Annotated in this window: 59 protein-coding genes and 1 other RNA gene (2 of these 60 running past the window's edge); 38 read left to right on the forward strand and 22 right to left on the reverse strand. The window is 46.2% G+C overall.

Features of this window, described 5'->3' with window-relative positions; genetic code table 11:
• From EL84_RS16185 to EL84_RS16225, 9 genes are all read left to right on the forward strand, one after another.
• Nucleotides 1–242: the 3' portion of a Dabb family protein gene (locus tag EL84_RS16185; RefSeq protein WP_017689429.1), read on the forward strand. 46 nt of this gene lie to the left of the window's left edge; the window shows 242 of its 288 coding nt (coding positions 47–288); its start codon lies off the left edge, out of view; the stop codon is at nt 240–242.
• Between the two features lie 173 nt (nt 243–415).
• A complete protein-coding gene (locus EL84_RS16190; protein ID WP_047842351.1) occupies nt 416–877 on the forward strand; it encodes a DUF86 domain-containing protein in 462 nt (153 codons plus the stop codon).
• Between the two features lie 10 nt (nt 878–887).
• Nucleotides 888–1,802 (forward strand): DUF4261 domain-containing protein, encoded by a 915-nt coding sequence (locus EL84_RS16195; RefSeq protein ID WP_047842352.1) that lies wholly within the window; start codon nt 888–890, stop codon nt 1,800–1,802.
• 185 nt (nt 1,803–1,987) lie between these two features.
• Complete coding sequence (locus EL84_RS16200; protein WP_047842353.1) at nt 1,988–2,365, forward strand: YtxH domain-containing protein; 378 nt, start codon at nt 1,988–1,990, stop codon at nt 2,363–2,365.
• 221 nt (nt 2,366–2,586) lie between these two features.
• Nucleotides 2,587–3,396 carry a glutamate racemase gene (racE, locus tag EL84_RS16205; protein WP_036610949.1) on the forward strand — a complete coding sequence of 270 codons (810 nt, stop codon included), beginning with the start codon at nt 2,587–2,589 and terminating at the stop codon, nt 3,394–3,396.
• Between the two features lie 228 nt (nt 3,397–3,624).
• On the forward strand, nt 3,625–4,836 hold the full coding sequence (locus EL84_RS16210) for a M14 family metallopeptidase (RefSeq protein WP_047842354.1): 1,212 nt from the start codon (nt 3,625–3,627) through the stop codon (nt 4,834–4,836).
• Between the two features lie 196 nt (nt 4,837–5,032).
• Nucleotides 5,033–5,290, forward strand: coding sequence for a hypothetical protein (locus EL84_RS16215; protein WP_017689423.1), 258 nt, complete (start codon nt 5,033–5,035; stop codon nt 5,288–5,290).
• A 142-nt stretch (nt 5,291–5,432) separates the two neighbouring features.
• Nucleotides 5,433–5,735: a heme biosynthesis protein HemY gene (locus tag EL84_RS16220; protein ID WP_017689422.1), complete on the forward strand. Its 303-nt coding sequence runs from the start codon at nt 5,433–5,435 to the stop codon at nt 5,733–5,735.
• A 21-nt stretch (nt 5,736–5,756) separates the two neighbouring features.
• Nucleotides 5,757–5,978 carry a DUF1450 domain-containing protein gene (locus EL84_RS16225; protein WP_017689421.1) on the forward strand — a complete coding sequence of 74 codons (222 nt, stop codon included), beginning with the start codon at nt 5,757–5,759 and terminating at the stop codon, nt 5,976–5,978.
• Between the two features lie 102 nt (nt 5,979–6,080).
• Here EL84_RS16225 and EL84_RS16230 read toward each other — a convergent pair whose 3' ends face one another.
• Nucleotides 6,081–6,479, reverse strand: coding sequence for a hypothetical protein (locus EL84_RS16230; protein ID WP_047842355.1), 399 nt, complete (start codon nt 6,477–6,479; stop codon nt 6,081–6,083).
• A gap of 149 nt (nt 6,480–6,628) precedes the next feature.
• Here EL84_RS16230 and EL84_RS16235 point away from each other — a divergent pair, with 149 nt between their 5' ends.
• Both EL84_RS16235 and EL84_RS16240 read left to right on the forward strand, forming a co-directional pair.
• Nucleotides 6,629–6,910, forward strand: coding sequence for a hypothetical protein (locus EL84_RS16235; protein WP_047842356.1), 282 nt, complete (start codon nt 6,629–6,631; stop codon nt 6,908–6,910).
• 174 nt (nt 6,911–7,084) lie between these two features.
• Nucleotides 7,085–7,915: an aldo/keto reductase gene (locus tag EL84_RS16240; RefSeq protein ID WP_047842357.1), complete on the forward strand. Its 831-nt coding sequence runs from the start codon at nt 7,085–7,087 to the stop codon at nt 7,913–7,915.
• 357 nt (nt 7,916–8,272) lie between these two features.
• Here EL84_RS16240 and EL84_RS16245 read toward each other — a convergent pair whose 3' ends face one another.
• From EL84_RS16245 to EL84_RS16260, 4 genes are all read right to left on the reverse strand, one after another.
• The gene (locus EL84_RS16245; RefSeq protein WP_047842358.1) at nt 8,273–8,998 is read right to left on the reverse strand and encodes a DsbA family oxidoreductase; all 726 of its coding nucleotides are present in this window, start codon (nt 8,996–8,998) and stop codon (nt 8,273–8,275) included.
• Nucleotides 8,999–9,079: 81 nt separating this feature from the next.
• Nucleotides 9,080–9,508: a cytidine deaminase gene (locus tag EL84_RS16250; protein ID WP_047842359.1), complete on the reverse strand. Its 429-nt coding sequence runs from the start codon at nt 9,506–9,508 to the stop codon at nt 9,080–9,082.
• Between the two features lie 75 nt (nt 9,509–9,583).
• A complete protein-coding gene (locus EL84_RS16255; RefSeq protein ID WP_053061514.1) occupies nt 9,584–11,584 on the reverse strand; it encodes an LTA synthase family protein in 2,001 nt (666 codons plus the stop codon).
• A gap of 212 nt (nt 11,585–11,796) precedes the next feature.
• On the reverse strand, nt 11,797–12,951 hold the full coding sequence (locus EL84_RS16260; protein ID WP_047842360.1) for a THUMP domain-containing class I SAM-dependent RNA methyltransferase: 1,155 nt from the start codon (nt 12,949–12,951) through the stop codon (nt 11,797–11,799).
• Between the two features lie 238 nt (nt 12,952–13,189).
• Between EL84_RS16260 and EL84_RS16265 the strand changes: the two genes are divergently transcribed.
• Nucleotides 13,190–13,822 carry an O-methyltransferase gene (locus tag EL84_RS16265; protein ID WP_036670998.1) on the forward strand — a complete coding sequence of 211 codons (633 nt, stop codon included), beginning with the start codon at nt 13,190–13,192 and terminating at the stop codon, nt 13,820–13,822.
• Nucleotides 13,823–14,350: 528 nt separating this feature from the next.
• On the opposite strand, the gene EL84_RS16270 is transcribed toward EL84_RS16265, so the two are convergent.
• Nucleotides 14,351–15,562, reverse strand: coding sequence for an asparaginase (locus EL84_RS16270; RefSeq protein WP_047842361.1), 1,212 nt, complete (start codon nt 15,560–15,562; stop codon nt 14,351–14,353).
• A gap of 485 nt (nt 15,563–16,047) precedes the next feature.
• Here EL84_RS16270 and EL84_RS16275 point away from each other — a divergent pair, with 485 nt between their 5' ends.
• On the forward strand, nt 16,048–17,250 hold the full coding sequence (locus EL84_RS16275; protein WP_047842362.1) for a cytochrome P450: 1,203 nt from the start codon (nt 16,048–16,050) through the stop codon (nt 17,248–17,250).
• Nucleotides 17,251–17,356: 106 nt separating this feature from the next.
• On the opposite strand, the gene EL84_RS16280 is transcribed toward EL84_RS16275, so the two are convergent.
• Entirely contained in the window at nt 17,357–18,568 is a 1,212-nt protein-coding gene (locus EL84_RS16280) for an MFS transporter (RefSeq protein WP_036670103.1), read from the reverse strand.
• A gap of 204 nt (nt 18,569–18,772) precedes the next feature.
• Here EL84_RS16280 and hemE point away from each other — a divergent pair, with 204 nt between their 5' ends.
• The 6 genes from hemE (at nt 18,773) to EL84_RS16310 (ending at nt 25,258) form a co-directional block, all read left to right on the forward strand.
• Complete coding sequence (gene hemE, locus EL84_RS16285) at nt 18,773–19,837, forward strand: uroporphyrinogen decarboxylase (protein ID WP_047842363.1); 1,065 nt, start codon at nt 18,773–18,775, stop codon at nt 19,835–19,837.
• The gene (hemH, locus tag EL84_RS16290; protein WP_047842364.1) at nt 19,830–20,780 is read left to right on the forward strand and encodes a ferrochelatase; all 951 of its coding nucleotides are present in this window, start codon (nt 19,830–19,832) and stop codon (nt 20,778–20,780) included. Before hemE ends, hemH begins: the two co-directional genes overlap by 8 nt.
• Complete coding sequence (hemY, locus tag EL84_RS16295) at nt 20,780–22,204, forward strand: protoporphyrinogen oxidase (RefSeq protein WP_047842365.1); 1,425 nt, start codon at nt 20,780–20,782, stop codon at nt 22,202–22,204. Before hemH ends, hemY begins: the two co-directional genes overlap by 1 nt.
• Nucleotides 22,205–22,389: 185 nt before the next feature.
• Nucleotides 22,390–23,811 carry a CapA family protein gene (locus EL84_RS16300; RefSeq protein WP_047842366.1) on the forward strand — a complete coding sequence of 474 codons (1,422 nt, stop codon included), beginning with the start codon at nt 22,390–22,392 and terminating at the stop codon, nt 23,809–23,811.
• Between the two features lie 24 nt (nt 23,812–23,835).
• A complete protein-coding gene (locus tag EL84_RS16305) occupies nt 23,836–24,588 on the forward strand; it encodes a glycerophosphodiester phosphodiesterase (RefSeq protein ID WP_047842367.1) in 753 nt (250 codons plus the stop codon).
• A gap of 46 nt (nt 24,589–24,634) precedes the next feature.
• A complete protein-coding gene (locus EL84_RS16310; RefSeq protein ID WP_047842368.1) occupies nt 24,635–25,258 on the forward strand; it encodes a fumarylacetoacetate hydrolase family protein in 624 nt (207 codons plus the stop codon).
• A 130-nt stretch (nt 25,259–25,388) separates the two neighbouring features.
• Here the strand turns inward: EL84_RS16310 and EL84_RS16315 are convergent, their stop codons facing one another.
• Nucleotides 25,389–25,796 carry a hypothetical protein gene (locus EL84_RS16315; protein ID WP_047842369.1) on the reverse strand — a complete coding sequence of 136 codons (408 nt, stop codon included), beginning with the start codon at nt 25,794–25,796 and terminating at the stop codon, nt 25,389–25,391.
• Nucleotides 25,797–26,181: 385 nt separating this feature from the next.
• Between EL84_RS16315 and EL84_RS16320 the strand changes: the two genes are divergently transcribed.
• From EL84_RS16320 to EL84_RS16360, 9 genes are all read left to right on the forward strand, one after another.
• The gene (locus EL84_RS16320; RefSeq protein WP_047842370.1) at nt 26,182–26,739 is read left to right on the forward strand and encodes a MarR family winged helix-turn-helix transcriptional regulator; all 558 of its coding nucleotides are present in this window, start codon (nt 26,182–26,184) and stop codon (nt 26,737–26,739) included.
• Nucleotides 26,740–26,797: 58 nt separating this feature from the next.
• Entirely contained in the window at nt 26,798–28,246 is a 1,449-nt protein-coding gene (locus tag EL84_RS16325; protein ID WP_047842371.1) for an aryl-sulfate sulfotransferase, read from the forward strand.
• Nucleotides 28,247–28,285: 39 nt separating this feature from the next.
• Nucleotides 28,286–29,314: an ABC transporter substrate-binding protein gene (locus tag EL84_RS16330; protein WP_082219042.1), complete on the forward strand. Its 1,029-nt coding sequence runs from the start codon at nt 28,286–28,288 to the stop codon at nt 29,312–29,314.
• 27 nt (nt 29,315–29,341) lie between these two features.
• Nucleotides 29,342–30,118, forward strand: coding sequence for an ABC transporter ATP-binding protein (locus EL84_RS16335; protein ID WP_047842373.1), 777 nt, complete (start codon nt 29,342–29,344; stop codon nt 30,116–30,118).
• Nucleotides 30,119–30,135: 17 nt separating this feature from the next.
• Complete coding sequence (locus EL84_RS16340) at nt 30,136–30,909, forward strand: ABC transporter permease (protein ID WP_047842374.1); 774 nt, start codon at nt 30,136–30,138, stop codon at nt 30,907–30,909.
• 228 nt (nt 30,910–31,137) lie between these two features.
• Complete coding sequence (locus EL84_RS16345; RefSeq protein WP_036609682.1) at nt 31,138–31,947, forward strand: DUF92 domain-containing protein; 810 nt, start codon at nt 31,138–31,140, stop codon at nt 31,945–31,947.
• A 13-nt stretch (nt 31,948–31,960) separates the two neighbouring features.
• Nucleotides 31,961–32,539, forward strand: a complete 579-nt coding sequence (locus EL84_RS16350) for a TetR/AcrR family transcriptional regulator (RefSeq protein ID WP_017689402.1) — start codon at nt 31,961–31,963, stop codon at nt 32,537–32,539.
• Between the two features lie 60 nt (nt 32,540–32,599).
• Nucleotides 32,600–34,531 (forward strand): ABC-F family ATP-binding cassette domain-containing protein, encoded by a 1,932-nt coding sequence (locus EL84_RS16355; RefSeq protein WP_047842375.1) that lies wholly within the window; start codon nt 32,600–32,602, stop codon nt 34,529–34,531.
• Between the two features lie 161 nt (nt 34,532–34,692).
• Nucleotides 34,693–35,631 (forward strand): hypothetical protein, encoded by a 939-nt coding sequence (locus EL84_RS16360; RefSeq protein ID WP_036670128.1) that lies wholly within the window; start codon nt 34,693–34,695, stop codon nt 35,629–35,631.
• 121 nt (nt 35,632–35,752) lie between these two features.
• Here the strand turns inward: EL84_RS16360 and EL84_RS16365 are convergent, their stop codons facing one another.
• The 5 genes from EL84_RS16365 to EL84_RS16385 all read right to left on the reverse strand — a co-directional run bounded on the left by EL84_RS16365 (nt 35,753) and on the right by EL84_RS16385 (nt 39,846).
• Entirely contained in the window at nt 35,753–36,793 is a 1,041-nt protein-coding gene (locus EL84_RS16365) for a M42 family metallopeptidase (RefSeq protein ID WP_047842376.1), read from the reverse strand.
• Between the two features lie 113 nt (nt 36,794–36,906).
• Nucleotides 36,907–37,287: a lipopolysaccharide assembly LapA domain-containing protein gene (locus EL84_RS16370; RefSeq protein ID WP_047842377.1), complete on the reverse strand. Its 381-nt coding sequence runs from the start codon at nt 37,285–37,287 to the stop codon at nt 36,907–36,909.
• A gap of 132 nt (nt 37,288–37,419) precedes the next feature.
• Nucleotides 37,420–39,210, reverse strand: coding sequence for an oligoendopeptidase F (gene pepF, locus EL84_RS16375; RefSeq protein WP_036609671.1), 1,791 nt, complete (start codon nt 39,208–39,210; stop codon nt 37,420–37,422).
• A gap of 213 nt (nt 39,211–39,423) precedes the next feature.
• Entirely contained in the window at nt 39,424–39,609 is a 186-nt protein-coding gene (locus tag EL84_RS16380; protein ID WP_047842378.1) for a hypothetical protein, read from the reverse strand.
• Between the two features lie 3 nt (nt 39,610–39,612).
• Complete coding sequence (locus EL84_RS16385; RefSeq protein WP_017689395.1) at nt 39,613–39,846, reverse strand: hypothetical protein; 234 nt, start codon at nt 39,844–39,846, stop codon at nt 39,613–39,615.
• A 162-nt stretch (nt 39,847–40,008) separates the two neighbouring features.
• Between EL84_RS16385 and EL84_RS16390 the strand changes: the two genes are divergently transcribed.
• Nucleotides 40,009–40,206, forward strand: coding sequence for a cold shock domain-containing protein (locus EL84_RS16390; RefSeq protein ID WP_017689394.1), 198 nt, complete (start codon nt 40,009–40,011; stop codon nt 40,204–40,206).
• Between the two features lie 154 nt (nt 40,207–40,360).
• Here the strand turns inward: EL84_RS16390 and EL84_RS16395 are convergent, their stop codons facing one another.
• Together EL84_RS16395 and EL84_RS16400 are read right to left on the reverse strand one after the other, a co-directional pair.
• Nucleotides 40,361–41,533, reverse strand: coding sequence for an MFS transporter (locus EL84_RS16395; protein WP_047842379.1), 1,173 nt, complete (start codon nt 41,531–41,533; stop codon nt 40,361–40,363).
• A 40-nt stretch (nt 41,534–41,573) separates the two neighbouring features.
• Nucleotides 41,574–42,914: a multi antimicrobial extrusion protein MatE gene (locus EL84_RS16400; RefSeq protein ID WP_047842380.1), complete on the reverse strand. Its 1,341-nt coding sequence runs from the start codon at nt 42,912–42,914 to the stop codon at nt 41,574–41,576.
• Nucleotides 42,915–43,093: 179 nt separating this feature from the next.
• Between EL84_RS16400 and EL84_RS16405 the strand changes: the two genes are divergently transcribed.
• Both EL84_RS16405 and pfkA read left to right on the forward strand, forming a co-directional pair.
• Nucleotides 43,094–44,173 carry a tetraprenyl-beta-curcumene synthase family protein gene (locus EL84_RS16405; RefSeq protein ID WP_017689390.1) on the forward strand — a complete coding sequence of 360 codons (1,080 nt, stop codon included), beginning with the start codon at nt 43,094–43,096 and terminating at the stop codon, nt 44,171–44,173.
• A 53-nt stretch (nt 44,174–44,226) separates the two neighbouring features.
• Complete coding sequence (gene pfkA, locus EL84_RS16410; RefSeq protein ID WP_036609663.1) at nt 44,227–45,198, forward strand: 6-phosphofructokinase; 972 nt, start codon at nt 44,227–44,229, stop codon at nt 45,196–45,198.
• Between the two features lie 83 nt (nt 45,199–45,281).
• Here pfkA and EL84_RS16415 read toward each other — a convergent pair whose 3' ends face one another.
• The 4 genes from EL84_RS16415 to EL84_RS16430 all read right to left on the reverse strand — a co-directional run bounded on the left by EL84_RS16415 (nt 45,282) and on the right by EL84_RS16430 (nt 49,369).
• Nucleotides 45,282–46,634: an MATE family efflux transporter gene (locus EL84_RS16415; RefSeq protein ID WP_047844233.1), complete on the reverse strand. Its 1,353-nt coding sequence runs from the start codon at nt 46,632–46,634 to the stop codon at nt 45,282–45,284.
• 205 nt (nt 46,635–46,839) lie between these two features.
• Nucleotides 46,840–48,021 carry a putative glycoside hydrolase gene (locus EL84_RS16420; RefSeq protein ID WP_036670137.1) on the reverse strand — a complete coding sequence of 394 codons (1,182 nt, stop codon included), beginning with the start codon at nt 48,019–48,021 and terminating at the stop codon, nt 46,840–46,842.
• A 163-nt stretch (nt 48,022–48,184) separates the two neighbouring features.
• Entirely contained in the window at nt 48,185–48,373 is a 189-nt protein-coding gene (locus EL84_RS32555; RefSeq protein WP_029880762.1) for a hypothetical protein, read from the reverse strand.
• Nucleotides 48,374–48,547: 174 nt separating this feature from the next.
• Complete coding sequence (locus EL84_RS16430; RefSeq protein WP_036609659.1) at nt 48,548–49,369, reverse strand: YitT family protein; 822 nt, start codon at nt 49,367–49,369, stop codon at nt 48,548–48,550.
• Between the two features lie 305 nt (nt 49,370–49,674).
• Between EL84_RS16430 and EL84_RS16435 the strand changes: the two genes are divergently transcribed.
• From EL84_RS16435 to EL84_RS16445, 4 genes are all read left to right on the forward strand, one after another.
• Nucleotides 49,675–51,270, forward strand: coding sequence for a DEAD/DEAH box helicase (locus EL84_RS16435; protein ID WP_047842381.1), 1,596 nt, complete (start codon nt 49,675–49,677; stop codon nt 51,268–51,270).
• A gap of 219 nt (nt 51,271–51,489) precedes the next feature.
• The gene (locus EL84_RS16440; protein WP_036609655.1) at nt 51,490–52,302 is read left to right on the forward strand and encodes a YesL family protein; all 813 of its coding nucleotides are present in this window, start codon (nt 51,490–51,492) and stop codon (nt 52,300–52,302) included.
• Nucleotides 52,303–52,353: 51 nt separating this feature from the next.
• Nucleotides 52,354–52,545: non-coding RNA, 6S RNA (ssrS, locus tag EL84_RS31355), on the forward strand.
• A 182-nt stretch (nt 52,546–52,727) separates the two neighbouring features.
• Entirely contained in the window at nt 52,728–53,120 is a 393-nt protein-coding gene (locus EL84_RS16445) for a DUF1499 domain-containing protein (RefSeq protein ID WP_017689382.1), read from the forward strand.
• A gap of 72 nt (nt 53,121–53,192) precedes the next feature.
• Here EL84_RS16445 and tpx read toward each other — a convergent pair whose 3' ends face one another.
• Nucleotides 53,193–53,711, reverse strand: coding sequence for a thiol peroxidase (tpx, locus tag EL84_RS16450; RefSeq protein WP_036609653.1), 519 nt, complete (start codon nt 53,709–53,711; stop codon nt 53,193–53,195).
• Between the two features lie 148 nt (nt 53,712–53,859).
• On the opposite strand from tpx, the gene EL84_RS16455 reads away from it, so the two are divergent.
• Together EL84_RS16455 and EL84_RS16460 are read left to right on the forward strand one after the other, a co-directional pair.
• Nucleotides 53,860–54,486, forward strand: a complete 627-nt coding sequence (locus EL84_RS16455) for a rhomboid family intramembrane serine protease (protein ID WP_036670140.1) — start codon at nt 53,860–53,862, stop codon at nt 54,484–54,486.
• A gap of 69 nt (nt 54,487–54,555) precedes the next feature.
• The gene (locus EL84_RS16460) at nt 54,556–55,467 is read left to right on the forward strand and encodes a LysR family transcriptional regulator (RefSeq protein ID WP_036609648.1); all 912 of its coding nucleotides are present in this window, start codon (nt 54,556–54,558) and stop codon (nt 55,465–55,467) included.
• Nucleotides 55,468–55,511: 44 nt separating this feature from the next.
• On the opposite strand, the gene EL84_RS16465 is transcribed toward EL84_RS16460, so the two are convergent.
• Nucleotides 55,512–56,192, reverse strand: a complete 681-nt coding sequence (locus EL84_RS16465; protein ID WP_036609646.1) for a zinc metallopeptidase — start codon at nt 56,190–56,192, stop codon at nt 55,512–55,514.
• A 28-nt stretch (nt 56,193–56,220) separates the two neighbouring features.
• Nucleotides 56,221–56,649 (reverse strand): MerR family transcriptional regulator, encoded by a 429-nt coding sequence (locus EL84_RS16470; protein ID WP_017689377.1) that lies wholly within the window; start codon nt 56,647–56,649, stop codon nt 56,221–56,223.
• 351 nt (nt 56,650–57,000) lie between these two features.
• On the opposite strand from EL84_RS16470, the gene EL84_RS16475 reads away from it, so the two are divergent.
• Nucleotides 57,001–57,671, forward strand: the 5' end (the start) of a protein-coding gene (locus EL84_RS16475; protein WP_036609643.1) for an ammonium transporter. It continues 730 nt past the right edge of the window; only the first 671 of its 1,401 coding nucleotides appear in the window; the start codon lies at nt 57,001–57,003; the stop codon falls past the right edge of the window.

The following is a 57,671-nucleotide window of genomic DNA, read 5'->3' on the forward strand; positions in this document are numbered from 1 at the left end:
AAAGCATTGAAGCTGCAGCTCAGGTGCTTCGCAATCTGGAAGGTAAAATTGATGTCCTGGTTTCACTTGAAATCGGGATTGATGTGCTTCGCTCGGAGAGATCGTTCGACATTTCACTCACAGCGGAGTTTGCGTCACTGGAGGATCTCCAGGCGTATCAGGTACACCCGCTTCATCAGGAAGTTATCAAGTACATGAACGAAGTCAGAGAACAGTCAATTGCAGTGGACTACGAAATCTGATCTTTCATTCAAACTACGTTGAGATAAAGGGGACTCTGCATGAGCGATTTAAGAGACGTTATGGAATTTCTATATATTTTTGTTGTGTTTCTAATCGCTTGTCCTGTGATGATATTCTGGCTTAAGCGAAGAGGGAAACGGAACCGATAACTCACTGAACGGGAAGTGAACGAATGTATTATGTGAACAGAGAACAGATTGCCCGCCGGCTTGCTGCTGTACCGGAAGTAGCTGAAGGGCTTCGCGGGGCAGCAGAAGCTTGGGATGGCAGTCTCATGCTGGGTATGGTACAGGAACGTTGTCTTCACCTGGCGATCGAGATTGTTACCGATGTGGGAAGTTATCTGATAGACGGCTTCATCATGAGAGATGCAAGCAGCTATGATGATATTATTCAGATTAATTATGAAGAAAAGGTTTTTGATAATCCGACCTATGAGATATTGCGTCAGCTTGTCACGTTACGCAAGCCACTGGTGCAGGATTATTACACTTGGGAGCGGTCTGAGCTCCATCCGCTTAGCGTAGAGTTGCCGAGTATACTTGAACATTTTACTACTCAGATTAGCGCCTACGTGGAAAAAGAACTTGGTCCTTTCAATACGGCACAGGCCGAGGGACAGCGTAAGGAATGAGGGAAATCGCATGACAAATGAATCAAAAGAATTCAATGAAGTAAATACTGAAAGTAACGAAACAAATGAAACACCTTCCGGATTCCATCCGGTGTATATGGTTGAACTTTTGTTCCGGGAACGTCCAGAGGTGGATCGCCTGCGTTTGCAGGAAGCTATGATCCGTCATACAGGACAAGTCCGACTGGATGTGAAACAAGAGAGCGGAGGGCAAAAGCATGAGATGCTTGTCTTCTATCATCTGGACCACAAGGTATCCTTCCAGGAAGGGGATATCCCTGCTCAGACTTGCATGCTTCCTGTGAATGAAATCGCAGATCGTGCTCGCTTTGGCGGTGCTCTGCAACAAGCATGGCATTGGCCGGAAGTGGGACAAGCTGTGGAAGCTGCGCGTTACTCCATTCGGATACATGATATGTTCACGGCTGCCATGCCTCGTAAACAGCGCCTGGAGCTGTTTCAGAAGACTGTACTGGCAATCATGGAGAGTGTGACCTGTGACGCGCTGTATTGGTATGGCAGTGATAAGCTGGTTGAACCGGAAGCATATACGCAAGCTCAGGAACGTGAGGAACATCTGTATGCAGCCATGAATGTTCGAATGTATCAAGCCGGAGGTACAGAGGAACAGCGCGGGTTGGTCATGGATACCGTGGGATTATCTGCGCTGGGTGTACCTGATGTCCAGTGTCACTTCGTTGGTCTTGATCCCGATACGGTGGCTCAGACCTTACTGGGTGCAGCGTATTACATATTTGATCAGGGGGATGTTCTGCAAGATGGACAGACGCTGGGTTCTTCAGGTGGACGTCGCTGGCGTTGTGAACATCAGGCGGCATTGATTGCACCTGGACGATATGTCATTGATTTGGACCCGGGGGATGAGCATGCCGCGGCTGATCTCGAGCCGGCTCGTCAGAACTGAGTTTAAGCCAAGTCATTTGCATCCCTTCAAAAACGGCGTTCAGATTATTTTTAACATCTGGAGTGTCAAGTCAAGCCTGTGCTGCTTATAATGCATCAACAGAGTAGGCATTCGCCCGGATGGCTGAGCGACAGACCGTTGCTTCTGATCCGGTACTTAAACAATAGTAAAGGGAGAGATGTGACGTGAAGGATTCTAACAAAAGTTTGTTGTGGGGAGCTCTTATTGGCTCCGTGGTTGGATCAGTAACGGCATTATTGCTGGCACCGAAATCAGGGCGTGAACTTCGTCAGGATATTACAGAAGGTGCTCGTCAGGTATCGGAGAAAGGTCAGGAATTGGCTGGTATCGTGGGAGAACAAAGTTCGCAGATCGTATCCAAAGTTAAAGAGACCGCAGATGTTGTGATTCAGGATATTCAATCCTGGCGTAATTGCGCTGAAGGGAAAGAAATTCGCATCTCGGCAGCCATTGTTGATAATGATATCGATAAAACAGTGGATGAACCCGGAATTGACATCGTAGCGAAGCTTCCTGCGGATGAGTCCAAGGAAGACAACTAAGCAAAGCTTGGGATAAGCAGGCTTTCCTCTAATTAGAGGAGAGCCTGCTTTGTTGCGTGTCCACACATAGATGACGTAGCGCGTGGATTTAATTTGAACCCTGCGATGAAATCGGGTAAGATGTAGGTACCTTTTTGCCGGAATGTTCATACGGTAGGAAGAAAGCTCTGAGAAACAATCATTTTGAGAACCAATTCAATGAAGAAGGAAGCGGTGTGTTCGTGCAGCAAGCAATCGCTATATTAGACTCCGGTGTGGGGGGATTGACCGTCGCCAAGGAAGTGATGCGTCAGCTCCCGCGGGAAAAGATCATTTATTTTGGGGATACTGCCCGGACACCGTACGGACCCCGTTCGTCCGAACAAGTAAAACAATTTACGGAACAAATCGTTGATTTCTTGATCCAATTCGATCCGAAGGTTATCGTTATCGCCTGTAACACAGCAACAGCAGCAGCGTTGGAGTATATCCGTGCCAAGGTGAATATGCCGGTCATTGGTGTTATACATCCGGGTGCGCGGGCCGCAATCACAGCGACACGTACAGGACGTATTGGTGTGATTGGTACCACGGGTACCATAGGTAGTGGGGCTTATACATCGGCACTCAAGCAGTTGTCCCCCTATATTGATGTGGTCAGTCAGGCTTGTCCGGCGCTGGTGCCGTTGGTGGAACAAGGTGAATTTCGTTCCGAGCACACGACACATACGGTGGAACAATCATTGGGCGAGATCAAACAACAGCCAATCGATTGTCTTATTCTGGGTTGTACGCATTATCCCTTTCTCATGGACACGATTCAGGAAGTTATGGGACAGGAAGTGAAGTTAATCAGTTCAGCAGATGAAACGGCACGTGAAATCAGTACGATTTTATATGACAAACGAAAGCTGGCCAGTGGGGATGAGACTCCGGTGCATCAATTTTTCTGCACGGGTGACCCGAGAATGTTCCAGAATATCACCCGTCGATGGTTGGGGGAGCAGATCTCCAAGACCCCTGTTGTCTGGCAGGTAACGCAATTATCATAGTTATACTCAAATTATGCATGAATAAGACTTTTAATTAATGTATTTTGGTTGTGGACTATCCCGGAACTGTGAAGTTCCGGGATTTTTTGTCGTCATTATGCATTAACCGGAGATAAACATGATTCTTGTCACATGACGGACAACCTGACCTGCATACATATGGTACAGACACGAAATCGGTCAGAACTGGACAGGAGACCTGTCTTTTCCTGTGGAAAGGAGAACAACATGGATCTACAGTGGATTATTGTTCAGCGGGGAGATACGTTGCCGCGAATTGCGTCAGCACACCATATGACCAAAGAGTTCCTTGCTGCACTAAACCCGGAAGTGGCTTCCCAGCCATACTTGCTGGCAGGTCAGATGCTGCGTATTGCCCCCGGGACAGGTCGCAGATACGCTGTACCGCCTGGAGAACGTGTAGGGGAGATTGCAGGGAGATTTGGTCTGGACGAAGAGGTGTTGCGCCAGGCCAATCCCGAAATCACCAATATAACCGACTGGGTTGGTCGCTGTATTCATATTCCGGCTTCGAATGGAAAAACTATTGTAAAGATTCAGGGAGAGTATGGTTATGGAGAATTAATCAGGGATATAGACAAGCTGGAGAATCAATACCCGTTTATTGAAACAGGGTCCATTGGAACAAGTGTCATGGGGAAGTCGCTGCCTTATTTGCGTATTGGGCAAGGGTCGAGACATATCCATGTTAACGCTTCCGTTCATGCGAATGAGTGGTTGACAACAGCAGTTCTGATGAAGTTTATCGAAGAGTATGCCGAGGCGTATAGTTCGCATAGGACATGGCATCAATACCAGACAGAACGCTGGATGCAAGAGACGACACTTTGGGCCGTGCCGATGGTTAATCCGGACGGGGTCGAACTGGTTCAGGAAGGTGTGGTCAATCAGCATCCACATGCACAGCAGTTGTTGGCCTGGAATGCCAACAGATCACATTTTACCCATTGGAAGGCCAACATCAGAGGGGTGGATCTGAATGATCAATTTCCAGCCCATTGGGATGAAGAAGCAGCGAGAAGAGGTATAACCTCACCTGGCCCCAGGGATTATGCGGGGGCAGCGCCATTGACAGAACCGGAGGCACAGGCGCTTGCGCAGTGGACGCAGCAACATACATTTGATGCGGTTGTCTCCCTGCATAGTCAGGGACAGGAGATCTATTGGAACTACCGTGATCTGGAACCCAGAGAGAGTGGACCGCTGTCGCGTAGACTCGCCAAAGCTTCCGGCTACAAGGCGGTGAAGCTCGGTGGCAGTGATGCCGGATACAAGGACTGGTTTATTCAAGATTTCGGTAGACCGGGCTTCACGGTAGAAGTTGGATTGGGTGTTAATCCGCTTCCCGTAGAACAGTTTGATGATATTTGTATAGAAGTGGGAATGTTGCTGGCTGAACTTTTATCCAATGGACAATGAGGCAAGACCCCGAATTACGAAGGTGTGAAACTTAACAGTAGATCATTCGTATAACAGGAACGGACGCCATGAGCGACGTTCCGTTTTTATTATTTTTGATAATGGCATGTTACGTCATTCGTTCTGAATGGTTTTCGAACGGGTAATGATGGATGTGCCTTTTCGGCGACATATATAATTATACGGAGGGATTCAAATGAAGTGGAGAAGACTGCTGTCGTTCAAACGATGGACACAAGTTTTCAAAAGGCTCCCCCGGCTGCTCCGGGCTCCGCAGATTCCTTTGGGAGAAAAGCTGTTGTTTATTATTCCAGCGCTGTTGTACTGGGTACTTCCTGACGTAATGCCCTTTATGCCCATCGATGATATCGGGGTCACTTTGATTCTGATGAACTGGTTTGTAAGCCGGGCAGAACGCAAATATCCTGTGCTTCAGGAAGGGGCTCCTTCTTAATTTGTGCCTAAATGGAGAGGTTTAACAATGAATTCGCATCAATGTTATTGCGAAGAGCGGTAACTTTCTTTACAATAGATGCTGTAGTTTAAGAATGCTGAAATTGTTGAAACCTGCAATTACAATATAGGAGATGAAGAGAATGAACTGCAAAATTACGCGTAATGCTGCTAAAGTATTGAAGCTTGAATTGGACAAGCCGGAGAACGAAGGAAAAAACCTGCGCGTTGTCATCACACATGCACATGGTGACCATGCTCACTACGGCCTGGATATTGACACACCAAAAGAAAATGATACAGTTGTATCTACCGATAAAGAGATTGATGTCATTCTCGCGAATGATCAGCCTTTGTTGAACGGTGTTAAAATTGACTACCTCTACTTCCCGGAAGAGGGATTTGTTATTACGAATCCGTCCCAAGGTAATCACGGCGACCACTAAGGGCGCGAAGAAGGGGAACTCATGGCTAACGATATCCGTGTATGCGAAAAGTGTAATCATGTCCGACTGAAATCGATTGTGCCCAAGTTGCAAAAAATGGCTCCAGACACGGAGATCAAGATTGGGTGCAAATCCTATTGTGGTCCTTGCGCGAAACGTGCGTTTGTCTTTATCAACGGTCGGTACATCAGTGCGCCGACAGAAGAAGAAGTGCTCGCCAAAGTCGCAAAGTTCGTGAAGTAATAGGATATAACAAGGTGAGTGGAGAAAACTGTCCACACATCAGAAAGGAGGGGCTACGTGCCTCTCCTTTTTTTTGCGTTTGGGTAGCAGTGAAAGGATGTGTTACTCCATAGCACCTTTGACCAACTCAGTAATTTGGAAGGTATCTTCTCGAATTTCAATGGCAATGACGGTAGTATCCTTTTTCAGAAAATGTACATGTCCTAGCCGTTCTTCCTCTAATTCCACCCATCCTGTATCCGCTAGCTTCTGAAAATAATCCATTGGCGGGTAGAGTCCTTGCTCACCCCCAATATGTTTCAGCTCATACTTAACACCTTCTTTAAGAGTGGGATGATCGGAATAAGCTATGTTTTCAATAAGTTTTGCATTGGTTGGAACCGGGATGTCTGGGTTCATGGATGACGCTGTATATCCTTCTATCTCGTATGTTGCAGGAGCGCAACCTTGTACCCAAATGAGCAAGGGCAACATGCAAAGTGTCAGTAATATTTTCTTCAATTAAATTCCTCCCGACTCACATGATTATCTAATAAACGTAGCGTGATCAACTAAAGTTACGATAAAAACACAAAAGAAGAATAAGGAAGGCTTGTGTTATCCATCCTAAAGGGGTAACAGGAACATGATAATCCCAAGGAGGAATACTCATGCCGAAGCGTTATGATTCCAGTTTGCAAGCCGATACCACTGTATCTCAGGCGCAAAATGCGGTGAACAAGCTTCATTATGCTGTATCTCAGGCCATGTCTCATCCGACGGCACAGACCATTGTACAGGCGGAACGACGTCTGGCACACACGGAGCAGGCGATGCGACAAGCAGAGCTTTCACTCGGAGGGCAAGGTGTTGAGTTGGCAGAGGAAATGTTCATCGAGGAGAAGAGAAGATTGAATTCAATCCAGAGTCAGCGCGGTCAAGGGAATTTATAACGTTCCTGTCACATCAGAACCCGCAGGGCAGCAATGCTTTGCGGGTTTTTCATATCTTTTGCAAAGACTCTGGGTCCATGGGTTTACTCCGACAGTATGTCGAATGGTCGCTTAAAATTTTGTGAGAAGGTTAATAGAACAAGAGCAGGCAAAATTCCATACGGGAGGTACAGAATGACAAAACATATTACAGATTGTACGATTCTGAACAACGGAGTAACGATGCCATGGCTAGGAATTGGAACATATAAAGCAAAAGGTAAGGAAGTACAACAGGCGGTTGAGACCGCTTTGGAGGTTGGATATCGTAGTATTGATACCGCGTCCATCTATGGCAATGAGGAAGAAGTGGGACAAGCTATTGCAAGCAGTGGTGTTGCCCGTAACGAACTGTTTGTGACGACCAAGCTCTGGAATGAGGATCAGGGGTTTGATTCAACGTTGAGAGCGTTTGAAGTCAGTCAGAAGGCACTTGGACTGAATGTGATTGATCTTTATTTAATTCACTGGCCTGGCAGAGATCAGTACAAGGAGACGTGGAGAGCATTCGAACGTCTATATAGCGAAGGAAGCATCCGTGCGATTGGTGTGAGTAATTTTCAAGTACATCATTTGCAAGATATCATAGATGAGGGTGGCACGGTGCCTGCGGTTAATCAGGTAGAGCTGCATCCGGGTCTGATCCAACAAGAACTGCAAGATTTCTGCGGGGCGCAGGGAATTCAACTGGAGGCTTGGAGCCCGATCATGAAAGGTAAGCTGAACCAAGAGTCCACCCTCAAAGCACTGGCCCAAAAATATGGGAAAACACCGGCACAGATCATTCTGCGCTGGGACATTCAGAATCAGATTGTGACGATTCCGAAGTCGGTTACTCCGGAGCGTATTCGTGAGAATGCGGACATCTTTGACTTTGAATTGACACCGGATGAGTTGAGACAGATTGATGCACTTGATTCCGATAAGCGGACGGGTCCACATCCGGATCAACTGTTCTGGGATTAAGTGGGTGAACGCTAATTGAATATAAGTGTTTGATGCACTACTTGTGGTTGTTCCGGTTACGGAATCGTTCTTCGTGGGTTTAAGATGTAAGCATAATCGGTCACACTAAGACACTACTTGTGCAGAACAATCTTACGATCGCCGTTATCCCCGGATTTTTTTGAAATTCCCTGTATCAAGGGAGAAATCCGGTGATAAATGCGAGCGCTCCGCTTCTCCAGCTTTTTTCTGCCCACTCCGTTATCGTGAAAATTATAAATCCATCTTTAAATTTGGTGGGTAATTAAGAAGCATATAAAAAAGCAGCAGGATCGGGGAGTGTCCCCTGATTCTGCTGCTTTTTGTGTGTGAAGTGGCTTAATTTTTTTTCGGGACTTCGCATCCGTCATCTGTGCAGATGCCACTGCCGTCTGTTTCTGTTGTGTTGGATTCAACCATGGTGAAAGGGGAACGGTCGTCCCATGCTTTTTGAATGGCATCCAGAAACACCTCGTCAGGCTGAGCGCCCGATACGGCGAACTTACGGTCGAATACAAAGAACGGTACACCGCGGATGCCGAGTTGCTCGCCTTCCGCTTGGTCAGCGCGGACATTGTCGGTGAATTGATCACTGGACAGCACTGCCGCAGCTGCGTCACGATCCAGACCTACTTCTTCTGCTAACTGAGCCAACACTTCAGTGTCGCCGGAGTGTTTACCTTCAATAAACACAGCTTGGAAGATTCGTTCACTCAGTTCAAGCGCTTTGCCTTGTGTGTCTGCCCAGTGTGTCAAGCGGTGAGCTGAGAAGGAGTTCGTAGGGATCATGGCATCGATATTGTATTCCAGTCCTGCCGTGCGAGCATTGGCATTCATCTGAGCATTCATACCTTTGGCCTGTTCCACGCTAATATTATATTTGGAAGCCAGATATTCCGTATTGGTTTTGCCTGGGTTCAATGCAGCATTTGGATCAAGCTCGAAGCTTTTAAATTGCAGCTTCACTTCATCACGGTGTGGAAACTGCTGCAATACATTCTCCAGGCGGCGTTTGCCGATATAACAGAAAGGACAGAGAAAATCAGACCATATCTCAATATTCATTATGTTAAACCTCCATTATCCTTTTAGTTGAAACTAATATAGTTACAATTATAAAGCCACTTTCTATAATTCGCAAGGAGATTACTTATTATCCCGATATGCCTTGGACCAATGGTACGGTTGAATCTCATCCAGTCTCTTAAAGAGCAGTTGACCAGAAGGATCGTATACGGCAGCTTTGACTTCTTCGCCCCAGTAAAATAATCGTTCCTGGCATACACCACAAGGTGTAAGGACCTTGAATTCTGAATGCTCGTCATCACGAGTGATACAGAGGGAGTGGGTGACACGTTCGTTCAATTTGTGGGCTTCCAGATAAGCTCCTGTTTCCATGCACAGATGCGTGGCATCGTTGATGACCTCTGGAGCTACACTAATCAGCAGCGATCCAGCTTCGGTATAGACGGCACCCGCACCGCCCCATCCCTGAGGATAACGTTGCTTCACAAATTTTGCGGCTTCTTCGAACAATTGCTGTTCAATATTGAGTGGTTCAGTGTGTGATGTCATGTAATGCAAGTTCCCCTTTTTAAATCCAATTCAATTCATTTCGTGTTTTTGTTTAGTTTGTCATTACGATATTGCTCATTGCGGTGTTGCTGTTGAACTGTCTTCCTCTCGAAAGCGCTGAATCAAATCATAGGTAATGACCGTGTCCGAGACATGCAATCGTTTGGTTGCTTCATCATGACCGGGGCGGCAAGCATTGATGTCCGTTTTGCCGCGTGTGGACAGGTCATAACAAGCACCGCTCTCATAGATATAATCATCCGATGGAATATAGAATACAGAACCATCCGAGAATGTGCCATTACGCAGCACAACCGTACGCCCAGACCCGTCATATACGTCGTTACCCATGTGATAATAGGACTGGTCGGATAAGCCTAGCAAATGCAGTACGGAAGGCGTGATGTCCAGTTGTCCCGAAGGTTCGTTGATGGTTCCGGCAGCTGCTCCGTCCGGTAAATGCACGAGCAGGGGGACCTCGTTCATGATCTGTGCCATATCCAGTTCGTTCAGTGAACGTCCCAGGAACTGTTCGTATTGTGATTGTTCCTTAATCGAGTTGTCGTGGTCTCCGTAGAACATAAAAATGGTATTTTCCCATAATCCCCGATTTTTCAGATCCTCGACCATCTTGCCGAGCGCCGAATCCACGTAATGAACGGATTGCAGATAGTTACCAAACATGGTCCCCTGGAACTCGCCTACATCCAGTTGCTGTTTCTCTTTAGGCAGGGCGTATGGATGGTGACTGCTGAGTGTAATGAGGAAGGAATAGAACGGTTCGGTAACCTCACTGCTCATTTTCTCAACGGATTGGCGGAAAAAGGATTCGTCAGACAGGGACCAGCCAAGCGGGTCATCCTGTGCAAAATCATTTTTACTATAAAACTTGTCGTACTTCATGTTCTGATACATCGTATACCGATTCCAGAAGCCGCTCTCATAAGCGTGAAATACGTTGGTGCTATACCCGTTATCCTTCAGAATGGAAGGAAGTGAATCATACGTATGGTCTGCATAACGTACAAACGCTGATCCAACCGGAAGTGGATGTAGGGAAATGTTTGCACCAAAATCGGCATCTGACGTTCTGCCCTGACCGGTCTGGTGGTAAAAGTGACTATAATACTGACTTTCCTTCATCAGTTCATTAAAATGCGGTGTGATCTCCTGACCGCCAATGCTCTGACCAATCATGAAGTTCATAAAAGCCTCACCCTGAACAATGATGACATTGCTGTCTTTATATTTGCCAAACAAGGCATCATTCTGCGGGGCAGTTCCTTGCCTTTCGGCGAAGAATGCCTTTGCTTGTTCAACATCAGCGGGGTCAGCCTGCGGCCCGGAGCCGATGTGGTCTTTGGCATAGTTGTAAAGATCATAACCGTGAAAAGCGAGCAGTCCGGTCACATTATACATGGATACATTCCACCAGTTGTTATCAAACAGGCCTTTGGCCCATGTTTTACTGTAGAAATAAATCGGGCCGACCGCGAGGCCAAGTCCCAGCACAAGGGCAATGCTGCCAGCTGTGAGACGGCGGCGTAAGCGTGCCTTGCCATCGTTGTGCGAATAACTCCCGTAGCCATGTAACGACGCACTGGAGTGCTTCGAACGGTAACGTCTGCTGAACAGTACGATAGCTGCGAACGGAATGACGACAAGCCAATCGGCAAAGAACCAGAGATCGCTTGTGTAGATCAATGTAGCGATACTGTCACCCAAAGCGTCAACTTGTCTGGCTTGCAACAATACCGGGATCGTCAAGAAATCCTGGAAATAGCGATAATACACCATATCGGCGTAGATTAGTGCGGTAAGCAGTAGATTGAGCACTGCGAGAGACACGATCATGCCCCTGCGTGGCAGCCACCAGGTCCAGAAGGACAGGAGTAGTAAAGATCCAATGGCAATGACTTTATCCAGCAGTCCCATCGTAATGTTATAAGCGTGAAGATTGTGATGGAGCCACATGAGTTTGAGCAGCATAAGCACAAGAAAAATAAGATATAACGTTAGTGGATGATTTAGAAGCCCGCGTGGCATGGAGCTGCGCGTAGGCCGAGTGACAACCATATGTATGTCCTCCTTGCATTTGTTGTTTTGTTATCGGAATGTAAAATAGGGCTCCATCCATTATAGCGTGGCCTCATGTGTTTTCAACTATGCCTCAGAAGAATTGATTTCTGGGGAAGCGAAGACCGAAGTCGGTGAATTCATATGACCAGAAAGCGCACAAAAAAAGCGCCCCGGCCATGGATGGCAGGAGCACTTTAGATTCGAAATAATTATGAAGATTGTGGTGCTTTATTTCGTGGGGGCAGTGGGCCCAAATACTGATAGTACTGGGTTTCAATTCGTCCGTTGAACAACTTGCGACGTTTGTCTGCCTTATGACCGAAATACTCCTCGAAAGCTTTGGTCGATGTGATTGCAAAAAAGGACCATGTTGGCATGTCGAGGTAACTGCGCCCTAATGAGCGGAGCAACTTCTGAACTTCTTTTTCTTCACTCAAACGTTCACCATATGGGGGATTGGTAATGATAACACCATAGTCACCCTGTGGTCTTGCGCGATGAGCGGGCAGGACGCTGACTTCAATATCTTTGGCAAAGCCAGCACTTTTGATCGCTGCCATAGCAACTTCAATCGCTTCAGGATCAATATCGCTACCTGAAATTTGTAACGGGACATCGTCACGTACAGCATCGAATGCTTCTTCGCGCGCCTGTTCCCACAATTCTTCAGGAATGACAGCCCAGTCCTCAGAGTTGAAGGTCCGACGAAGTCCTGGTGCAATGTTCCAGCCGATCATAGCGGCTTCGATCAGCATTGTGCCTGATCCACAGCATGGGTCATAGAATGGACGGGATACATTCCAGCGACTGAGCTGAATAAGAGCTGCAGCAAGCGTTTCTTTGAGAGGCGCTTCGGTAACGAGTTTACGATAACCCCGTTTATGCAAACCTGGTCCCGTTGTATCTAAAGTAAGCAGGGCGCGATCGTTCAGCAGAATGACCTCAATCACATAACGAGACCCATCCTCTGGGAACCACTCCGTGTCATAAGTCAGCTTCAGTTTCTCTACGATTGCTTTTTTCACGATCCCTTGTGATGCAGGCACACTGCTTAACTGGGATTTTTGAGAACGACCCTCTACAGGGAATTCGCCATCGGCTGGAATCCACTCTTCCCAAGGTAGTGCTTTGGTGCCTTCAAACAATTCGTCGAAAGTCGTGGCAGGGAATTCACCCATTTTCACCAATACGCGATCCGAACTTCTCAGCCACAGGTTACAACGGCAAATATCAATATAATCTCCTGTGAAGAAAACCCGGCCATTGTCGATCGTAACATCTTCATACCCCAGTTGCTTCAGTTCCCGGGCAACAACAGCCTCGAGTCCCATCGCCGAGGTTGCAATCAATTGCAATTGAGCCATGTGATTCATTTCAACTCCATTTCAAGCTGGAGAAGGGAAATCCTTCTCTCTGCTGTATAGTAACGGTGCGGCCTTGCCGCTTTCCGTGAAAAAACTTACAATGAGAAATGCGGTGAACGTATGCACGCCTCTTCGAAGTGATGCATCAGTCAACCGCCTGTGTTGATAACAAACATTTATTATAGAACATTGGCATCCATATGGAAAGCAGTCCAAGTGTCCAAGGAGGATTTTAGTGGTGAATCTGACCCCTGATGAATATGTAAATCAATTATTTCAAGAGGATGAGCTTTTGCTGAAAGTGAAAGAGGCCATCCGTTCGAACGGTATGCCGGAAGTTTCGGTTGCGGCGGCATATGGACGATTGCTCACGTTTCTAGCGAAGACATCCAAAGCAGAAGCTGCGCTCGAAATCGGCGTGCTGGGCGGTTACAGTGGGATCTGCATTGCGCGTGGTTTGCGTGAGAATGGAACCCTGACTTCGCTGGAACTGAAAGAGGAATATGCGGCAATGGCGCGTGGTCATCTGGAGGAAGGCGGTTTTGGCGAAAAGGTAGAGTACCGTATTGGCCCGGCGGCAGACAGCCTGGAGCAATTGGAGCAGGAAGGTCGCACATTTGATTTCTTCTTTATTGATGCAGATAAGGAGAATTATCCGGTATATCTCGATTATGCCATTAAGCTGGCCCGGCCAGGTGCTGTTATTGTAGGTGATAATTGTTTCCTGCGTGGTCGTACACTGAATCCGGACAAGCAGGGCCCGGCCGTGCTTGCTGTTCGTCGTTTCAATGAACAGATGGCAAGTGACCCGCGCCTGGTGACGACCATGTTGCCGGATTACGATGGGCTGGTACTTGCCTGGGTGAAGTGAAAGTGAAAATTTCCTAAAGATAAAACTCCGATGGAGCACGATCTCACGCTTTTATATTTGTGAGGGGGCGTGTTCCATCGGAGTTTATTTAGTGTGAAAAATATTGATTGTTGAGAATGAGTTTTTATTGAGGTTTATCTAAAAATGAATTGATTTTTTAGTGAAGAAGAAGAGATCATAACTAACATTCAGATAATTTTATGGTAACATTGTATATAAGAAGTTATAAATTTCTATATATGGAGGTGTTGAATTGAGACCTTTATTTATTTTTCTTTCTTTGCTTCTGATCTCAGGTTTCGTATTTCATTTTCTTAACGTATACACGCCCTTTTTAATATTGCCAGTTTATATTTTACTTATTGCAACCCTAGTTTTCTTTGTTGTTTATCTGTTCAGGTTTTATTTAACTAAAAAAATAATCATAAAATCTAAAAACACACAAAGAAAGAGATGACAACATTTTGAATGACAGAAAATGTGCCGTCTCTTTCTTTGTGTTTACAGATATCGTTGTAGTAATTTTATTTATACTTCAGGTGTTCCGTACGTTTCAAACCATTTTTTGATGGTGTCAAAATCATCACTGAAGGACAAACCCAGCATCAATAATACACGAGCTTGTTGTGGACTCAGGTTGTCGCCTGCAATGATACCTTTGCCGCCGCCGTACACACTTCCTGAACCCGTCCGAGTGGTGGTCACAAAGATGACACCTTCTTCAATGGCCTTGGTACGAGCTTGTCCCATAGCTCTGGAGATGCCACCAGCTCCGGTACCGGAAGTCACAATTCCTTTGGCACCGCTGCTCACGAATCCTTCAATGGCTCCCCCGCCAGCTTCTTGATATGAGATCGCAATTTCTACTTTCGCCAGATCTGCCTTTGTGATTTTACTTAGATCAAATACGGGCTTTGCTGTGCCTTCAGGTTTCAAGGCACGTGCAGGAGCACGGTAGATTCGGATATTTTCTTCATCAATATATCCTACAGCGCCGAGCATGGGCGTTTCAAACGTATCTGTCCGATAATCATTTGTCTTGGTTACACCGCGAGCAAGCTGGATTGTGTCATTCAACATGAGTACTGTGCCGAATGAAGTGGTACGACCACTGCCTGCAAGTTTGATGGCGTTGTACAGATTGGCTTGAGCGTCAGAACCGATGACGGTCCATGGACGCATGGAGCCTGTGATCACGACAGGTTTGTCACTCTGAACAGTCATATCGAGGAAATAAGCGATTTCTTCCATTGTATCTGTACCCGTGGTAACGACAACACTATCATACGTTGCCAGAGCTTTGTCTACCGTCTGCGACAAGTCATAGAGGTCGGTCATGCTATAGGAACCTGAACCTGAGTTTCCGAATTGGAGCGTGCTAACATCGGCAATCTTCTGTTTATCCGGTAAGGCGTCTACCATCTCTCCAATGGGAAGTGTACCTGCCTTGTAATTCTGGAAGCTGGTGGCATCCTCGGATTGACCGGCAATCGTTCCGCCAGTTCCAATCACCAATACATTAGGAAGTGCAGATTGTTTGGAAGAGTCTGGTATTGCAGGAATGGAAGTATTGCGAGCCGGAGTAGTAGTTGCTGTCTGAACAGCACCTGTTGTGCCTTTCACCTCTACCGTAGCTGCGTGCGCGGCGTAGGTTCCAATGGGGGACAACGAGATGGTCAATGCTGTTAAAGCTGCGGTACTCCATACGGCCCAGGGACGAAGATTGGATGTTTTACTCATGAATAGCACTCTCCTTCAAGTAAGTGTGATGTTAAGTTTGTTAAGAAGAATATGTATACCATTTCAAATTGATTGTATTTTATGTTAAGTAATATGACAAATATAGATAACAATAGAGTAATCGGTTACATTCATAGATAATGAGAGTAAAATGATTGTTTATAAGGAATTATGAAAGATTATTCATTCTGCTAGAGATATATAAGAGCTGGTTTTAGAAGTTTTGAAGAGAGAAACGTCTTTATAATGTTAGTTAATATTACATAATGAGTCTTTTGTCCTGATAAAATGAAGCATTTTAATAAATAATGTCGAATTGGGACTCATATCAGAAGTAGGTAACAGAATGAGAGGATGATAGTAACGCATATTAGGTAATGGGGCTCAATTACGGTCTAAAGAGTGGTTTCGTTATAGAGTTATGTTTATAATAGGGGTGATCAACATATGTAAATAAATATATAATATTGATTGGAGGAGAAACGATGAAACAGGCACCGAGAAAGTATGCAAATTACATTCCGATTCGGGAACTGGAGACTTTGGAAGAGAGGTTATCTCCCTTCAAGGTGTATGCAGAACTTCGTGATAACACTCCAGTCCGCTATGATGAGCATCGAGAATGTTGGGATGTTTTTGGTTATGAAGATGTGAAGTACGTTCTGAAAAATCCGAAACTATTCTCTTCTGCACGTGATCGTGCCAATACGAGCATGTTGACGACAGACCCTCCCAAACACAAACAGCTGCGTGATCTGGTGAATCAGGCGTTTACACCCAAGGCAATTGAAGCATTGGCTCCGCGTATTCAGGAAATCACAGATGAGTTAATTGCTCCACACCTGTCAGAAGGACATATGGAACTTATTGATGACCTTGCAACACCACTGCCCGTCATTGTCATTGCGGAATTGATCGGAGTCCCTGCGGCGGATCGTCAAAAGTTCAAAGACTGGTCTGATGTGTTGGTGAAAGGCGCGCGTGACGATAGTGATCAGGCTTTCCAGGAGTTATTGGAGGAGAAAAAAAGAAATATGCAGGAGTTGCATATCTATTTCACTGGCATTATGGAAGAACGTCGGTTGCAGCCAAAGGATGATCTGATCTCATTACTGCTTGCTGCGGAGATTGATGGTCAGCAATTGACTTCAGATGAAGTGGTAGGCTTCTGTATTCTATTACTTGCTGCCGGTAATGAAACAACAACCAACCTGATTACCAATGCGGTTCGTATTCTGTCTGAACAACCCGAGCTACAACAGGAGTTGCGCGAACAGCCTGAACGGATTACTTCTGCGATTGAAGAGACGCTGAGATATTATCCGCCAATTGTCGCGATTGGGCGGGTCGCCAAGGAAACTGTAGAGTTGAATGGTCAGACGATTCAAGCTGGAGAGCAGGTGATTTCCTGGGTTGGAGCAGCCAATCGGGACAGTGCCCAATTTGAAAACCCGGAAGATTTCATCTCTGATCGCAAGCCGAACAGGCATATGGGCTTTGGTTTTGGCATTCATTTTTGTTTGGGTGCACCACTCGCTCGATTGGAGGCAAGGATAGTTCTTCATACATTGCTTCAGCACATGGGAAACATTCAACTTGTGTCTGGAACGGCTCTGCAACCGATACAAAGTGCTTTTGTATTTGGTGTGAAACATTATCCGATAGAATTCAATCTAATAAATAAATGAGGAATGGCGCATGAATGACAAAAGCCGCTCTCAGGCCAATTAGGCGCTGGAAGCGGCTTTTTCAAATGAAACAGTAAGATGTACTCATTAAGAAATGGATAAGGAATCAGGATTCCCGAATAGAAGCAGGTTTGTTATACAATTTGAATCGGACCCAAACCATATTAAGAAGCAGCAGTCCGCCAGATACGATAAACAGACCTTCGATCCCGATGAATCCTGCCATAAATCCTCCAATGATCGCTCCAAGCATGTTGCCCAGCGCCAGAGTACTCGTATTAAAACTGAATGCACGGCTGATCATGCTATCGGATGTATAGGAACGGATCAAGGCATTAACGCTCGGAAGCAGGCCGCCCATGAACACACCCATCATGAAACGAACAAGAATGAGCTGCCACACGGTCTGAACAAATGCCTGCGGAATAAGCATGAGTCCCGTACCTATGAGGGAGAACGTCAGCACCTTGTGAGGACCAATCCGGTCACTCAGCTTCCCGAGAATCGGAGACATCGCCATATTGGATAGTCCCGTAACTGCACCGACAAGTCCTGCCCAGAAGGCCACATTTACATCCGAAGCATGCAATTTTTGCACATACAGCGGCAAGAGTGACATGGGGCTAATCATCGCAAACTGCAACAGAAACGTCACAGCAAACAATGCAGGCAGTTGAGGTGACTTGTTCAATTCCTTCAGACCGGACAATACGGATTGTGCCGGTAGTTTGGCTGCTTCTTGACGGTCAAACTTCTCTCTCACCAGGAACATGGCGAGCATGGAAGCAACAAAGATCAGTCCACCTGTAATGTAGAAAATGGGGCGAAAGCCTACCGCATCCGCTAACAAGCCACCAATGAGTGGACCCAGGATGGTGCCGGCAACCTGCCCGGACTGACTGATTCCCATGGCAAAACCCATGCGGTCTTTCGGAGTGGTACCCGATATCAGCGCAACAGCTGCAGGATTGAAACCGGAGATGGTACCATTAAGTAAACGCAATAAGAGAAGCTGCCAAGGATTCTGTGCCAGACCCATAAGGGCAATTACGATGGCCATCCCGAATCCCGACCGCAGCAGCATAACTTTACGGCCATACTTGTCCGATAACTTGCCCCAGAGCGGTTGGAACAAAAATGAGGTGAGGAAATTGGCTGCAAAAATAAAGCCCGCCCAAATGCCAATTTCATGTTCGCCAACAACACCCAGATCTCTTGCGAGATAAAGAGACAAAAATGGGGTAATCATGGTCATGCCCGAATTGACCAAAAATTGTCCGAACCAAAGCACAATGAGGTTTACTTTCCACGTTTTCAAAGTGCTTTCACTTCCTTTCAAAGATATTTCTGTAATTCTCAAAAAAACACCATTCTTTCATTATAACATAATTGGCATATGAGGGATGGGTGTAAGGAATGTCATAGTATTGTCACGTAGAACGCATCTGCATGTGGTTGTTACGGCTGTTTAAAAAGGGCATAATGGTAATTATGAGTCCAAAAACTATTGGAGGCTTCTTACATGAGCTATAATGATCGACTGATTCGGGCAAGTTTCAAACAACAGGTAGACCGTGTCCCGGTATGGTACATGCGTCAAGCTGGACGTTACGATCCTGAATATCGCAAAATTAAAGAAAAGTACTCCTTGCTAGAAATCTGCAAACAACCCGAGCTGGCGGCTGAAGTTACACTCATGCCGGTACGCAAACTTGGTGTAGATGCGGCTATTTTGTATTCCGATATTATGAATCCGGTTGCCTCATTGGGCATTGATTTTGACATTGTAAAAAATATTGGTCCAGTTATCGATAATCCTATTCGGTCCGCTGCAGATGTGGATCGGCTGCGTCCCATCGACGTAGAAGGAGATCTGTCACATATTCTGGAAACCATTCGAATTCTGGATAAGGAGCTTGATGTGCCTCTTATTACGTTTGCGGGCGCACCATTCACGATTGCGAGTTATCTGATTGAAGGACGACCTTCGAAAGGTTATATCCGCACCAAAACGATGATGTACAGCGAGCCTGAGGTGTGGCATAAGCTGATGCAGAAGCTTGGTGATATGGTTATTACATATGTCCGTGCGCATATTGCGAATGGCGGTAAGGCATTCCAGTTGTTTGACAGCTGGGTTGGAGCACTTTCTCCCAAAGACTTCAGAACATATGTGTTGCCTACGATTACCCGTATCTTTACCGAATTATCGGATTTGAATGTACCGAAGATCTATTTCCCTGGTGTCGCATCAGGCGAATTGTTGCCAGCGCTGCATAATTTGCAAGCCGATGTGATTGGACTCGACTGGAGAGTATCCATTTCGGAAGGGCGTCAACGTCTTGGTGGCAAGTTTGCAGTACAGGGTAACCTGGACCCATATTTGCTGACTGCCCCGATGGAACTGATTAAAGAGCAAGCCAAAGTGATTATTGACGAAGGAATCAAGGAGCCGGGTTATATTTTCAACCTCGGACACGGATTATTTCCTGAAGCATCGCTAGAAAAGCTCAGAGAACTAACGGCGTATATTCATGAATATTCTGCCGAAGCATTGAAGACTGGGGTGACGGTATCTAATGACTAATACGATAGGTGTACTGGTGATGTCGTATGGCACACCGGAAAATATGGAGAGTGTTGAAGCGTATTACACACATATCCGCAGAGGACGTCCGCCTGAACCAGAGCAATTGAAAGAACTGACGGATCGTTATGAAGCCATTGTTGGCGGTGTTTTCCCACTTCGGGAGAACACAGACAATCAGGTCAAGGCCCTACAAGAGACATTAAATCGCGATGAGCGTGGCACTGATGTGGAATTCCGTTGTTATCAAGGTCTGAAGCATGCCTATCCGTTTATTGAGGACGGCGTGGAACAGATGGCGAAGGATGGAATTCAGACAGCGATTGGTATTGTACTGGCTCCTCATTTCTCCACGATGAGTGTAGGCAGTTATATCAAACGTGCGCGTGAAAAAGCAGATGAGCTGGGCGTTCATATGTCCTTTATTGAGAGTTACCATCTGCATCCGAAGTTAATTCAGGCGTTGTCCACACGTGTCAGTGCCAAGTTGGATGCGTTTGAGGAAGCTGGAGCAAAACGCGGAGATGTGAAGGTGTTGTTCAGTGCTCACAGCCTGCCGGCACGTATTGTGGAGATGGGTGATCCATACCCGCAACAATTGCTGGAGACTTCGGAAGTGATTGCCTCTCGTGTAGGAATAACCAATTGGCAATTTACGTGGCAAAGTGCCGGACGAACAGCTGAGCCTTGGCTTGGACCGGATATTCTGGATACGTTACAGGAACTTTCGCGTGAACAGGTAGAGGATGTACTTGTGGCACCAATCGGGTTTGTCTCGGATCATCTCGAAGTGCTCTATGATCTCGATATTGAGGCCAAATCGATTGCCAAAGAGATCGACATGCGCCTGATGCGTATTGATTCTCTCAATAGCGATCCTCTATACATGGAGACGTTAAGCGACGTTATTATAAGCCAATGGCAGCAAGGGTCGGATGAGTAATGGGTGATAAGAAACGCCGTGTTGTTGTTGTCGGCGGTGGCCTTACCGGCCTCAGCGCGGCATTTTATATCCGCAAGCATTACCGGGAAGCAGGAGTTGAACCCGTGATTACTTTGGTCGAGAAAAGCTCGTCCATGGGAGGCATGATTGAGACACTGCACCGGGATGGATTTGTGATTGAAAAAGGGCCTGATTCTTTCCTGGCTCGCAAAACAGCAATGATTGACCTTGCCAAAGAATTGGAGATTGATCATGAATTGGTCAGTCAGAATCCGGAGTCGAAGAAAACGTATATCATGCAGCGTGGCAAGCTTCATCCTATGCCAGCAGGACTTGTTCTCGGTATTCCGACAGAACTAAGACCGTTCCTGAGAAGTGGTTTGGTTTCTCCGGCAGGGAAACTGCGGGCGTTGATGGATTTTGTCATCCCGCCGCGTCGTACAACAGAGGATGAATCGCTCGGTTATATGATTGAACGCCGTCTTGGAGCAGAAGTGCTGGAGAACTTGACGGAACCACTGCTCGCGGGAATCTATGCAGGTGATATGCGGCGATTGAGCCTCCAGGCTACCTTCCCGCAGTTCGGAGAAGTAGAGCGCGATTACGGCAGCTTGATTCGGGGCATGATGACTGGCCGGAAACCGGCTGAGACGCATACCGGAACAAAACGGAGCGCTTTTTTGAACTTTCGCCAGGGACTTCAGAGCCTTGTTCATGCACTCGTCCATGAGTTGCAGGATGTGGATCAACGTCTGAACACAGCGGTGAAGTCGCTGCAACGTCTTGATGGAGCGCAGACCAGATACCGTGTTGAACTTGGTAATGGCGAAATGCTTGAAGCCGATGATGTAGTGGTTACTGTGCCAACGTATGTCGCGTCGGAGCTGCTGAAACCTCACGTGGACACGGCGGCACTGGATGCGATTAACTATGTATCTGTAGCCAATGTGGTGCTTGCTTTTGAGAAAAAAGAGGTCGAGCATGTATTCGATGGATCGGGTTTCCTTGTTCCGCGGAAAGAGGGGCGTAATATTACGGCTTGCACGTGGACATCGACGAAATGGCTGCATACCAGTCCCGATGATAAAGTACTGCTTCGCTGTTATGTTGGTCGCTCCGGTGACGAACAGAACGTAGAGCTTCCGGATGAAGCGCTGACGAATCTGGTTCTCAAGGATCTGAGAGAGACGATGGGTATTGAAGCAGTGCCGATCTTCTCCGAGATTACAAGGCTACGTAAATCCATGCCACAGTATCCGGTGGGACACCTCCAACATATTGCTGCCCTCCGTGAGGAGCTTGGCAGCAAATTACCGGGTGTGTACATTGCAGGTGCAGGTTATGAGGGCGTAGGTTTGCCTGATTGCATCAGACAAGCGAAGGAAATGTCTGTTCAGGCTACACAAGAGCTTGCAGCAGATTAAGTACAGCAAGAGAGCTGTCTCAAACGTAGAATTATCTACTGGAGAGATGGCTTTTTTTATGTGAAGATCTGGAAGCTAACTGAGTTCATACCCTTTCAATCGATACAGTTCCAAGGAATGATGGAAATCCAGAATATGCCTGATATAATGGTATGTATGGCTGTGAAGAAGAAGAGGAGTTGCTTATGTATCCCCCAAGATCAGAGCGAAGTGTAAAGAAGAAAAAAGGTAGTAAACGCACCCGCAATACAATCACAATCATCTGGACAGTTAATATTGTATTGATCATTGCAATTGGTCTGGTGGGCATTTTTTATGTCATTAATACACGTCAGCAACAGGCAGACCAGCCAGTGAAACAAGAAATCGTCGATCAGGATCAGCCTTCCATTGGAGATGATGCCAAAGGCGGGGATCAAGTAAGTTCTCCAGACTCGGAATCCGATGAGACTTCGGAAGAAGAGCCCAAAGCTACGGATGAAGAGACAACAGCGGATGCAGATAAGACATCTGGAGTAGCGACACCTGACACTTCAAGCAATACCAATAGTGAGAAAGTAGAATCCGGAACGAAAAAACCTACGGCAGATTCGACACCGTCCGGTACCAAGGGAAATGCAGGTGTGGATCAGGAATCAGGGACGTCGAAACCTTCCAATTCAGCGAAGGATGTCACAATTAACTTTGTTGGTGATATTCAATTTTCGGGCAAAGTTGCTGAACTGCTGGATAAAAACGGTTATGATTATCCCTTTGCCAAACTCGGCAGGTTATTCAAGGATGATGATCTTACCATCGGTAACCTGGAGACACCAATAACTCATGGTGGTACCAGTGCAGCTGACAAAACCTATGTGTACAAATCTTCGCCCAAAGCATTGGCGGCAATGGCCTCTGCGGGTTTTGATGCTGTCAATTTGGCTAACAATCATATTTTGGATCAGGGCGTAGAGGGCTTGGTGGATACGTTAACTTATCTCAAGGAATATGGCATAGCTCACACCGGGGCAGGTATGAACAGGGATGAGGCCTATGCACCAGCATATCTGGAACGCAAAGGCATGAAGATTGCATTGCTTGGGTTCTCCCGAGTTGTACCGGAAACGAGTTGGAAGGCGGAAGGCAATCGGGCTGGCGTGGCTGAAGCCTATGATTCCACAGGAGCAGTCAAAGCGATCCAGGAGGCCCGTAAGAAGGCAGATCTGGTGATCGTGGTTGCACATTGGGGAGAAGAACGTGTAAGTACTCCGAATAGTGACCAGACCCGATTGGCTCATGAGTTTGTAGATGCTGGCGCTGATCTGGTCATAGGTGGTCATCCTCATGTGTTACAAGGGTTGGAGTACTATAAGGGGAAGTGGATTGCATACAGTACGGGAAATTTCATTTTCTCCAGATCAACAACCGAAGAGACTTGGAAAACGGCGGTATTTCAGGCTCGCTGTAGTCAAGATGCAGCTTGCAGCATGAAAGTTATCCCTTATGAGGCCGGGCTAGGTCAGGCCATTCCAATGATTGATGAGGCGAACAAACTGCTGTTGGAACAGATGGCAAAGCTCTCCCCGGGTATTCGATATGATGGGAATGGAGTCGCTTCGCCTAATTAAAAACCTTTTTGAGGAGGGAATCGAATGAACAACCTTTGTGTAGCACACCGTGGATTTTCTTCTATTGCACCAGAGAATACGATGGCTGCATTCCTGATGGCCATGGAGCGGCCTGAAGTTCAGTGGATGGAGCTGGATGTGCAGTTGTCGCGTGATGGTGTACCAGTGGTCATTCATGATTTTACAGTGGATCGCACGACGAATGGCAAGGGTCTGGTTCGGGAAACTGATTGGGCTGATCTGCAACGTCTGGATGCCGGAGCATGGAAAAACAAGTCTTACAAAGGAGAACGGATTCCGGCGCTAAGTGAATTGTTAGATCGCTCGTGCGGCAGAGTGCGTTTGAACATTGAACTGAAAACGCAGGGAGACATGTACCCGGGTCTGCCTGCGGCTGTTATACATGAAGTGAGAAAAAGACATATGCAAAATGATGTTGTGATCACCTCATTTGAACCAGCCGCTCTGATCGAAGTGAAGAAACTTGCACCGGAGATCCAGACGGGGCTAATTATCGATGCACGACCAGGTGATCTGTTAACCGCGCTGCGGCAGATGAATTGTACATTCCTCTCGATTGGATACACCAATGTAGACAAATCCTTAATGAACGAGATGCGGAGTGCAGGCATTCGGGTGATGGCTTGGACAGTGGATGACAAGACCATTATGAAGAAACTGGCAGCAGTTGATCCAGAACTGATGTTATGTACGAACCGTCCTGACGTGTGGGAGCTGGCATTTCAGGAGACAAGTAGCCGATTTTTCAGACCTTAACTTTACTATATGCACTAATGAATCCGATAAAGGTGGTAATATACCCATGTTGACTAACATTCGCAATGTATACTGTGTAGGACGCAATTATAAACTTCATGCGGAAGAATTGGGTAACGCGGTTCCGGATGAGCCAATGATCTTTATGAAACCTTCCCATGCAGTCGTGCCCCTGAATGGTGAAACGCTTGAATTGCCTGCTACCAAGGGTGAAGTTCACTATGAAGCTGAACTGGTCGTACAAATCGGCCGGAGTTATGAGCCAGGTATGGCGGTAGATGAGCTGGTGGATGCGTATGCGTTTGGTATTGATTTTACGTTACGTGACGTACAGACCGTGATTAAGAAAAAAGGCCACCCGTGGACAGCGGCCAAAGGGTTCAGAAATTCCGCTCCGGTTACTGCATTTCAGGCATTCCCGGGTGCGGCAGCTTTACTTGAGAAAGACTTTACATTGACCAAAAATGGTGAGGAAGTCCAGCGTGGTAACATTCGTAACATGATCTTCAGTTTACAAGATATTGTGGATTATGTAGGTCACCATTACGGCCTGGGTCCGGGCGATGTCATTTTTACAGGAACACCTGAAGGTGTTGGACCAACACAAGCAGGAGATGTGCTCGAACTGGCATGGGACGGCGAATCCTTGGGTGCCTGCACGATTGGGTAGCACAGTAAGGATTACACATCATACCTGCTTGAGATGAATAGGGTACAAGAAAGGGGCGTGAATACGCTCCTTTTTGCTGTGTTATCGTGGATATAGGTTTATATCTTCATCGTACGGATACGCTACTAATTTACGCCAAGCTGTATGCTGTATTTGCACTCCGCATGACCAACTCTTCCAGTTCAGCTTGTTGTGCAGCATGTTGCTCCGAGCTGATACTTCCACTTGCGAGCCGTTCATCCAACTGCTCTCTGAGCTGTCTTACTTGTATAGCAATGACCTCATCCAAATTCCCGTTATTTTCTTCCGTAATTGTCCTCAGTGATTTGCCGCTGTACAGTTCCTGATACAGATCCGCTTCTGAAGCCTGATTCAGAGCGTCGAGCAGCTCATCACTGCTTCCCTCACGAGTGTCCAAGTCAACGATGGACCATTTAGCAGTAGGTATGGGAGAGATGGCGGATTGGCCCCATGCTGTTCCGGCAAAGGACATGGTGACAATCATTGTGCCTATAATAATGACTCTTTTCATATTCATATGGATAATCCTCATTTCTGTAGTTGAGTACGTACTGAATCGTAGCTTGTCGTTGATGTAGTTGTAGATGTTTCGATCTGAGAATAGTGTAAACGGGAAACCTGAAGTGAAACTTAAAACAGGATAAGTAATTTCAAACCGGCGGGTAATGACTGTAAAAGTAGATCTATATTTAATTCTCACTTGACAGGTTGGGTTAGTTGGTTATATGATAATCTCAATTATTTTAATACTCATTAAATGAACAGTGAACTAATTTGAACTGAAAACTGCATAGAGCTGATTGGACCACCAAAGGCTCCCGGGACTACTCCTCTAAGGAATGTCCTCGGGGGCCTTTTTTCGTATCTTTATTGAAGTTTCAAACGATCAGGGAGGTTATGAAATGAGTGATAGAGACTGGGAAGCGTTGGAGCGGACGGACTGGTTATTCCGCAAAATGGTCAGACGATTTGTAAAAGAGCGGGATCGCATCTCTGTAGAGGGCATTAGCCTTCCGGGCATGCTTATCCTGCACAAGATCATTCGGGAGGGAGAACAGCGGCTTGGAGATCTGGCAGAACAGTTGGACTTTACATCCGGTGCCATTACTGCTCTAACCGATAAGTTGGAAAAAAAGGGACTCACCATCCGCAGACGAAAGGAAGACGATCGCCGGACGGTTTTACTGGACATCACATCCAGCGGGCGGGAGATGTATGCGAGAAACAGCAACATCGGTGCCCGATGTATCACGCTTCTGTTTGAGGGTTTTACGAGTGAGGAACTGGAGCAGCAAAGTCAATTCTACGAGCGGGTAGTAGCGAATCTGGAGGGATTCTCGGACACGGTGCTGGAATTGGCGGAGAGCAACGGGATACAAGAACATGATTGCTCCTCCACAAGTGACCTTGAGCAGAAGCAGCGGGACAATACCGGGAAGAGGAACTATCTCAGTTATTGAGGTTGGGTCAATGTAACGACATTTGATATACCACAAACATTCTAGGGAGAGATGATCAATGGGACACTCAACAATATATCCAACTGGAGCGACGTTATACAATCCGGATAAGGCTTGGGGCGGTTATACCGTTTATCAGGCAGGTGAGGAAGGCGTAGTGTTGATCGATATGAATGGCAAGGAGGTTCACCTGTGGAAAGGATTGTTAGGTTTTCCGGCCAAAATATTACCTGGCGGCTACGTGCTGGGCAGCACGGGTCGGAGAGATCCGAAGTTCGGTATTCAGGATAATGTCGATCTGGTGCAAGTGGATTGGGACGGCAACATTGTATGGAAATACAATAGCTACGAACACATCGAAGATCCGGGGTATGAGCCACTATGGTATGCCCGCCAGCATCATGATTATCAGCGTGAGGGGAATCCGGTAGGTTATTATGCACCTGGCCTTGCGCCAAAGACGAAGAGTGGTAAAACACTTATTCTGGCTCACAAAAATGTGAGTAACCCGCAAATTTCAGATAAGCCATTGCTTGATGATGCCATTATCGAAGTGGATTGGGAGGGGAAGGTACTCTGGGAGTGGCTGCCTAACGAACACTTTGAAGAATTAGGTTTTGATGAAGCTGCTCGAAATGTCCTGTTCCGTGACCCGAATACACGCTCTTTCGGCCATCTTGGCGGTGGAGTCGGTGACTGGTTACATATTAATTCTGCTTCTTATGTCGGACCCAACCGTTTCTATGAGGAAGGAGACGAACGGTTCCACCCCGACAATATTATCTGGGATGCCAGAGAGGCCAACATTATTGCCATTACAGACAGACAGAGTGGAAAGATCGTGTGGAGACTAGGGCCAGACTATACTTCAACTGAAGCGAAACACATTGGCACAATTATCGGACAGCATCATGCACATATCATTCCCCAAGGTCTACCAGGAGAAGGCAACTTGCTCGTATTCGACAATGGCGGCTGGGCAGGTTACGGCCTTCCAAATCCGGCTTCTCCATTTGGATTGAAACATGCGATTCGGGATCACTCCCGTGTACTGGAGATTAACCCGGTCACCCTGGAGATTGTCTGGCAGTATACCTCGGCAGAAGCAGGTTTCTCGGTTCCGACGGATTCTTATAAATTTTATAGCCCATACATCAGTTCCGCCCAGCGTTTACCTAACGGCAACACCCTAATAACCGAGGGTTCCAATGGCAGATTGTTCGAAGTGACAGCGGAGCATGAGCTGGTATGGGAGTATGTTTCTCCTTACACCGATGGGCGGAATACCAATATGGTCTATCGCTCGTATCGAGTTCCTTATCAGTGGGTTCCACAGTTGGAGAAGCCGCAGGAAGTTGCGATCGAAGCTATTGACGTCTCTACCTACAGGGTCCCGGGAGCAGCACCCAAAGGTTCTGCATCCATCGTGAGCGTAGAGACAACTCTTCCATTTGTGGAGGGTGCAGCCTGTGTGGCAACGTCGGATGAAGGCAAGTCAGGCGGTTAAACGTCAAGAATCATGACTAGATCGAATGGGGTGTATATTGTGAGAAAACCATCCATAGTAACCGGCATATTGATATTATTTCTGGCTACGGCACTCCTATTATCCGGATGCAGTTCAAACGTAGCAGGATCTGGAGCAAAAGACGCTACCGGCAAGAATACCGATAATGTAAAAATTCGAATCGCAGATACAAGTACGAACCCAACGTTCAGGGTAGCCATTGCCAAAGGTTTTTTTGAAAACAGGGGCATTGATGCAGAGAGTATTACGTTTGGCTCACCGGCTGAAGGTGTAAATGCACTATTTATCAAACAGGTAGATATTGCGTACGGGGCGGACTTCCCTGTATTAAATGCTTTGTCTAAAGGGGAATATTCAGTCGTCGCTTCTGCAGGCCAGACTACGGATGAAGCGGCAGCCGCCTGGAAGCTGTATGCAAGGGAGGATATTCAGAGTGGAGCGGATTTGAAGGGCAAGAAAGTGAGTTTCATTCGAGGCACATTTATTCCGTATCTATGGGATGAATATTTGAAAGATCAGGGGGTGGCGCTGAGTGATGTGACGCAAATTGGTCAGGGGGCTTTTGATGAGGCCTACATCGCACTGAAACAGGGAGACCTTGATGCCGCTTGGGTCATAGGTTCCGCGTTAACCGATAAATTCGATGCACTCGAAGGAGTACATCAGCTGACGGATATGTCTCAGACCCCTATACGCCTTGGTATGGGACTGGTATCGAGTAATGAATTCATCCAGGCAAACCCTGAAAAGATAAGTGACTTTCTTGCGGCGCTGGATGAAGCATCCACGTATGCTCAAGCGCATCCTGAAGAAGTTGCGGATCTGATGTATAAAGAGACCAAACAGCCTAAAGATGCCACGTTGAAAGACCTTCCGATCAATCCATGGGAAGTTGGATTTACGCAGGCTGCTTATGATAGTTTGGCAGGTCAGAAGCAATATATGGTGGACACCGGAATCATCGAACAGGATTTTGATCTCGACACCAAACTCGATCTGACTTCTCTCCAGCAGGCTCTGCCGGAAAAAGTGACATTTAGTAAATAATTCTTATTGAAATGGGAGGTGTCCGTTATGTCCTTACCTGCAACTCAGCATACCATTCATATTGAACAGCTTCGGAAAACGTATCATGCCCCGACCAATGGGGATGTGCATTATATCATTAAGGATGTCGATCTGGTTATCAAGGGAGGAGAGTTCTTTGTCCTGCTTGGTCCCAGTGGGTGTGGGAAGTCAACACTACTGAACATGATCGCGGGTTTTATCTCCAAGTCGGGTGGACAGCTCAAGGTAGACAACAAGGAGATCGATAGACCGGGCAGGGATCGGGCAATGGTATTCCAGCAGGCGGATTCTTCTCTCTTTCCATGGTTAACTGTGAGGGAAAATGTTGAATTCGGACTTCGAATGTCCAAGGTGCCTAAGACACAACGACGTGAGATCTCTGATCGTTACATCCAGCTTGTTGGACTGGGTGCTCATGAGGGGAAATTTCCGAAAGAACTCTCGGGTGGCATGAAGCAGCGGGTTCAATTGGCCCGGGTACTTGCGAATGACTCGGCGATCTTGCTGATGGATGAACCATTCGGTGCGCTGGACGCCATGACGAGACGAACCATGCAGAAAGAACTGGTGAATATCTGGAAAGAAACCCATAAAACCGTTATCTTTGTCACACACGATATTCAGGAGGCGTTATTGCTTGGTGAGCGCATAGGCATTATGTCTGTAGGTCCATCTTCGAATATAACGGATATTTACCACAACACGTTACCTTACCCGAGGAACATCGCCTCGTCTGAGTTCAACACCCTGTATGACCGAATTCAAGGCCACTTTGAAGAATAACTGAGGTGATATGTAAGATGAAATGGTTGGAGAAAAAATGGGTGTCTATCCCGCTTCTATGGGTAACGGTCATCTTAATCTGGCAGCTTGGTGCCCTCATCTATGGACCTGACGTAATCCCTGGTCCGTGGCACACGATCCTGGGAGCACGCGAACTGATTGCTGACGGTACGCTAATGGAGTATATCGGAATCAGCTTCACTCGTGTACTGGCGGGCTGGGTACTCGGAAGCATCATTGCTATTCCGGTAGGGCTGATTATTGGCAAAGTTCATCTCATCCGGCTGTTCGCGGAACCGTTCCTTAACTTTATACGTTTTATCCCGCCGATCGCCTTTATTACCTTATTTCTGGTGTGGTTCGGAATTGGTGAGCAATCCAAGATCGCGCTCATTATGTATGCAACCTTCTTCATTGTTATATTGAATACACTGACAGGTGTACTCTCCGTTGAAGAAGACAAAATCCGGTCGGCCCGCAGTATGGGAGCCAATGAACGGCAGATTCTGCTGCATGTGATTGTTCCGGCGACAACCCCGTATATCTTCACAGGTGTGCGACTGGCGATGGGAACCTCGTATATGGCCATAATCGGTGCTGAGATGATTGCCTCCAATGAGGGAGTGGGTTACTTAATCTGGAACTCCAGACTCTTTTTCCGAACAGATTGGATCTTTGTCGGGCTGATTTCCCTGGGTTTTATGGGATTCCTGACGGATCGATTATTCAACTGCTTTGGTCGCAGAGTACTCTACCGATATGGGGTCATTGGAGGAGCGAAGCGGGCCTGAAACAGAACCTGGGAACATTGAATTACAGACGTTACTTGAAAAGGGAAGTTATCTTGTTTTAACGTTTGATCAATAACCTGTTTTGGCACTTCTACACGAGGCCGAAACAGGTTTTTTGTGTGCTCGCGTAAGGAGTTTCGGCATTGGGATCAAACCGTGGTATAATTGAATTTCAAAAATACAATAAACGTCATGCGGGCTGTACATACGCTGCATGCAGGAGACATTATGGATTGGATTATTGGCGCCGTATGCGCTTCTATGGTGGCAGGTGCTGCCTATGCGAAAAAGTCGCTAACCTTGTCTGGCTGCCTGGCAGCCATCATGATGGGAACGATATATTACGGAGCGGGTAACCTGTTCTGGTTTGGCACGTTATTGTTGTTTTTCATTACTTCAACGTTGCTCTCCAGGTTTCGTAAAGATCGGAAGCAGGAGCTGGAGAAATCCTATGCCAAGTCAGGAAATCGGGATGCCGGACAAGTGATGGCTAATGGTGGAATGGGCATGTTCCTATGTCTGGGATACTGGATATTTCCACATCCGGCATGGGTATATGCTTTCATTGGTGTAATGGCTACCGTTACATCGGATACATGGGCAACCGAAATTGGGAGTCTCAGTCGAAAGCCGCCGCGCTCTGTTCTCACGTGGAAGGTACTTACGCCAGGTGCTTCAGGAGGTGTTTCACTTCTTGGCACTGTGGCTGCAGCCGTAGGCGGGGCTCTGATTGGTGCGGGAGCATTCTTGTTTTCCTGGATCGCCGGGATAGAAGGGCTTAGTCTGTTTAGTTGGACTTTTGTCGGTCTTGCAGGCGGGTTGGCAGGTGCTTTTGCCGATTCCTATCTGGGCGCAACGGTGCAGATGATGTATCGTTGTACTGTGTGTGGCCGTGAAGTTGAGGTACATGAACATTGCGGGCATCCAACGGTTCGGGCTCGTGGCTGGGCATGGATGAGTAACGACCTGGTGAACGTGCTTAGCTCGGTGATCGGCGGATGTGTGGCGATTGGTTTAGGTAACATTTTGGCGTTGTAGGGGGGAGTACATTTTGAGCACTGTACAGGGAGACAAATCGGAGGCTATTTTGGATGCGGCCTATGGTATTTTTGGCTCGAAAGGTTTTTATGAGACGAAAATGTCTGATATTGCAGACGAAGCCGGCATCGCAAAAGGCACCATTTATTTATATTTCAAAAGCAAGGAACAATTATTTATCGCAGTATCCAAGCGGGATTGTAACAGTTTTATCAGTCGTCTTGAATATGCTTTGAACTCGCATGAGAACACAGGTGATAAACTTGGAGCAATAGCCAAGACGCACCTTACGTATTATTATGAGCGTCGCAATCATACCAAGCTCTTTTTTATGGCACCCAATAATGATCCGGATCTGATGAAATTCATGAAGGCATTCATGAATCAATACATGAGTATGGTGTGTGAGGTACTGGAGAGTGCAAGTGTACCTGAGCCTGTATTGCTCGCTGAAGCATATATCGGAATTCTGGACCGGCTGAAGATGGATATCATGTTGAATCCGGAGTTTAATGAGGAACATCTGAACAAACGAATTGCTTTTGCAGCAGCTTTGTTTCTGGACGGATGCCGTTCTTTTTTACAAGTTTAAAGTAAGTGCGCGGATGTACGTAATATTGAATTTTAATTCACAGAGAAGTGGGTACGAGCAATGAACATAATGACGGTAGAGCAAATTGCAAAAAGTTATGGCGAAAAAATATTGTTCAAGGATGCTTCATTTGGTATGGCTGATCAGGACAAGATTGGTGTCGTTGGGGTAAATGGAACCGGTAAATCCACGTTTTTGCGTGTGATATCGGGTATGGAACCTGCAGACGCGGGACAGATCTCGATCGGTAATGACGTACGTATTCAGTTCCTGGCGCAAAATCCGGACTTCAATCCGGATAATACGGTACTGCAACAAGTATTTGAAGGTGACAGCATGGAAATGAAAACCGTGCGTGAATATACGGAAACGATGGAATTATTGGAACTGAATTCGTCCGATCCAGCGTTGCAAGAGCGATTATTACGTTTGAATCAGCAAATGGAGCAGCTTCAGCTCTGGCAGATGGAGAGTGAAGCGAAGAGCATTTTGTTCAAATTGGGTATTCGTCAATTCGATGCACTGATGGGCACATTGTCTGGTGGACAACGCAAAAGGGTAGCACTTGCTGCTGCACTGATTCATCCTTGCGAACTGCTCATTCTGGATGAGCCGACGAACCATATTGATAACGATTCGGTCGTTTGGTTGGAGCAGTACTTGCAGAAGCGCCGCGGCGCACTGCTTATGATTACGCATGATCGGTATTTCCTGGATCGTGTGGCGAATGTCATGCTGGAATTGGATCATGGACGTTTGTTCCGATACGAAGCGAACTATACACGTTTCCTGGAACTTAAGGCGGAGCGCGAAGAACGGGAAGCTTCTTCGGAACAGAAGCGTAAGAACTTGCTTCGGACGGAGCTTGCATGGATTCGTCGTGGTGCCAAGGCACGGACGACGAAACAAAAAGCGAGAATTGATCGCTTCGAACAACTTAAAGACCAGCAAGGAGTCCAGCGCTCGGGTTCATTGGAAGTATCGGTTGGCTCCACTCGTTTGGGGAAAAAGATTCTGGAGATCGAGCATCTTTCCAAATCCGTGGGTGGCCGCACGCTGATCGAAGATCTGAGTTATATTGCCGTACCTGGAGATCGGGTAGGGATTGTCGGACCGAACGGTAGTGGTAAGTCCACGTTGCTTCAGATGATATCTGGCAAGCTGGAACCCGATGCAGGTGTGGTTGACGTTGGTCCTACGGTCAATCTGGGTTATTTCACACAGGAACATCAGGAGATGGACGAATCTCTTCGTGTGATTGAGTATATTAAAGAAGTGGCCGAGAATGTGAAAACGGCCGATGGCTCTCTGATTACAGCATCCCAGATGCTGGAGCGGTTCCTGTTTACCCCGGCATCCCAGTGGACGCCAATCTCGCGTCTGTCTGGTGGAGAGAAGCGTCGCCTGTATCTGCTGCGTGTGCTGATGGCTGCGCCGAATGTATTGCTGCTGGATGAGCCGACGAATGATCTGGACATCCAGACACTCGCTGTACTGGAAGACTACCTGGATGATTTTCCCGGTGTTGTCTTTGTCGTATCCCATGATCGCTATTTCCTTGATCGTACTGTGGATAAAGTGTTGTCTTTTGAGGGCAACGGTGCTGTACGTGTGCACGTCGGCGACTACAGTGAGTATGCGGAATGGATGCTGAAAAATGCGCCTGGAGCTAATCAAGAGAGTGATACAGGAGCGGCAAAGGTGAAGCAGTCATCGGAGAAAACGACGCCTGCTGTGTCAGCGGCTAAACCGAAGTTGAAATTCAGCTTTAAGGAGCAACGTGAATACGATCAGATTGATGAAAATATTGAGAAGGCTGAAGCCAATCTTGTCCGGATTAACAAAGAGATGGAAGAGTCATTTAGTGATTCTGCCCGTCTGCAGGAGTTGATGGCGGAGCAGGTTGAGGCTGAGCGTCATCTGGATGAATTGATGGAACGATGGACCGTTCTGAATGAACTTGCAGAGCAGATTGAACAGAGCAAGTCTTAATTTATAACTAAACATCGCCCTTTTTTCCTTCGTGACATTATGTCGCATAGGAGGAGAGGGCGTTTTTTGTCTGCAAATTTGCGCATTAAAGTGAAACGTTCTGTATGTTCATAACGTTTTATAAGTAAAGAATTCCATAGAAGGGAGAGAACACCACACTTATGTATAAAGAAATTAATCAACAGTTGGCAGCGCTCAAGGAAAAGGGGAGAATTTACGAGAAATGGACCAAACGTCTGGAGAAGCTTCAAACGGAGGAAAGCGAATGGGAAGCAAAGGTAAAACGTCGTCTGGAGCATCTCCAGAAGGAGCAGAAGGACGTTGATCGACTGAACAGTATGACATTGTCGGCATTTTTCTATCAACTGATTGGCAAGAAGACAGAGCGTCTGGAGAAGGAAGAGCTGGAACTCATGGAGAGCAAGGCTGCATACGACACCGCTTGTCGCATGTTACAAGACGTACAGGAGCAACGAATTCATGTGGAGCAGGAGTTAGAGGGCGGGCGGCAGTATCAGTACTGGCAGAGCGATTACAACGCGCTGTGGGGGAAGAAGGAAGGTCGACTGCTGGACCAGGATGCGGAATTGCAACAGATGGCTGAGAATCGGGAACATCTGGCGAGTGAGCTTCAGGAACTGGATGAAGCTTTCCGGGAGGGGGAATACCTGCTCTATGCCCTTGAACGTGCCGAGAAGGCTTTGGCTTCGGCAGGTAATTGGGGTGTATATGACATGATGGGTGGTGGGGTCATCTCCACACATATCAAGCGAGGAAGAATGGATGACGCTCAGGTCGCCATCATGGATGCAGGTAAGCGTCTACGACGTTTTCAGAAGGAACTGGAGGATGTAGAGATGGCAGTACATGCGGATCTGCATCTGGGGGGTCTGCTTTCATTCGCAGACTATTTCTTCGATAACCTCTTCGTGGACTGGATGGTTCAAGACAAAATTCGTAAAGCCGAACGTCAGGTGAAGGATGGACTGAGCGCGGTTCGGAAAACCATGCATGTGTTAAGAAATGAAATGCGTGACCATAAGGCAGAGTTAGAGATATTGGATCGTAAGTATCATGCATATGTCGAACAGGCAGATTAAAAGATATGACAACAAAGGCCCCTTCCAAGCACACTGAATTGTTGTGCTTGGAAGGGGCCTTTTTGATTAGACAAGACATATGAATGTCACCATGATGATTTCGTAGAAAAATGATTCTGTTTTACTTGGTTGTAATGTAGGCTGCGAGCAATCGTGCCGTATTCAGTACAGCATCCTTATGCGTACGCTCCATGGAATGAGATGCGTGAACCCCCGGACCGATCAGTGCTGCTCGGATATTGTTTCCTCCGCGTAATGCTGCACTGCCATCTGAGCCATAGTGGGGATAAATGTCTACGACGTAATCCATCCCATCCTGTTTGGCCAGTTCAATGAGACGACTGGTCATATCGTAGTCATACGGGCCAGAAGAATCTTTGGCACATATGGAAACGTCGGTTTCTTTACAGCTCAGGTCATCGCCCATGGCTCCCATGTCTACAGCGATCATTTCACTGATTTCCGCAGGGATATACGATGCGCCATGTCCAACTTCTTCATAGTTCGAGATAAGCAGAGAGACGTTATGTAATGGTTGCCAACCTTCACGATGTGCAGACTCAAGGATGCCAAAGAGGGCAGCTACGCTGGCTTTGTCGTCCAGATGACGTGATTTGATATAACCACTCGGCGTGATGACTGCGCGAGCATCAAAGGAGATAAAGTCGCCGACAGAGATCCCGAGTTTCAACACATCTTCCTTGGAGGAGACAACTTCATCGATTCGAACTTCCATATGGCTCTCGGACCGTTCAAAGGTACGTGCATCCGGATAAACGTGGACAGATGGATGAAGGGAGAGAATGGTGCCTGTGTATGTCTTTCCATCCCGAGTATGGATGCTGCAATATTCGTTTTCAATACTTTGCATCGAAAAGCCACCGACAGAGGTAAGCTTCAATGTGCCATAGGATGTAACCGAGCGTACCATGGCCCCTAGCGTATCCACGTGAGCGCTTAAAGCAATTGTCTTGGAAGAGTCCTGTCCGGGCAATGTAAGCACCGCACCGCCCTTGTTATTCAGCTCACAGGCGATGCCCAGTGCTGCTGCTTCCTTCCGGATCATCTCGATAATATGATGTGTGTAACCACTTGGGCTTGGTGTGTCCAGCAATTTTTTCAGGAAAGACAGAACGTATGATTCATCAATTGTAAAACTCATTGTGTAATTTCCTCCTCGGATCATGGGTATGGTGTGAAACAAAATACAGCCTGTCTGGGGGAGAGAATGTGATACTACCATTCCTGACTCGCCAGCAGGCTGTCTCTGATTGGTTACAGTGTTCCCGTAGGGTTTCCTTTGCGCTGACTCTGGATCGAATCATTCTCCAATAGGCTGTCGGATTCATTTGAGTCAAGCGAATCCATCGATTTGAAAGAATCCAACGTAGATTTGCTTGTCGCGGAGCTTTCCAATTCAGATACACGCAATTTCAATTGTTTATTCTCACGTTGCAGTCTGTATTGGCGATAGATGCCATATGACCCTACAATAATTCCACCGATCAGGGTACAGCCGAGAATCAGCAAGATCAGCGGGATTTGTACCGTGTTAAATAACAGGTTGACTTGTACGGAATCCACATTAATAACCGCAAAGATTCCCGTGAGCAGTGCAAATACAAGACCTGCTATGAGTGCCCATTGCATTTTCATGGTGTTGCCTCCTTGTTGAACAATTGAGAACTAGATATGCATTACCCATATTCGGGTATGTTGCATCTTGCAATGATGATAAAATCCCCTGCCCAAACGGGCAAGGGATGCAGGTCACATGGAAAGACAACCTTATTTGGTTAGTTGCTCCATCTGTTCAATCAGTTCCTTGAAGACACTCATAGCTTCACGAATTGGCTGTGGTGTAGACATATCCACACCTGCTTTTTTCAGAATGTTGATGGAGTAATCACTGCCACCACTCTTCAGGAAGCCAAGATAACGGTCAACAGCCGGTTGGCCTTCTTCCAGGATTTGCTTGGAAAAGCTTGTCGCTGCGGAGAAGCCTGTAGCATATTTGTAAACGTAGAAGCTGTTATAGAAGTGGGGAATACGAGCCCATTCCATTTCAATTTCTTTGTCAACAGCCATGCCTTCTCCGTGATATTTAACGTTCAGATCATAATAGATCTCGGATAACAATTGTGGTGTTAATGCGTCACCTTGTTCCGCACGTTCATGAATGATTTTCTCGAATTCAGCAAACATGGTCTGACGGAATACCGTTGTACGGAATTGGTCGGCATAATAGGTCAACAGATACAATTTTTCCTTTGGATCTGTTGATTTGTTAAGCAGATAATCCATCAGCAACGCTTCGTTGGTTGTGGATGCAACCTCAGCCAGGAAGATGGTGTACTGTGCATCACGATACGGAAGTGTTGTATCCGAGTAATGTGAATGCAGAGCGTGACCCATTTCATGTGCGAGTGTGAACATACTGTTTAGGTTATCTTTGTGATTCAACAAGACATACGGGTGAGTACCGTAAGCGCCCCAGGCATATGCGCCTGAACGTTTATTTTCATTCTCATATATATCGATCCAGCGGTTATCATATCCAGTCTGCAATGCGTCAGCATAGTCCTTGCCGAGTGGTTTCAGACCGTCTTTAACCGTTTGTTTCGCTTCCTCATAGGTAATATCCATTTTGTATTCGTCTACGAGTGGAGCGAACAGATCGTACATGTGCAATTGATCCACACCCAGCAACTTTTTGCGCAGGTCCATATAACGATGCAATAACGGAAGGCTCTCGTGAATGGTGTCTACCAGATTGGTATACACATCCGTTGGGATGTTATCTCCATATAGGGACATTTCCATCACGGAAGGGTACTTCCGAACATTAGCATAGAACATATTTTTGGTTACATTTGCATTCAGGGCAGCCGCAATTGTGTTTTTCTGTTTGGCATAGGTTTCGTATACCGCTTTGAAGGCACGTTCGCGAACTTCACGGTTAGGGTTCTCTAGGAACTGAATGTAGCTGCCGTGTGTCAGTTCAACTTCGTTACCATGTTCATCCTTGATTCTTGGAAACTTGAGATCGGCGTTATTCAGCATGCTGAAGATTGTCTGTGGTGCTTGTGAAAGGTTGCCTACCTGTGCAAGCAAAGCCTCTTCTGCTTGGCTAAGAACGTGGGCTTTTTCGCGTTTCATCTCTTCCAGCGTAAATGTATAAGCAGAAAGTTTTTCGTTTGCAATAAATGCGTCCAACTGATCATCGGGCAGGGAAAGAATCTCCGGTGTGACAAAAGAAAGTGCTTCACCAACCCGTACGCCTAATTTCTGGGCTTTTTGGGACAGGTTTTGATATGTAGGATTCGCTGTGTCTTCATCTTGATGCATGCGTGCGTACACAAAGAGGCGTTCTATTTTGAGGCTGATCTCATCTTCGAATTCGAAGCAAGATTTGAGTACATCAGGTTGATTCAGTTTGCCTTGGAATTCGGAGGCCTTCTTGGTCAAAGACGATACTTCTTCATATTCCTGATCCCAGGCTTTCTGATCGGCAAATAAATCTTCCAGTTTCCAGCTATGTTCAGCCGGCACCTCGGAACGTTTCAATAATTGACTCATGGAAATCCTCCTTTGATGATCTGATGAATGTATGGACGAAGCTGCCTTCGTCTCGCTTGCCTGTGCGGAGAGAGACGAAGGAATCAGACTAAGTACCAGGATAACAGATAGCGATTTCTGGTATTTCAACGGCCTTCCTCCTTACGATACGAATAATCTCGTATAGTATGACCTTAGGCACGTTGAAATATTTGAATATCTGGGTCCCTGTGATTAGGTTCCCATGTTATACAGAAAATAAACGATCAGGAAAAAGGCGAAACAAATGAGCAGGGTAGCAATAAGTGCCATTCCCCGTCTCAATCGATCCGGGATTGAATTGCGTCCCAGAATAAGCACAATACCAAGGGAGAAGGCAAGGATAATAAAGATGACGACATTGCTTGAGTCAAGCTGCATGGGTTAGACCCCTTTGAAGGCAGCCATCAATTGACGCCATTCATCCTCACGGTTCTCAAAATCTGCTTTTGGAAAACGGCGTTCAGCCCAGTGCATTAATGCAGGACGACTTAGGAAAGTATGGCATTCTTCGCCCCACTCTTCCGAAATTTCTCGCAGTACGAGATATTTGCCTTGAACTTCTACGGTCATCATATTCCACTTGTCTGTTTTGTATATTTCATGTTTTTTTATCATAGGTAGTCTCCAAACTAACGGTTTTGGTAAAATGATACCGTACCCTACGATTCAAAGCAAATTTTTTCGACATTTATGGAAAGATAAATTGCAAAATGGAAGCCCATACAGTATAATAAGGGTATTCGCCATAGATGGCGATATTTTTAGGAGGTTTTTCATTTGAAAGGTACAGTTAAATGGTTTAACGCAGAAAAAGGCTATGGCTTTATTTCAGTTGAAGGCGGCGAGGACGTATTCGTACATTTCTCCGCAATCCAAGGAGATGGCTTCAAAACATTGGAAGAAGGTCAAGCGGTAGAATTCGAAATCACTGATGGAAACCGTGGTCCTCAAGCAGCTAACGTAAACAAACTGTAAGAATTTATCCGGCTAACGGACTTCTTATATATTATAAATTTATAGCTGAATATTAAGAACCTAAGCACAGTCCCCATGGGAGGCTGTGCTTTTTTTGATTCTAAAATTTTCAGTGTATATAACGGTTGAATACGATGTAAGTTTCCCTGTGTGTTCACGAGACACGATTGGTCATGCTGGACCATAACTTCAATCCGAAACCGATTAGTGCAGCCAGGGAGAAAGCCATAGCGGTGAGATAGAAGGTTTGTCTGCCTGCATGTTCCAGCAGCAGTCCGCCCAACGTTCCACTAAGAAGTCCCGAAGCACTGGACCAGACAATGGTGAACAAAGCCATACCTGTAGCTCTGTAGCCGTCCGGAACTAGGCGAATGATGTAGCGGACCGCCGTAACGTAAAAAATACCAAAGGTAACACTGTGCATCGTCTGAATTGCAACAACGGCTGCAGGTGTATCGGATATGGACATGAGAAGCAAACGAACCGTATACATCAGTGCAGCAAAAGCAATTAGCGGCAGTTCTTTATAACGGTTTCCATACTTGCTGAGCAGTAGAAATATGGGGATTTCACTTACGGAAGAGATCAGCAAAGACCAGCCGATCAGCCCCTCGCTGGCACCCAGATCTTTTAGCGTGATGGTAAGAAATGCTTCGTTCATGCGATGTCCCATGGCAAGCAAAAATACACAGCCAAAAAAGGTGAGCACATCTCTGCGTTTCAAAATAGCCCATAACCCCGATAGATCCATTTTGCTACTGCTTCCCGAAGGTTGATCCTTCAATTGAAAACCGATCAATAGTGTAGTTGCAGCAAGACCAACGCAGACCCAAATCGTCCATGCTGGACCAAAAGATCCAAGGAAATACCCGATACTTAATGCAAAGAAGGCATAACCGATCGATCCGAAGACTCGAATGGAAGTGAAATTTCGGCCGTACTTGCTGGCCGTTGTAATAGCCATCGTATCGGAGAGTGGATAGACCGGATAATAGAAAAAGTAAAACAGGGTCACGAGTACAAATACCTGACCGAAAGTTGTTGCATTGGCGAGCATGATCCCTGTGATCAATTGACCACCAAGCAGAATGATCATCACTTTGCGTACCGTTTGGTAGCGGTCGCTGGCCATGCTCCAGAACATATTGGAGAACACAGAGATGAGGGGGCCAATTCCGTAGAGATATCCAATCTCAGCCCGACTGAAGCCCAGATGACTGAAGTAAAGCTGGAAGTAGGATACCACCAGGACGGTGGAACCAAAGATGGTGAACATGAGAGCCCGCAGCCAGTTCTGGTCCGGGCGGGCGTTGTGACTTAATTTCATGATGAGAGACTCCAATCCTGATAACAATTCAATGATTTTATTACCCTTTTAGGGATGTTGATTTACGGGCTCTAGGCACGGACATCGTAGGTTCTTGCTTCGTGCGCCGGATGACAAGCCAGACAATGATAAGTTCGGCGAGCAGGCCAAGGGATTGGGCAACAGCGCCAATCATGCCGTTCCACGCAGGAAAAATACTAACCAGTATAAGCAGCACAATTACCGTGCAGATTGCATTCGCCGTTTGCGAACGAAACATCGTTTTTGTCTGACCGCGAAGCAGAATGAGGCCATTGCTGAAATCCAGAAAAGGGAAGATCAGCGGAAATAAGACGAACGCACGCAGTGTCCACAGACTTTGTTGCAAAAGTTCGCCCTGAACGCTCATGACATTTTCGAGTACCCATGGTCCCAAGGGGGTATAGGCAATCGACACCATCATCGCAAACGGAATAAATCCGGTGACAAGTGCGAATTTTCGTACCAGTTTGGCGTCTACAAGGTAGAAATTCAGCACGATCTGATGGATGTATGTAAAGAAGCTTAGCATCAACTGCATCAGACTGCTTGCTATGGCAAAGGATGAAATGGCTAGTGCGATCCCGGTCGTTTTGCCAAGTACGATGTTAATAACCGGTCCTATGAACAGCGCTACAAAGCTGGATAAAAGCAGTGGCTTATAAAAGCGAAATACGTCTCCCTTGCTCTCGACGGGATGATCCTCAAGCTTGGCTGGCATCTTGCGCTTGATGCTGTTACCCTCCAGAAAGCTGACAAGCGCTTCAATCATCATGCCAGTAGCAAAAATGATAGCGCCTACACGTCCACTGTCAATGCTGTCTGTGTATATGAAATAGAGGGATAGGCCGTACATACCGGCTAAACGGAATACCATCCCGATGGTTAACCACTTGGTGCGGTTATTCGTAATGATGATCCCCTGATAGATGTTTCGGATCACTGAAAAGATACTTACATACATGAGAATTTCATATACGTCGATGACTTTGTTCAGCAGATCCGGACTTACACCAAACAAGTATTTGAACACCCCGGTACCAACGGGAGAGTATACGATAAGAAACCCAATGAGAAGCACACAGGCAAGAAATATTTTGGTCACAAACGTGAGGGCCTGAAAGGAAAGGCGATCGCGAACCAGTGCGGAACAGGTTTGCCGCAGCAGGGTGGAGGGGCGTTCCGTGAGGGTTAACAAGCTACCGGCGATGGCATAGCTGGCAATAACCGTCTCGGGATGAGCGGAACGTGCTAATGTGCTGTTTATGATGACGTGAGAAATGGTGACGAGAGAGGCGGAAATGCCAAGTGGCACAAAAAAAGAAAATAACCGTCTCCACGAAAGTGATTCACTTGACGACATGTCAACGACTCCTTTGATGGATGAAATATGCCTAGTATATCACAAAGCTTTGGGCGCGGATGCGATTTTTTATGCGGAATATGCGGCAGATCATTTGTACAATTAAGGGGATCATATTATAATAGGAATGGTTAAAAATCGCTCTAATACGTATTCAACCAAGTGGAGGCACATTTATTTTGAGCCAATCAAATCGAAAACGTCATCAATATCCGCGTGGACCGCTGGCATTGATGAGAGGGGTGTACAAATACACCATTCCGGAAACACGGAAGGCACTGAATGGATGGCGTGCTCAAGCTGAGGCGATTCCGAATGAGGAGTTGCGTACACAGGCACTTGCCAGTCTGAAGGATAAACAGTTTCACTGTGAAGGCGGAACCGTCTACGCATTGGCTGATTTGCCCAACAGGCACATTCTGATTCCGCTGATCGTTTCATATCAAACTATTAGTGATTATTTGGACAATCTGTGCGACCGCAGCACGTCGATGGACCCGGATGACTTTCGTCTTCTCCATCAATCCATGCTTGATGCGGTAGATCCCGAAGCAATTCCCGTCAATTATTATGCCCTCCGTGAGGAGCAGGATGACGGTGGATATCTGCGGAATCTGGTGACTACATGTCAGGAACTGACCCGTCAGTTACCAGGCTATACGTCCGCCAAGCCCCAAATTCAGGATCTGGCAGGCCTATACACGGACCTGCAGGTATATAAGCATATCAAGCCGGAACTGAGAGAAACGGCACTGCTCGAATGGTGGTCGGAGCATCGTCATCGCACACCTCAGTTTCGTTGGAACGAATTTGCTGCTGCAACTGGCTCTACACTGGGCGTTTTCATGCTGTTTCTGGCTGCGAGTGACGATCAGTTGACTGAAGAGCAAGCGGCCTCGATCCACACGGCCTATTTCCCACATGTATGCGCATTGCACATTATGCTCGATTATTTAATTGATCAGGATGAGGACCGCATCGGGGGAGATCTCAACTTCTGCAACTATTATGAGAATGTGGAGACTATGCTGGACCGAATTGCTTTTATTGTGGAGATGGCACGCAGTGATGTACAGAAGATTCCGGGAAGCTCCTTTCACCGGATGATCATCGAAGGACTGATAGCCATTTACCTGTCTGATCCCAAAGTCAGCGAACAACAGGAAGTTCGCGTTGTATCCAAACGTCTGCTGAAAAATAGTCCGATCACAAGAATATTTTTCTTCATTTTCAGTCGCTGGATACGGAAAAATATGTAAGTCAGGTGTGATATTGCGGAGCCTGAAGTGAAACTAGAGGAGGAAGAAACATCATGACAGCAGTAAAGAAAATCGCAGTATTAACGAGCGGTGGTGATTCACAGGGGATGAACGCGGCTGTTCGTGCGGTTGTTCGCAGCGGACTGTTTCACGGTCTCGAAGTATTTGGAGTTCAACGTGGATACCAGGGTCTTTTGAATAATGACATTTTCCCAATGGATTTGCGGAGTGTAGGGGATATCATCCAACGTGGGGGAACGGTTCTTCAATCGGCACGTTGCAAGGAGTTCTATACCGCTGAAGGTCAGCAAAAAGGTGCGGACATTCTGCGTGCGCGTGGCATTGACGGTCTGGTTGTTATCGGTGGGGATGGTTCCTATAACGGAGCAAACAAACTGAGCAAACTGGGTATTAACACCATGGGTCTGCCAGGAACAATTGATAACGATGTTTCATTCACCGACTATACCATCGGATTTGATACAGCTGTAAGCATAGTAGTTGATGCAGTAAACAAATTGCGTGATACGATGTCTTCACACGAACGTTCTTCCATCGTTGAAGTTATGGGTCGCCACTGTGGAGATATCGCTCTGCATGCCGGACTTGCTTCGGGTGCTGAAACGATTCTTGTCCCAGAAGTTCCGTTTGACATGGACGAAGTAGCAGATCGGATGAAAGCTAACTTTGCACACGGCAAACGTCACAGTATTATTATCGTTGCTGAAGGCGTGGGCAAGGGTGAAGATGTAGCAAAAGAACTGATGGAACGTTGCCCAACGTATGAGCCACGTGTAACCGTTCTGGGTCACATTCAGCGTGGGGGTACGCCAACACCTTTCGACCGTAACCTGGCAAGCCGTCTTGGCGACTTCGCTGTTCGCAGTCTGATTGCAGGCGAGACAGACAAAGGTTGTGGCATTATCAAGGGTGAACTTACCCTGACAGATATTGATAAAGTGGTTAACACAAAAAAAGATTTCGATATGGTGACTTACGAGCTTGCACAACGTTTGTCCCAATAATTCGATTCATACGCAAAGAGCACAATCCCGTTTTAACGTGGATTGTGCTCTTTTTGTTGTTTCACGGAGTGAGTATATCAATGTTACGCCTTGCGGAGTGCGGCTTGTTTTTGTACCAGGAAGAGTCTCCAGAGAAGCGCTGTTGCTCCTACAGCAAGGCCGGCAATGAGTCCAATCCAGTATCCGAAGGCACCGAGTGAAGTATACGTAGCAGTTAGATAACCTACAGGCAAGCCAATGATCCAATACGCTATGAACGTAATGATTAGTGCCGGATTAACATCTTTGTAGCCACGCAATGCTCCTTGGGTAGGTGTAGCAATCGCATCTGAGATCTGAAAGAAAATGGCGTAGATGAGGAAATGCTGCGTAAGTGCAATGACCTCTCGATCGTTTGAATACACGCCTGCAATCTGTTCGCCGAACACAATCAACACGATCGCTGTCAGCAGTGAGAGCACGATGGCTCCACCAATTCCAAGCAGACTGTATTGTCTGGCATCTCTCAGACGCCCCGCACCTGCCTCATAGCCCACAAGGATCGTAAGAGCCATACATATGCTCACAGGCAGCATGTAGAGCGTAGAAGCGAAATTCAGCGCCGCCTGGTGTGCAGCAATTGTTGTGGTATCGAAACGGCTCATCATTAAAGTCACAGCAGCGAAGATGGACGTTTCGAAAAAAGTCGCAAATCCGATGGGCACTCCAATCTTGAGTAACTCTTTCCATTTGGAGAATGAGACACGGGTCCATTGACGGAAAATGCCATACTGGGCGAAAGGTTCGACCCGATGGACAAAAAAGAGACTAATAAGAAAGATCAGCCAGTATGTACATGCTGTAGCAACACCAGCACCAACACCGCCCAATTGTGGAAAGCCCCAGCGGCCGAATATCAGCAGATAATTTAGAAAGATGTTAACGGGCAGGGAAACCAACGTAATGAACATCGTAGTCCGTGTCTGGCCAAGTGCATCCATGAAGCTGCGCAGCACTGTATATCCGAAGAGTGGGATAATGCCAAAAGCAAGTGCGCACAAAAAATAGAAGGCGACTTGGGCAACCCGGGGCTCCAGAGGCATTCCGTTCAGTATAGGGCCAAGTAACAACGCCCCGGCTCCGATCACGACGAGACTGACAGCGATCCCGAGATACAGCGCCTGGATGACGTTATACCCGATCTGATCATTACGTTTGGAACCTAACAGATGGGAAACGACAGGTGTAATACCGATCAGAATCCCGCTTAGTCCAGTTTGAACTGGCATCCATAGACTTGTGCCGATTGCGACGCCTGCAAGGTCGGCCGGAGAAAACTTGCCTGACATATTCGTGTCGAAGAACGACATGGCAGAGAGGGCGATTTGAGTGGTGAAGATGGGCAAAAATATAATCAGGAATTGCTTCACTTTTTGGGAAAAACTTGTTGTGTTCATGTTCACTGGCAGTGCCTCGCTATTCTAAAGAGATGTCATCCAAGTGTCATATCTGGACAGCTATTTATTGTAGTGGATTTTGTTCAATTTGAATAGGGACAGAAGCAGAGTAGGGGGTGAACAGAGAAAAATGAACACCAAAAAACCTCGCTCCGCTTCAAGCAGAACGAGGTTGGATGAAATGAGAAGTATGAAAGAGTGCGGATTACTTATATTGTACACCTGATGTATAACGGTTGGACGCATTCCAGAGCAGATATTCATGCACATCCATGTCTTTCATCGCTCTAATCTGGTCTTCCACTTGTTTCTTGCCATACTTGACATAGTGTCCACTGCCCAGCCAGCTTGCTGTGAAGTCCTGGATCCACGGACGAATGACAGGTTTGAGTTCTTTGGTAGGGTCCAGTTTCTTGTGTGTATCTTCCATTGAACCCTTGATGGTTGTGTAAGGATCTTTGTCAGGGTCCTTGACCCCATACCAGCCAGTAGAATAGTGACTAGGGTATACCATCGGTGAGATGACGTCCACGTTTTCGGATATCTTAACAAAATCCTGTCCAATGCCTTCAGCCGCAGGTACAGAAGCGGCATAACCAAAAATATCAACCGATACCCGAACACCTAGCGGTGCCAACTCCTTGCGTGCATATTGCACGAATTCAGCCACAACATCCACTCGTGACTTGTCAGATTTGGTATATTTCAGTACATCGGCTCGAGTTTCGAAACCTTCCGGGAAACGAACGTAGTCAAATTGAATCTCTTTAAATCCAAGCTTGGCTGCTTCCTTGGCAATCTCAATGTTATAGTCCCATACTTCCTTGCTGTACGGATTCACAAAGCTGTCGCCTTTGCCATTTGCCCATACAGATCCATCCTTGTTACGGAAGGAGAGCTCCGGATTTTTCTTGGCAAGAATCGTATCTTTGAACACAACGACACGTGCAATCGGGTAGACCTCATGTTTTTGCAATCGTTTCATCAAGGCATCGATATCCCGAATAAAAGGTTGGGATTTACCCATTTTCTGAAGCGCTTTGTTTTCTGTGGGATAAGTTATGTATCCGAGATCGTCTTTGATATCAATGACCATGGCATTCAGTTCTGTACTGTCGGTCAGTTCCAGCAATTCTTTCATACGTGCACCGCCGGCACTGTAGGCCGTTACATAGATACCTTTGACCACGGGTGCATCAGGTTGAGGATCAATTTTGGCAGGTGGGTTATCGGCATCAATAACAACCTGATCTTTTTGAGATTGGATAATTGCGGTGTTAAAACTGTTGGTTAACGATTGGAATTGAGGATTTCCCTGGTCCGCCACTGCGGGGGCACCACCAAAGCTTCCAAAGGCCATAGCCATTAAAGCCCAAAACATGTTCATTCATTTCCACTCCCTTATATGTGCATTCCATGTATGAATTATACATTAAAGCCTCTGGGCTTTTAACCATATTAATCAAGTAATGAAACACATGGAAAAAATGAAAACCGCTTCCTGCTGAGGAAATCCCCTGCAAGAAGCGGCGTGATCAATCTGAAAAAAATTATTGAATGTAAATCTCATTTTGATGCTCACAAATACTGTACTGAATGATTTCCATTGCGTCTCCCTGTTCCAGGATGCCCAGCCCATCCCGGAGGACAATCAGTGAGTCGAGTTCATTCGGTTTCAAGAAAGGGAGCATTTCCGGGCACCATCTGTTGACAATCTCAAACAGTTTTACCGTTTCCATATCCACAATAATCACCCTTTCCTACTCGAATTCCAAAATGGTAAGTCATTCGGCGCGATTCGGGAAAGCATATGGCCTGTGAAATTGAAGGGTTGAACCTGCTATACAACATATTTAGGAGCCGTACACCGTTATTATACCACAATGTTGTGAATTGTTAACCGTACAGGTGTCTCAACTTCTGCGAAATGAACCCATAACACCAACCGTTTCCACAATGTTAACAAAAGCGTTTGGATCTGTATCCTTGATAATACGTTTAATTTCAACCAACTCGTAGCGGGTGGTAACGGTCATGAGCATGTCCTTCTCAATATCCGTGTAGGCTCCCTGAGTCTTAATTTTGGTAACTCCACGAGGCCGAACAAGTAATTTTTTTAACATGGCTTCGGTTTCGTTTGTAATAATGTACAGTGTTACTTTGACGTGACTGATATGGATCAGATCAAGCACTTTGCCTGTAATGTAGATGGATACCATCGAGGCCAAGGCTGTATTCCAATTGTCACTCAGGTAACCTGCAAGCATAATGATCGTACCGTTCATACCGGCCATCACTGTACCAATCGGAAAGTCTCGTTTACGCGTGAAAATGGACCCAACAATGTCGAGTCCTCCTGTGGAGCCGCCGACTCGGAAGGAAACGCCAGTACCCATTCCAATAAGCACACCGCCAAATACAGAACTAAGTAAAGGATCTGTAGCCACAGCAAAAACAGGCAGAAGCGCAATGAACCAGGAAGTGGCTGCTACCGAAAGAATACTTAATGTAATGAAGCGTCGTCCAAGAATAAACCAACCTGCAATGAGCAGGGGAATGTTAAGAACAAAATACATTATACTAAGATTCAACGTTGTAAAATAACCCAGAAGCATTGAAATACCGGATACCCCGCCGCTTAAAAGCTGATGGGGGACCAAAAACCAGTTGAAGCCGCAGGCAATAGCTGCAGCACCCAAAATGATCACTAAAGAGTGCCAAATTATTTTGGGCAATTTAATCACCTCATTTATATTTAAAACCAGATTGCTGGTAATCTTGAATTGTTTTGTGATATAATAATTTGTGGATATTCTTGAGTAGGAAACTTTTCCTAAATGGAGCAATAAAATTTTGAAATGTTTCAAACACATGTATGTAGTTTTAGTCTTATGTTGGGGACCCATTCATGGAATTATATTCGTTAGTGAAAATAATTCGTCCCGTTGGGATACCCTATAAATATTAACGCTACTTAAGAATACAGACAACAAAGTGGATTGTCCACCATGTCCACCATATAAAAGGAGCATGAATAATTTTGACAAATTTAAACTTTACAGATTTCAATCTTGAACCACTGGTGCTGCAAGCCATCACTGAGCTCGGGTTTGAAGAAGCAACACCGATCCAATCCAAAGCGATTCCTTTGGCACTCGAAGGCAGAGATTTGATTGGTCAAGCTCAAACAGGTACGGGTAAAACAGCTGCATTCGGTATTCCGTTGATCAGCAAAATCTCAAAAAGTGACGAGAAAATCCGCGCCCTTATTATGGCACCTACACGTGAACTTGCAATTCAAGTTGCTGAAGAGATCGAAAAACTCACTCGCTTCAAAGGTCTTCGCTCCCTGCCAATCTACGGCGGACAAGATATCGTGCGTCAAATCCGTGCACTGAAAAGAAAACCACAGATCATCATTGGTACACCTGGACGTCTCCTTGACCACATCAACCGCAAAACAATCAAACTAGATGATGTACAAACTGTTGTACTGGATGAAGCAGATGAAATGCTCGACATGGGTTTCATGGAGGATATCCAATCCATCCTGAAACAAGTTCCAGACGAGCGCCAAACTATGCTGTTCTCAGCAACAATGCCTCCTAACATTCAAAAATTGGCACAACAATTCTTGAACAATCCTGAACACATTTCTGTGATTCCGAAACATGTTAGTGCACCATTGATTGACCAATCCTATATCGAAGTACCTGAGCGTCAAAAATTCGAAGCATTGAGCCGTTTGTTGGATATGGAATCTCCTGAACTGGCGATCGTATTCGGACGTACAAAACGTCGTGTTGACGAATTGGCTGAAGCTTTGCAAAAACGTGGATATTCTGCAGACGGTCTTCATGGTGACTTGTCCCAGAATCAACGTGATGCGGTAATGCGTAAGTTCCGTGACGGCAGCATTGACGTACTCGTTGCAACAGACGTGGCTGCACGTGGTCTCGACGTATCTGGCGTAACTCACGTTGTTAACTTTGACCTTCCGCAAGATCCGGAGAGCTATGTTCACCGTATCGGTCGTACAGGTCGTGCGGGTAAAGAGGGTGCTGCTTGGTCCTTCGTTACACCGCGTGAGATTGATCACTTGCACTTCATCGAGCGTGTAACACGTCACCGTATTCCACGCAAACCACTGCCAACAATGGCAGAAGCGGTTGAAGGTAAACAACGTTTGACAGCAGAGCGCTTGCTGGAAATCGTACAATCAGGCGAACTGAACGAATACAAAGGTATTGCGATTCAAATGCTTGAGCAATATGATTCTGTTCAACTGTTGTCGGCTGCACTGAAGCTCCTGACAGGTGACAAGAAAGATGCTCAAGTTGATCTGACTCCTGAAGATCCAATCCGTGCAAAACGTCGTAAACCGGATGTTCGCTCAGGCGGACGTAAACCATCGGGTTACAGCGGCAACCGCACAAGTGGTAGCGGCGGCAGTGGTGGTGGTTACAACCGCGATCGCAACAGCAGTGGCAGCGGACGTGGCGGTTACAACCGTGATCGTAACAGCGGCAGCAGCACTGGCGGTGGAAGCAGAGAAGGTGGTTACAACCGTGACCGCAAACCGCGTCCAAGCAGTAACGAAGGACGTCGTCCAGCGAAAGATTCTTCTTTCGAGTAATATAAACGTATGATCTGAAAAATGGAGCGGGCAACTGCTCCATTTTTTTTATTTTCAAAGTGACTGCATCATTTTATTTCACTGCCAGAAGCGGCCAGAAGCGCTAGCTAAGGATAATGACGATCTCTTTTCGGGAAGTACTGGCTTTTCCTATCTATAATAAGGTATATTAATATTAGACTTCAGGTAATTCGCAAGGCTGCAGAGGAGGAGAAATGTTTGGAATTTAAAGGAGCTATGGGTGGGATCTACCGGCTTACAGAGTGGATTACGAGACTGGCCGCAACCAATCTGTTGTGGGCTATTTGTTCGTCTCCGTTCTTGTTTTTCTTGATTATGAAACTGCTCGTGATGCAGCAGAACCTCGCAAACGAATCATTGCAAATGAACTGGGCTATAGCTATTGTGGCACCGCTTACACTGTTCCCGGCGACTTCGGCGCTGTTTACGGTTGTTCGTAAATGGAATATGGGTGATACGGATGTACCGATCTTCCGAACTTTCTTTGTAGGTTACAAGGAAAACTACAAGCAAAGTTTAATTGGGGGTATTTTTTACACACTGCTATTCGCGATTATGTATCTGGATTATACAGTGTACATGACTCAGTTCCGCAATATGCAGCTCGTGGGAATCATCATGTTAGTACTGCTTCTCTTGTTATTTGTATCACTCTTTAACTTTTTCTCGATGGTTGTACATTATCATATGTCCATCGGACTCATTATCAAAAACGCGGTATTGCTTACGCTGATCAGACCATTCCGTGTATTTTCCACATTGCTGGGAAGTGGATTGCTGTTCTACATCGGTTTCCGTTATCCGGTCTTGTTTGTTTTCTTCATTATCAGCATCATTGCCTGGTTTGCTTTCTTTAACTTCTACGCAACCTTCAACAAGATGCAGGAGCAGATGGAGAAGATGCAACTCAAGAAGGAAGAAGAGGAAGCTGCTGCACTGGCTGAACAATCAGCAGAGAATGGTGAAACACCTGAGCCATCAGACGACAAAAACATTACATTGCAAAAATAAAACATGATGAATCGCCATTTACTTTTTACACAGTTAGGGATATAATAATTGTACATCCTGCGATGTACGTTTCGGTTATTCGTTGTTTTGAACCAATGATGATGTCTTCGGGAGATCAACACAGAATGTTGCTGAAAAGCCCTGTCTATACGACATGGGGACTTCAAAAAGCATTTTTGCGGTCACCCACCTGCCAAGCAGGTTCATAAGACAATGTAGCCGGACGGCATAGGCGGGTTCCTAAATCTTCATGTACAGCACCCTGACTTTTCCTCTACAAAAGGAATTTCAGGGTGTTTTTAAGTTGTGATGAATGTTTTTGATTGGTTTTATGATAAATATGATGCTTGCCCTTTTGTTACTACTTGAACAATGTTACACTAAGATACATAAATGGAACGGTTACAATCAAAGGAGGAAGGGTCTTGACCTTAAAGAGAACGCTCGTCGGTATCATCCGCAGCATGGAGGGGACCAGCGATCGAGCCAAGGATCCCAAATTAAAAACACGGTATTATAACTTATCCAAAGACAGAGCCTGGGAAGAGGTCTCTTCGACACTCAAAAAGATTCCGGGTTATAAAGTGCTGCATGAAGTGCCTTCTGTTGGAGAAGTTATTCTGGAGAAGCGGACTACCTTTGGACGGACGATGGATATTACAGTTTCCATTATCTCAGTAAGTCCCGTTCGCAGTGCGGTGGATATGTATTCAGCTTCACGTGGTTCACTTGGAGACTTGGGTTCCAATTATCGCACGATTATGAACTTATTCTCTGTACTGGATAAAAAGCTAAGCAAGTATAAAGCAAATGATTGAAATAGATGATAAATAACAAAAAGCGAGTGAAGGTTAACCTTCCTCGCTTTTGTTCTGAACGTATGATAACTTCTACAGCAAAGCTTTTACAGCAGCAATCGCTTGTTCGAAGTTAGGGGAGTCTGTCATTTCAGGCAAATACTCCACATATGTAATCCGGTCTTCGGCATCCAAAACAAAAATGGAGCGCATGTCGAGTTGGAATTCTTTGATCAGAACGCCGTAGTCTTCACCGAAAGAACGTGTTTTGTAGTCTGACAATGTAACTACGCGGTCAACACCAGCTGCTCCACACCAACGAGCCTGAGCAAACGGAAGGTCAACACTGACTGTCAAGACAACAACATTGTCTCCGAGTTCTCCAGCTTCCACGTTGAAACGACGAGTTTGCGCATCGCATACGCCAGTATCCAGGGAAGGAACAACGCTGATTAATTTGATTTTGCCTGCGAAGTCTTTCAGGGAAGCATCCTCAACCAGGTTCTTGCTCAGTGTAAAATCAGGTGCTTGATCGCCCACTTTCAGTTCGGGTCCGATCAATGTAATAGGGTTGCCTTTAAATGTGGCTGCGCCTGTACGTTCTTGTGTCATAATAATGTTCCTCCTTATAAATTGGTGATCCGTGCCAAAATCCATTATAATCTTTTATGAAAGGCATTGTCCAATTCGGGCATGTACCATTACGATGGATCAGAGATGTGAGTCCGATCTGAACAGGGTGGAGTGAAAGAAGAAATTTATGATATTTATTCGCTATGAGAACTGGAAAGGTTATTTGAAGTATTTCCCTTTGACGTCGCTTTTTTTAATTGCCAATGTAGTCATGTTTATTGTGTTAACGGTGAACGGTGGATCAACGAACAATATGGTGCTGCTGAAATTTGGGGCACTTACGAATCATGAACTGTTCGCGCATGAATGGTGGCGTTACATTACATCCATGTTCCTGCATGCGGGCTTCGGTCATTTATTGTTTAACAGCTTTGCGTTAATTGTATTTGCTCCACCGATGGAGCGTTTGCTCGGGTCGGTAAGGTATGGTGTATTGTACCTGGGTGGTGGTGTATTGGGTAATATTCTTGCTGTTGCGTGGTACAACTCGGTTGGGAGTATTACCATCTCGGTAGGTGCTTCAGGAGCGATCTATGCCGTCTATGGTGCATTCCTGTATGTGGCGCTGTTCCAGCGAACGATGATGGACGAGGCTTCGCGCAAAACGATGTACACATTGCTTTTGTTCGGGATCATATTCTCCTTCGCCATGTCAGGCATCAACTGGATGGCTCACCTTGGTGGATTGTTGGGTGGATTCTTTATTTACGGACTGTTAATCAGATTGTGGAAACCCCGCAGCTTAAAGCGGTAGTCAGAACGTTCTCAAGATGGAATGCAGTCAAGGATAAGTAGGGTATAACAGATTGGAGCGATCAGGCGAGTGGAATTAAGACAGTTGCATTACTTTTTGAAAGTGGCACAGAAGGAACATGTAACACAGGCTGCTGAAGAGTTGCATGTGGCACAGTCGGCGGTGAGTCGTCAGATTCATCAGCTGGAAGAAGAACTGGGCGTGGACCTTTTTATGCAAAAGGGACGAAACCTGCAGTTGACTGCAGTGGGGCAGCTTTTTTGCAAACGAATTGAAGGTATCTTGAAAGATTTGGACAAGGCAGTCGGGGAAGTTCATGAGTTTCTGGACCCGGAGCATGGAGAGATTCGAATTGGGTTTCCGCATAGCCTGGGGATTCATCTCATTCCTTCCGTGGTGGCTGCTTTCCGTCAGCGCTACCCCAACGTGAAATTCAGATTCAAGCAGGGGATGTTCCCTACACTGATTCGTGATGTGTTATCGGGAGAGGTAGACTTGGCATTCATTTCTCCTTTTCCAGAGAAGCATGATCAAGTAGATGGCGATATTGTACTCACGGAAGAATTACATGCCATCCTTCCTCCTAATCACCCGTTAGCTGGTGAAGAGACAATTGCGCTTGAACAGCTCAAGGATGATAAATTTGTATTGTTTAGCAAAGGTTATTCTCTTCGTCCTATTGTGTGGCATGCCTGTCTGGAAGCTGGTTTTACACCCAAGATCGCTTTTGAAGGGGAAGAGACCGACACCATCCGCGGATTGGTCGCTGCGGGCATGGGGGTCAGTCTGCTGCCTGAGATGGCGTTATTCCAGACGAACCCTTTGCAACCGGCACATGTGGCTATCTCCCATCCAAAAGTAACGCGAACTATCGGGTTAATTCATCGTGCGCATGATAAACTGCCGCTGGTTGCTCAGTCCTTTCGTTCATTCTTGCTTGATTATTTCGGTTTACAACAAAACAATACCCCATCCGATTAACGGTGGGGTATTGTTTTGTTGTTTTTGTTGTATTAGGTATCCAATTAATCGCGGCTGTTGAAGATTCCGATGTAACGAATCAACTCAAGCAGTGAAATCAACGCTGCAGCAACGTAAGTCAAGGCTGCGGCATTCAGAACTTTTGCAACACCTTTTTCTTCTTCATTACGGATGTACCCTTCGGATACCATAATCTCTCTGGCGCGATTACTTGCATTGAACTCAACCGGTAAAGTGATGAGTTGGAATGCTACAGTTACGGAGAAGAAGATGATACCGATACCTACAAGGTTCATGGCATTGAAGATGAATCCTGCAATTAACAGGAATGGAGCTAATCCGGATGCAAAGTTCACAATTGGGAAGATCCGGTGACGCAGTGCCAGCATCGGATAACTTTCTTTATGCTGAATGGCGTGGCCAACTTCGTGACACGCTACCGAAACAGCTGAGATTGAGTTTTCGTAATATACTGGTTCTGATAAACGTACAACCCGATTGATCGGATCATAGTGATCAGAGAGCGTGCCGCGTACAGGTTCAATTGGAACATCATGCAGGCCGTTAGCATCAAGCATCTGGCGAGCAGCATCGTAACCAGTCATTCCGTTCTGGTTCGGTACCTCCGACCAACGTCTAAACGTACCTTTAACGCGAAATTGCGCCCATAAAGAGAGCAAAAAGGCGATAATGATCAATACGAACATACCGTTATTAAAACTCATATTCATTCCTCCGCTTTCTATGAATAAGCTACATCATGGTGTTCTCAAGCAAGATTTTTAGTGCCTCCATTGTACCGGCACTTTTGGTGAGGAGTCCTGCCATCATTTTACGTGCTTGTACAGGTTTCATCTCTCCAAGTAGCGGTTTGAGTTCGTTAACCTCTCGCTCAAGTTGTTGTACGTGAAGTTCCAATGTTGTCAATTTGCTGGCAACTTGTTCTTCTGTACTAACCAGACGCCACTTCTCAAGAGATTGTTTAATCTCGTCGAGACTATACTTCTCTTGTTTCATCTGTACAATACGTTCAAGCCTAGTTAAAGTTTCATTACTATAGAGACGATAATTTTTTTGTGTACGTTCTTCGGGAGCGATTAGTCCAAGCTTTGTGTAATAATCAATCGTCCGTTCACTAACACCAGCGGTCTTGGCAAGTTCGCCAATCCGAAAAAGTTTCATATCCCCAATGATATTCACCTCGCTTGCAAGTTCAAATGTAGGGAATTGTAGTTTCCACTTGTGAATTTCTAGACTACGCCCAATTTTCTTACTAATAAGTATGATACATGATCTTTAACCGTACAGTCAAACGTTATGCTTTGACAATCAGCATGCTGCATTTCTATATCTATGTACTCATAGAATGTGATTATGTACTTAAGTGCAAGAAAAAGACGTAAGACTTTATTCCCAGAAATAATTTTCAGTTTTGATGAAAATACTCTTGTCAACTTTCCTCTCTTCTGCTTATAATGACATTAAGAGTTTCACGTTGTGTGAAGAAACTTAACATAAGAGGGAGTGGGGTATATGAGAAAGAAATGGTTGGTTTCCATGTTAGTAATGCTTACTTTGTTCGCTTTTCCGGTTAGCGCATTTGCGGCTGCGGAGGGTCCGACTAACATTGAACTTCAAAGTGGTTTGAACTCAGCCTTTACGTTTTTGGCTGTTGTACTCGTGTTCTTGATGCAAGGGGGATTTGCTTTACTTGAAGCGGGTTCAACACGAATGAAGAATGCAGGACACATTGCGGGTAAGACCATCCTGACATTGGGAATTTCAGTTATTGCCTTCTGGGCTTTGGGTTTCGGTCTTGGTTTCGGTAATGGTAACAGCTTCTTTGGAACAACAGGATTTTTCCTGAGCGGTGACAAGATGGCTGCTTCCTTCGAATCACTGGCTTTCTCCGATGTTCCACTGACTATTAAATTCGTTTTCCACCTCGCTTTTGCGGCGGTATCTCTGGCCATTGCCTGCGGTGGTATGGCTGAACGTGCAAAAATGAGCGTATATATTGTATTCGGTACACTTTATACCATTATCATGTATCCGGTTGTTGCTCACTGGGTATGGGGCGGCGGCTGGTTGGCTGAGCTGGGTATGCAAGACTTTGCAGGATCGACGGTTGTTCACTTGACTGGTGCGACTGCAGCATTGGTAGCGACGATCTTGTTGAAACCACGTATTGGTAAATATAACAA

Origin of the sequence: Paenibacillus sp. VT-400 (genome assembly GCF_001029205.1) — a bacterium.
Taxonomy (GTDB): domain Bacteria; phylum Bacillota; class Bacilli; order Paenibacillales; family Paenibacillaceae; genus Paenibacillus; species Paenibacillus amylolyticus.

Excerpts from the sequence above, each read along its gene's own strand:
- EL84_RS16235 (WP_047842356.1), top strand. The coding sequence starts at position 6,629 with ATGCCGAAGCGTTATGATTCCAGTTTGCAAGCCGATACCACTGTATCT.
- EL84_RS16220 (WP_017689422.1), top strand. The coding sequence starts at position 5,433 with ATGAACTGCAAAATTACGCGTAATGCTGCTAAAGTATTGAAGCTTGAA.
- EL84_RS16365 (WP_047842376.1), bottom strand. The coding sequence starts at position 36,793 with ATGAGTTTTACAATTGATGAATCATACGTTCTGTCTTTCCTGAAAAAA.
- EL84_RS16420 (WP_036670137.1), bottom strand. The coding sequence starts at position 48,021 with ATGAACATGTTTTGGGCTTTAATGGCTATGGCCTTTGGAAGCTTTGGT.
- EL84_RS16195 (WP_047842352.1), top strand. The coding sequence starts at position 888 with ATGACAAATGAATCAAAAGAATTCAATGAAGTAAATACTGAAAGTAAC.
- EL84_RS16340 (WP_047842374.1), top strand. The coding sequence starts at position 30,136 with ATGAAATGGTTGGAGAAAAAATGGGTGTCTATCCCGCTTCTATGGGTA.
- EL84_RS16270 (WP_047842361.1), bottom strand. The coding sequence starts at position 15,562 with ATGAGTAAAACATCCAATCTTCGTCCCTGGGCCGTATGGAGTACCGCA.
- EL84_RS16360 (WP_036670128.1), top strand. The coding sequence starts at position 34,693 with ATGTATAAAGAAATTAATCAACAGTTGGCAGCGCTCAAGGAAAAGGGG.
- EL84_RS16315 (WP_047842369.1), bottom strand. The coding sequence starts at position 25,796 with ATGAATATGAAAAGAGTCATTATTATAGGCACAATGATTGTCACCATG.
- EL84_RS16210 (WP_047842354.1), top strand. The coding sequence starts at position 3,625 with ATGGATCTACAGTGGATTATTGTTCAGCGGGGAGATACGTTGCCGCGA.
- EL84_RS16470 (WP_017689377.1), bottom strand. The coding sequence starts at position 56,649 with ATGAAACTTTTTCGGATTGGCGAACTTGCCAAGACCGCTGGTGTTAGT.
- EL84_RS16400 (WP_047842380.1), bottom strand. The coding sequence starts at position 42,914 with ATGTCGTCAAGTGAATCACTTTCGTGGAGACGGTTATTTTCTTTTTTT.
- tpx (WP_036609653.1), bottom strand. The coding sequence starts at position 53,711 with ATGACACAAGAACGTACAGGCGCAGCCACATTTAAAGGCAACCCTATT.
- EL84_RS16300 (WP_047842366.1), top strand. The coding sequence starts at position 22,390 with ATGTATCCCCCAAGATCAGAGCGAAGTGTAAAGAAGAAAAAAGGTAGT.
- EL84_RS16310 (WP_047842368.1), top strand. The coding sequence starts at position 24,635 with ATGTTGACTAACATTCGCAATGTATACTGTGTAGGACGCAATTATAAA.
- hemE (WP_047842363.1), top strand. The coding sequence starts at position 18,773 with ATGAGCTATAATGATCGACTGATTCGGGCAAGTTTCAAACAACAGGTA.
- EL84_RS16250 (WP_047842359.1), bottom strand. The coding sequence starts at position 9,508 with ATGACATCACACACTGAACCACTCAATATTGAACAGCAATTGTTCGAA.
- EL84_RS16245 (WP_047842358.1), bottom strand. The coding sequence starts at position 8,998 with ATGAATATTGAGATATGGTCTGATTTTCTCTGTCCTTTCTGTTATATC.
- EL84_RS16325 (WP_047842371.1), top strand. The coding sequence starts at position 26,798 with ATGGGACACTCAACAATATATCCAACTGGAGCGACGTTATACAATCCG.
- EL84_RS16240 (WP_047842357.1), top strand. The coding sequence starts at position 7,085 with ATGACAAAACATATTACAGATTGTACGATTCTGAACAACGGAGTAACG.
- EL84_RS16465 (WP_036609646.1), bottom strand. The coding sequence starts at position 56,192 with ATGAGTTTTAATAACGGTATGTTCGTATTGATCATTATCGCCTTTTTG.
- hemY (WP_047842365.1), top strand. The coding sequence starts at position 20,780 with ATGGGTGATAAGAAACGCCGTGTTGTTGTTGTCGGCGGTGGCCTTACC.
- hemH (WP_047842364.1), top strand. The coding sequence starts at position 19,830 with ATGACTAATACGATAGGTGTACTGGTGATGTCGTATGGCACACCGGAA.
- EL84_RS16415 (WP_047844233.1), bottom strand. The coding sequence starts at position 46,634 with ATGAACACAACAAGTTTTTCCCAAAAAGTGAAGCAATTCCTGATTATA.
- EL84_RS16335 (WP_047842373.1), top strand. The coding sequence starts at position 29,342 with ATGTCCTTACCTGCAACTCAGCATACCATTCATATTGAACAGCTTCGG.
- EL84_RS32555 (WP_029880762.1), bottom strand. The coding sequence starts at position 48,373 with ATGGAAACGGTAAAACTGTTTGAGATTGTCAACAGATGGTGCCCGGAA.
- EL84_RS16255 (WP_053061514.1), bottom strand. The coding sequence starts at position 11,584 with ATGGTTGTCACTCGGCCTACGCGCAGCTCCATGCCACGCGGGCTTCTA.
- EL84_RS16320 (WP_047842370.1), top strand. The coding sequence starts at position 26,182 with ATGAGTGATAGAGACTGGGAAGCGTTGGAGCGGACGGACTGGTTATTC.
- EL84_RS16260 (WP_047842360.1), bottom strand. The coding sequence starts at position 12,951 with ATGGCTCAATTGCAATTGATTGCAACCTCGGCGATGGGACTCGAGGCT.
- EL84_RS16455 (WP_036670140.1), top strand. The coding sequence starts at position 53,860 with ATGATATTTATTCGCTATGAGAACTGGAAAGGTTATTTGAAGTATTTC.
- EL84_RS16370 (WP_047842377.1), bottom strand. The coding sequence starts at position 37,287 with ATGAAAATGCAATGGGCACTCATAGCAGGTCTTGTATTTGCACTGCTC.
- EL84_RS16275 (WP_047842362.1), top strand. The coding sequence starts at position 16,048 with ATGAAACAGGCACCGAGAAAGTATGCAAATTACATTCCGATTCGGGAA.
- EL84_RS16395 (WP_047842379.1), bottom strand. The coding sequence starts at position 41,533 with ATGAAATTAAGTCACAACGCCCGCCCGGACCAGAACTGGCTGCGGGCT.
- EL84_RS16225 (WP_017689421.1), top strand. The coding sequence starts at position 5,757 with ATGGCTAACGATATCCGTGTATGCGAAAAGTGTAATCATGTCCGACTG.
- pfkA (WP_036609663.1), top strand. The coding sequence starts at position 44,227 with ATGACAGCAGTAAAGAAAATCGCAGTATTAACGAGCGGTGGTGATTCA.
- EL84_RS16215 (WP_017689423.1), top strand. The coding sequence starts at position 5,033 with ATGAAGTGGAGAAGACTGCTGTCGTTCAAACGATGGACACAAGTTTTC.
- EL84_RS16385 (WP_017689395.1), bottom strand. The coding sequence starts at position 39,846 with ATGATAAAAAAACATGAAATATACAAAACAGACAAGTGGAATATGATG.
- pepF (WP_036609671.1), bottom strand. The coding sequence starts at position 39,210 with ATGAGTCAATTATTGAAACGTTCCGAGGTGCCGGCTGAACATAGCTGG.
- EL84_RS16380 (WP_047842378.1), bottom strand. The coding sequence starts at position 39,609 with ATGCAGCTTGACTCAAGCAATGTCGTCATCTTTATTATCCTTGCCTTC.
- EL84_RS16345 (WP_036609682.1), top strand. The coding sequence starts at position 31,138 with ATGGATTGGATTATTGGCGCCGTATGCGCTTCTATGGTGGCAGGTGCT.
- EL84_RS16355 (WP_047842375.1), top strand. The coding sequence starts at position 32,600 with ATGAACATAATGACGGTAGAGCAAATTGCAAAAAGTTATGGCGAAAAA.
- EL84_RS16190 (WP_047842351.1), top strand. The coding sequence starts at position 416 with ATGTATTATGTGAACAGAGAACAGATTGCCCGCCGGCTTGCTGCTGTA.
- EL84_RS16305 (WP_047842367.1), top strand. The coding sequence starts at position 23,836 with ATGAACAACCTTTGTGTAGCACACCGTGGATTTTCTTCTATTGCACCA.